The organism is Cupriavidus sp. 05N38 (assembly GCF_056397345.1).
Window position 1 is genome coordinate 1 of record NZ_JBFTNF010000046.1, and the last position, 56,831, is coordinate 56,831.

43 protein-coding genes and 4 pseudogenes are annotated in these 56,831 nt (G+C 64.9%); 18 read left to right on the forward strand and 29 right to left on the reverse strand.

The window, feature by feature from the left end; translation table 11 throughout:
• The first annotated feature begins 155 nt into the window (after positions 1-155).
• The 3 genes from AC1DK4_RS27625 (at position 156) to AC1DK4_RS27635 (ending at position 2,724) form a co-directional block, all read left to right on the forward strand.
• Entirely contained in the window at positions 156-1,073 is a 918-nt protein-coding gene (locus AC1DK4_RS27625; protein ID WP_441620016.1) for a tyrosine-type recombinase/integrase, read from the forward strand.
• A 96-nt stretch (positions 1,074-1,169) separates the two neighbouring features.
• The gene (locus tag AC1DK4_RS27630) at positions 1,170-1,610 is read left to right on the forward strand and encodes an HU family DNA-binding protein (RefSeq protein ID WP_441620014.1); all 441 of its coding nucleotides are present in this window, start codon (positions 1,170-1,172) and stop codon (positions 1,608-1,610) included.
• A 448-nt stretch (positions 1,611-2,058) separates the two neighbouring features.
• The gene (locus tag AC1DK4_RS27635; protein ID WP_441620012.1) at positions 2,059-2,724 is read left to right on the forward strand and encodes a hypothetical protein; all 666 of its coding nucleotides are present in this window, start codon (positions 2,059-2,061) and stop codon (positions 2,722-2,724) included.
• A gap of 576 nt (positions 2,725-3,300) precedes the next feature.
• Here the strand turns inward: AC1DK4_RS27635 and AC1DK4_RS27640 are convergent.
• From AC1DK4_RS27640 to AC1DK4_RS27695, 12 genes are all read right to left on the reverse strand, one after another.
• Positions 3,301-4,320 (reverse strand): IS30 family transposase, encoded by a 1,020-nt coding sequence (locus AC1DK4_RS27640; protein ID WP_441620010.1) that lies wholly within the window; start codon positions 4,318-4,320, stop codon positions 3,301-3,303.
• Between the two features lie 185 nt (positions 4,321-4,505).
• Entirely contained in the window at positions 4,506-18,203 is a 13,698-nt protein-coding gene (locus tag AC1DK4_RS27645) for a filamentous haemagglutinin family protein (protein ID WP_441643440.1), read from the reverse strand.
• Between the two features lie 185 nt (positions 18,204-18,388).
• Positions 18,389-19,372, reverse strand: a complete 984-nt coding sequence (locus tag AC1DK4_RS27650; protein WP_441620006.1) for a FecR family protein — start codon at positions 19,370-19,372, stop codon at positions 18,389-18,391.
• 91 nt (positions 19,373-19,463) lie between these two features.
• Positions 19,464-19,976, reverse strand: coding sequence for an RNA polymerase sigma factor (locus AC1DK4_RS27655; RefSeq protein ID WP_441620004.1), 513 nt, complete (start codon positions 19,974-19,976; stop codon positions 19,464-19,466).
• Positions 19,973-20,557 (reverse strand): secretin and TonB N-terminal domain-containing protein, encoded by a 585-nt coding sequence (locus AC1DK4_RS27660; protein WP_477131906.1) that lies wholly within the window; start codon positions 20,555-20,557, stop codon positions 19,973-19,975. Before AC1DK4_RS27660 ends, AC1DK4_RS27655 begins: the two co-directional genes overlap by 4 nt.
• 330 nt (positions 20,558-20,887) lie before the next feature.
• Positions 20,888-21,466 (reverse strand): YbjN domain-containing protein, encoded by a 579-nt coding sequence (locus AC1DK4_RS27665; RefSeq protein WP_441620000.1) that lies wholly within the window; start codon positions 21,464-21,466, stop codon positions 20,888-20,890.
• 40 nt (positions 21,467-21,506) lie between these two features.
• Positions 21,507-22,247: a hypothetical protein gene (locus tag AC1DK4_RS27670; protein ID WP_441619998.1), complete on the reverse strand. Its 741-nt coding sequence runs from the start codon at positions 22,245-22,247 to the stop codon at positions 21,507-21,509.
• 10 nt (positions 22,248-22,257) lie between these two features.
• Positions 22,258-24,027 (reverse strand): putative porin, encoded by a 1,770-nt coding sequence (locus tag AC1DK4_RS27675; RefSeq protein ID WP_441619996.1) that lies wholly within the window; start codon positions 24,025-24,027, stop codon positions 22,258-22,260.
• 41 nt (positions 24,028-24,068) lie between these two features.
• A complete protein-coding gene (locus AC1DK4_RS27680) occupies positions 24,069-24,773 on the reverse strand; it encodes an energy transducer TonB family protein (RefSeq protein ID WP_477116346.1) in 705 nt (234 codons plus the stop codon).
• A gap of 12 nt (positions 24,774-24,785) precedes the next feature.
• Positions 24,786-25,196, reverse strand: a complete 411-nt coding sequence (locus AC1DK4_RS27685) for an ExbD/TolR family protein (protein WP_441619992.1) — start codon at positions 25,194-25,196, stop codon at positions 24,786-24,788.
• Between the two features lie 15 nt (positions 25,197-25,211).
• A complete protein-coding gene (locus AC1DK4_RS27690; RefSeq protein WP_441619990.1) occupies positions 25,212-26,981 on the reverse strand; it encodes a DUF2341 domain-containing protein in 1,770 nt (589 codons plus the stop codon).
• An 86-nt stretch (positions 26,982-27,067) separates the two neighbouring features.
• The gene (locus AC1DK4_RS27695; RefSeq protein ID WP_441619988.1) at positions 27,068-28,636 is read right to left on the reverse strand and encodes a ShlB/FhaC/HecB family hemolysin secretion/activation protein; all 1,569 of its coding nucleotides are present in this window, start codon (positions 28,634-28,636) and stop codon (positions 27,068-27,070) included.
• Positions 28,637-28,966: 330 nt separating this feature from the next.
• Between AC1DK4_RS27695 and AC1DK4_RS27700 the strand changes: the two genes are divergently transcribed.
• A complete protein-coding gene (locus tag AC1DK4_RS27700) occupies positions 28,967-29,323 on the forward strand; it encodes a hypothetical protein (RefSeq protein WP_441619986.1) in 357 nt (118 codons plus the stop codon).
• Positions 29,324-29,451: 128 nt separating this feature from the next.
• On the opposite strand, the gene AC1DK4_RS27705 is transcribed toward AC1DK4_RS27700, so the two are convergent.
• Positions 29,452-30,627 carry a M20 aminoacylase family protein gene (locus AC1DK4_RS27705; protein WP_441619984.1) on the reverse strand — a complete coding sequence of 392 codons (1,176 nt, stop codon included), beginning with the start codon at positions 30,625-30,627 and terminating at the stop codon, positions 29,452-29,454.
• A 178-nt stretch (positions 30,628-30,805) separates the two neighbouring features.
• On the opposite strand from AC1DK4_RS27705, the gene AC1DK4_RS27710 reads away from it, so the two are divergent.
• Positions 30,806-31,276: an Lrp/AsnC family transcriptional regulator gene (locus tag AC1DK4_RS27710; protein ID WP_441619982.1), complete on the forward strand. Its 471-nt coding sequence runs from the start codon at positions 30,806-30,808 to the stop codon at positions 31,274-31,276.
• Positions 31,277-31,306: 30 nt separating this feature from the next.
• Here AC1DK4_RS27710 and AC1DK4_RS27715 read toward each other — a convergent pair.
• From AC1DK4_RS27715 to AC1DK4_RS27725, 3 genes and pseudogenes are all read right to left on the reverse strand, one after another.
• Positions 31,307-32,751 (reverse strand): annotated as a pseudogene (locus AC1DK4_RS27715) (APC family permease).
• Positions 32,752-32,855: 104 nt separating this feature from the next.
• A complete protein-coding gene (locus AC1DK4_RS27720) occupies positions 32,856-34,079 on the reverse strand; it encodes a diaminopropionate ammonia-lyase (RefSeq protein ID WP_441619980.1) in 1,224 nt (407 codons plus the stop codon).
• Positions 34,080-34,102: 23 nt separating this feature from the next.
• Entirely contained in the window at positions 34,103-35,377 is a 1,275-nt protein-coding gene (locus AC1DK4_RS27725; protein ID WP_441619978.1) for a Zn-dependent hydrolase, read from the reverse strand.
• Positions 35,378-35,713: 336 nt separating this feature from the next.
• Here AC1DK4_RS27725 and AC1DK4_RS27730 point away from each other — a divergent pair, with 336 nt between their 5' ends.
• The 3 genes from AC1DK4_RS27730 to AC1DK4_RS27740 are packed head-to-tail and all read left to right on the forward strand — an operon-like array spanning position 35,714 to position 37,951.
• A complete protein-coding gene (locus tag AC1DK4_RS27730) occupies positions 35,714-36,859 on the forward strand; it encodes an AraC family transcriptional regulator (protein WP_441619976.1) in 1,146 nt (381 codons plus the stop codon).
• A gap of 2 nt (positions 36,860-36,861) precedes the next feature.
• Positions 36,862-37,413, forward strand: a complete 552-nt coding sequence (locus tag AC1DK4_RS27735; RefSeq protein ID WP_441619974.1) for a Rossmann-fold NAD(P)-binding domain-containing protein — start codon at positions 36,862-36,864, stop codon at positions 37,411-37,413.
• Positions 37,364-37,951 (forward strand): FAD-dependent monooxygenase, encoded by a 588-nt coding sequence (locus AC1DK4_RS27740; protein WP_441619973.1) that lies wholly within the window; start codon positions 37,364-37,366, stop codon positions 37,949-37,951. The genes AC1DK4_RS27735 and AC1DK4_RS27740 overlap by 50 nt, the downstream gene beginning before the upstream one ends.
• Positions 37,952-38,226: 275 nt before the next feature.
• Here AC1DK4_RS27740 and AC1DK4_RS27745 read toward each other — a convergent pair whose 3' ends face one another.
• The 5 genes from AC1DK4_RS27745 to AC1DK4_RS27765 all read right to left on the reverse strand — a co-directional run bounded on the left by AC1DK4_RS27745 (position 38,227) and on the right by AC1DK4_RS27765 (position 43,240).
• On the reverse strand, positions 38,227-39,180 hold the full coding sequence (locus tag AC1DK4_RS27745; protein ID WP_441619971.1) for a tripartite tricarboxylate transporter substrate binding protein: 954 nt from the start codon (positions 39,178-39,180) through the stop codon (positions 38,227-38,229).
• 60 nt (positions 39,181-39,240) lie between these two features.
• Entirely contained in the window at positions 39,241-40,143 is a 903-nt protein-coding gene (locus AC1DK4_RS27750) for an amidohydrolase family protein (RefSeq protein ID WP_441619970.1), read from the reverse strand.
• Between the two features lie 10 nt (positions 40,144-40,153).
• Positions 40,154-41,122: a Bug family tripartite tricarboxylate transporter substrate binding protein gene (locus tag AC1DK4_RS27755; protein ID WP_441619968.1), complete on the reverse strand. Its 969-nt coding sequence runs from the start codon at positions 41,120-41,122 to the stop codon at positions 40,154-40,156.
• A 61-nt stretch (positions 41,123-41,183) separates the two neighbouring features.
• Positions 41,184-42,071 carry an isocitrate lyase/PEP mutase family protein gene (locus AC1DK4_RS27760; RefSeq protein WP_441619966.1) on the reverse strand — a complete coding sequence of 296 codons (888 nt, stop codon included), beginning with the start codon at positions 42,069-42,071 and terminating at the stop codon, positions 41,184-41,186.
• On the reverse strand, positions 42,068-43,240 hold the full coding sequence (locus tag AC1DK4_RS27765) for a TauD/TfdA family dioxygenase (protein WP_441619964.1): 1,173 nt from the start codon (positions 43,238-43,240) through the stop codon (positions 42,068-42,070). Before AC1DK4_RS27765 ends, AC1DK4_RS27760 begins: the two co-directional genes overlap by 4 nt.
• Positions 43,241-43,346: 106 nt before the next feature.
• Here AC1DK4_RS27765 and AC1DK4_RS27770 point away from each other — a divergent pair, with 106 nt between their 5' ends.
• Positions 43,347-44,246, forward strand: a complete 900-nt coding sequence (locus AC1DK4_RS27770; RefSeq protein WP_441619962.1) for a LysR family transcriptional regulator — start codon at positions 43,347-43,349, stop codon at positions 44,244-44,246.
• Positions 44,247-44,413: 167 nt separating this feature from the next.
• Here the strand turns inward: AC1DK4_RS27770 and AC1DK4_RS27775 are convergent, their stop codons facing one another.
• The gene (locus tag AC1DK4_RS27775) at positions 44,414-44,845 is read right to left on the reverse strand and encodes a hypothetical protein (RefSeq protein WP_441619961.1); all 432 of its coding nucleotides are present in this window, start codon (positions 44,843-44,845) and stop codon (positions 44,414-44,416) included.
• A gap of 179 nt (positions 44,846-45,024) precedes the next feature.
• Between AC1DK4_RS27775 and AC1DK4_RS27780 the strand changes: the two are divergent.
• Positions 45,025-45,273 (forward strand): annotated as a pseudogene (locus AC1DK4_RS27780) (transposase); the annotation flags it as partial.
• A gap of 241 nt (positions 45,274-45,514) precedes the next feature.
• Here the strand turns inward: AC1DK4_RS27780 and AC1DK4_RS27785 are convergent.
• Positions 45,515-45,637 (reverse strand): hypothetical protein, encoded by a 123-nt coding sequence (locus tag AC1DK4_RS27785; protein WP_441619959.1) that lies wholly within the window; start codon positions 45,635-45,637, stop codon positions 45,515-45,517.
• Between the two features lie 66 nt (positions 45,638-45,703).
• Between AC1DK4_RS27785 and AC1DK4_RS27790 the strand changes: the two are divergent.
• The 3 genes and pseudogenes from AC1DK4_RS27790 to AC1DK4_RS27800 all read left to right on the forward strand — a co-directional run.
• Positions 45,704-45,886: pseudogene (locus tag AC1DK4_RS27790) on the forward strand (LysR family transcriptional regulator); the annotation flags it as partial.
• A gap of 903 nt (positions 45,887-46,789) precedes the next feature.
• Entirely contained in the window at positions 46,790-47,074 is a 285-nt protein-coding gene (locus AC1DK4_RS27795; RefSeq protein ID WP_029049528.1) for a type II toxin-antitoxin system Phd/YefM family antitoxin, read from the forward strand.
• Positions 47,074-47,409 carry a type II toxin-antitoxin system RelE/ParE family toxin gene (locus tag AC1DK4_RS27800; protein ID WP_441619957.1) on the forward strand — a complete coding sequence of 112 codons (336 nt, stop codon included), beginning with the start codon at positions 47,074-47,076 and terminating at the stop codon, positions 47,407-47,409. Before AC1DK4_RS27795 ends, AC1DK4_RS27800 begins: the two co-directional genes overlap by 1 nt.
• A gap of 118 nt (positions 47,410-47,527) precedes the next feature.
• Here AC1DK4_RS27800 and AC1DK4_RS27805 read toward each other — a convergent pair whose 3' ends face one another.
• The 3 genes from AC1DK4_RS27805 to AC1DK4_RS27815 form a co-directional block, all read right to left on the reverse strand.
• The gene (locus AC1DK4_RS27805; RefSeq protein WP_441619955.1) at positions 47,528-47,863 is read right to left on the reverse strand and encodes a hypothetical protein; all 336 of its coding nucleotides are present in this window, start codon (positions 47,861-47,863) and stop codon (positions 47,528-47,530) included.
• A 396-nt stretch (positions 47,864-48,259) separates the two neighbouring features.
• Positions 48,260-48,382 (reverse strand): hypothetical protein, encoded by a 123-nt coding sequence (locus AC1DK4_RS27810; RefSeq protein ID WP_441619953.1) that lies wholly within the window; start codon positions 48,380-48,382, stop codon positions 48,260-48,262.
• 134 nt (positions 48,383-48,516) lie between these two features.
• Positions 48,517-49,419 carry a LysR family transcriptional regulator gene (locus AC1DK4_RS27815; RefSeq protein WP_441619951.1) on the reverse strand — a complete coding sequence of 301 codons (903 nt, stop codon included), beginning with the start codon at positions 49,417-49,419 and terminating at the stop codon, positions 48,517-48,519.
• 122 nt (positions 49,420-49,541) lie between these two features.
• On the opposite strand from AC1DK4_RS27815, the gene AC1DK4_RS27820 reads away from it, so the two are divergent.
• The 5 genes from AC1DK4_RS27820 to AC1DK4_RS27840 are packed head-to-tail and all read left to right on the forward strand — an operon-like array spanning position 49,542 to position 54,624.
• Positions 49,542-50,810, forward strand: a complete 1,269-nt coding sequence (locus AC1DK4_RS27820; protein ID WP_441619949.1) for an alpha-hydroxy acid oxidase — start codon at positions 49,542-49,544, stop codon at positions 50,808-50,810.
• Positions 50,811-50,850: 40 nt separating this feature from the next.
• Entirely contained in the window at positions 50,851-51,528 is a 678-nt protein-coding gene (locus AC1DK4_RS27825; protein WP_441619947.1) for an RraA family protein, read from the forward strand.
• The gene (locus tag AC1DK4_RS27830) at positions 51,525-52,592 is read left to right on the forward strand and encodes a hydroxyacid dehydrogenase (protein ID WP_441619945.1); all 1,068 of its coding nucleotides are present in this window, start codon (positions 51,525-51,527) and stop codon (positions 52,590-52,592) included. The genes AC1DK4_RS27825 and AC1DK4_RS27830 overlap by 4 nt, the downstream gene beginning before the upstream one ends.
• Positions 52,593-52,651: 59 nt before the next feature.
• Positions 52,652-53,659 (forward strand): tripartite tricarboxylate transporter substrate binding protein, encoded by a 1,008-nt coding sequence (locus AC1DK4_RS27835; RefSeq protein WP_441619943.1) that lies wholly within the window; start codon positions 52,652-52,654, stop codon positions 53,657-53,659.
• Positions 53,644-54,624: a Bug family tripartite tricarboxylate transporter substrate binding protein gene (locus AC1DK4_RS27840; protein WP_477131907.1), complete on the forward strand. Its 981-nt coding sequence runs from the start codon at positions 53,644-53,646 to the stop codon at positions 54,622-54,624. Before AC1DK4_RS27835 ends, AC1DK4_RS27840 begins: the two co-directional genes overlap by 16 nt.
• A 98-nt stretch (positions 54,625-54,722) precedes the next feature.
• On the opposite strand, the pseudogene AC1DK4_RS27845 reads toward AC1DK4_RS27840, so the two are convergent.
• The 3 genes and pseudogenes from AC1DK4_RS27845 to AC1DK4_RS27855 all read right to left on the reverse strand — a co-directional run.
• Positions 54,723-54,902 (reverse strand): annotated as a pseudogene (locus AC1DK4_RS27845) (CoA transferase); the annotation flags it as partial.
• Between the two features lie 38 nt (positions 54,903-54,940).
• Positions 54,941-56,101: an acyl-CoA dehydrogenase family protein gene (locus AC1DK4_RS27850; RefSeq protein WP_477131908.1), complete on the reverse strand. Its 1,161-nt coding sequence runs from the start codon at positions 56,099-56,101 to the stop codon at positions 54,941-54,943.
• A 22-nt stretch (positions 56,102-56,123) separates the two neighbouring features.
• On the reverse strand, positions 56,124-56,831 hold a 708-nt coding region (locus tag AC1DK4_RS27855), incomplete at its 5' end, for an HTD2 family dehydratase (RefSeq protein ID WP_477131909.1).

Sequence of the window (56,831 nt, forward strand, 5' to 3'; positions counted from 1 at the left end):
GGCCCATACGCTCCCCTACCGACGCTTCGCCTACCACCTCGCGGTGGCCTGCGCACGGCTCGGGGCCGATGTGGCTCGCTATTCCTTCATCGTAGTGGACTTGCACCACCAACTCCTTGCCGGTCTCCCGGCGCACTCAGTATATAAATGCGGTCATGACACCCGTCGACAGCCTCTGGCTCACCAATCCCACCCTCGCCTACGCCGATTGGCAGCGCCGCGAGGCGTCGGGCGCGGACCGGCGCCCTTTCGCGGCCCGCTCGATCATCCAGCATCAGGCCATGTTCGAGCATTTTCGGCGCCATCTGCTCGACGTCGACACCACCGTGGCCACGTTCGGCCCAGACCATATCGATACCTTCTGGCAAGCGCCCGACCCGCGCGGCTACAGTCCCGCCACGCGCATGCGCTACTTGAAACTGCTGGACCGCTTGTGTCGCCACCTGGTTGCCATCGGTGTGCGCAAGAGCAATCCAGCCCGCCAATTGGTCCGCGACGGTCATTGGCCGAAGGCCGAGCCGGACCCCATCTACTTGCCAGAGGAGGCGGACGCCCGCCTGCAGGCGTGGGTGCAGCCCCACGCCGGGGATGACCTGGCGGCCTTGCGCAACCGCGCCATCGTGGCACTCTTCCTCGGCACCGGCGTCACGGCATTGGAAGGCCGCACGGCCCGCCGGGAGGACCTGCAGCCCGATGTTGCCCCGCCCTACCTGCGCGTGCCAGCCCACGGCGCGCGTGATACCCGCACGATCCCTCTCGCCGCATTCGCGGTGCCGATCCTGACCAAGTGGTGCATTCGCCGGCAGACCCTTCCGGTCCTTGGCGACCTCGTGTTCTCACTCCGGGCCAGCGGCGAGCCGATCACGGATATGAGTCTTGGCAAGATCGTGCGAGCGGCGCTCGTCGCGATCGACTTCGAAGCGCAAGACATGAGCCCGCGGGTGCTGCGCAACACCTACTGCCGCCGGCGGCTACTTGCCGGGCGCGACCGCAATGAAGTCAGCAAGCTGCTTGGGCTGGCCAGCACGCGAACCTGTGACCGGATCAGGGCTACCATCGGCGCGCAGTTGTAATCGTTGGTTTCACGCACTCGCACACACCGCATGGAATTTGCTATTCTCGCGGACGCCTCTACGGCAACATATCAACGAGCAACCACGAAAGAATCCATGGCAACCAAAGCAAAAGCTGTCGTAAAGACCCCGGCCAAACCTGCCGCCACGAAGGCAGCAGCGCCCACCAAGAAGGCGGCGGCCGCACCGGCGAAGAAAACCACAGCGGCTGCACCGGTGGCAAAGCCGCTGAAGGAAACCTTCACCAAGGCGAGCTTGCTGGCCCACCTGGTCGCCCAGACCGAGCTGGACGCCAAGACCGTCAAGACCGTGCTGGCCCACCTGGAAAACACGGTCCTGAGCGCCGTGCACAAGAAGGGCGCGGGCGAATTCACGCTCCCAGGCCTGCTCAAGGTCGTGGCCACTCAGGTGCCTGCCACGAAGAAGCGTTTTGGCAAGAACCCGTTCACCGGCGAGGATCAGTGGTTCGCAGCAAAGCCCGCCACCGTCAAGGTGAAGGTCCGCCCACTGAAGAAACTGAAGGACGCCGCCCTGTAAGGCGTACCAGCCTGCTGAACGAATGGAGCCCGCGAGGCTCCATTTTTATGGATGCCCGGCAGGGAAAAGAATAGGCCCTTACGTGGCGGGGCGAAGGGTGGGCGCAGGGTGGACAAACGCAGCAGACGGCTGAGGCCGGCCATTAGCGGCCTTTCGAACAGTTACTCGAAAGCGGTCACTGACCGAAACAATTTGTCCCTGCACAGATACCCATGCGAAATATTGTTCGCCGCCTTTGGTATACTGACGCAGGCTCCGGCAGATTAACGCTGTGTACGGGTTTCAGTGATATAGCCTGACGCTGCTCACGCAAGAGTTGAATAAACTCTGCATCGATCTTACTCGTTTATCTGCAAACGCATGACGCCGGGCCAATCTTTTCGTAGCGCCTTGTGCATAAATCAACGCAAGTCAGTTGACTTAATACGTCAGACCAATTTTAAATGTCATGGCATTTGAAAAAACCGTAAAAGACCAAATTTCCCAATACATTGGCGCGCATATCGCCGATGAGGCTTGGCATATATCCTACTTTGACTTCATTGGTGAAGCTAACTTAGCCAAGCGGCTCGGTGAAGAGTTCATCTCAACGAGATATATTTATAAGCTCTTAGAAGGTTTGGAAGCAAATGATTGGCTTTTGCGAGCACAAATCAGGAATCAAGTTTTGTCTTACGCGTCGATCTATGAAGCAGTAATCCATCACATCCTGTTCGATGTTCTTTCAACAGAACCTTCAGTGATCGGTCTTACTGAGTTCCCGACGAAGAAGCGAATATCAATACCTCCCGCAAGTATGACAATCCTTGAGAAGCATCTCGAGCACGACGGAAAGAAGATTATCCCGACGTACGACGCCATAGGTCGAACAGACGAGTCGAAAGTCCGCTTCGATAAAAAGGCAGAGTGTGCGGAAACACTTGGCCTGATAGATCCATGGCTAAAAGATGAGTTGATTGAATTCTACGAGGCACGCAACGCGATTCACATTCACGCCGAAATTCGCAAGTCTCTCGATTATCAGCTTGATCTTTCCAAGCGCGCCTACATGCGCATGCAGCCATTCAAAGAGCAACTTACGGCGGGATTGGCGAATCGTGGACTAGTGGTCTAAGTTTCGGTTCAATCAACGCAACATTGGCGATGGCTTCGCCATTTTCCTCTCCAGCGTTGGCGCTCTCTGCGCTTCTCGCTCCCGCGCCGGCTATGGGCGCTTAGATCCGCATTTCCTTCTGACCAACGGAAACTATCCCTTGCGCCAGCGGCACGCCGCTGGCTTGCCAGCGCCGGAGCCCGACCAAACAACGGTCGTCCGCTGACCTAGCGGCATCAGCATCAGTTTGTGAATAATATTAATTCGGACGACCAAGGCATATATTCATTGTTGGATTAATCAGGAGGATCCTTGATCTACTATTGTGACCACTGTGAAAAGCATACCAACTTCCATCCATTGCAAGTGAATATTCTTCCCGAAGAAGGCCCTTCTGAATAACATACGTTCGCAAAGTGTGATGTTTGCAATAAGCCAGCGATATTTCTCCGTGAAGACGTAGGCGATGGATTCGAGAACGACTTTTACTATCGGCTATATCCGTCACATGACCGTCATATAGGCTTTCTGCTCCCACATGTTGTGCGTACTTCGTACGAGGAGGCAGTCAAATGCGAAGGGGGGCGGTCTCAAGAGTCAAGTGCAACGTTTAGCAAATCCAGCGATTTCCAATTCCTTGGCCATCGCTTCCTCGGGTGTATCCCAGCCAAGCGTCTGACGAGGCCGGCCGTTGAGCAATTTGGCAATGTCGTTGAGCTGGGTCTGTGTGACTGCCGATAGGTCGATGCCTTTGGGCAGAAACTGGCGCAGCAAACCGTTGGTGTTCTCGTTGCTGCCGCGCTGCCAAGGCGCATGCGGATCAGCAAACCAGATATCTAAACTCAGCCGCCTGGAGAGTTCGACATGGCAGGTCATTTCCGTTCCGCGATCGTAGGTCAAGCTCTCGCGCAGAAAGGCCGGCAGCTTCTTCATTTGGCGCGTGAAGCCCTCCAGGGCGTCCTGGGCCGTGCAGCCGTCCATACGGCACAGCACCACGAAGCGCGTCTTGCGCTCAACCAGCGTGCCCACGGCGGAACGATTGAACGCGCCCTTGATGAGGTCGCCTTCCCAATGCCCCGGCAACTGCCGCAGTTCAATCTCCTCGGGCCGGTGAACGATGCGCAGGGCCTCGGGCACGAATCCGCCGCCAGCAAGCGTGGTGCGTCGGCGTCCACGCACGGGCTTTTCCTGGCGCAATGCTTCGATCATCGCCTGCTTGAGTCCACCTCGCGGATGGGCGTATATCGCGGCGTAAATCGTTTCGTGGCTGACGCGTTGGTCGGGATCGTCGGGATACATACAGCGAAGTCTGGCAGCAATCTGCTGCGGCGACCAGCGCCAGTAGACCAACCGGTCATGCACATGCTGATACAGCGCGTTGCCGGCAAGCAGCTTGCGGCGACGCCCGCAACCTCGACGACGAACACGGTACGCCGACGCCGCACGCGTCGCATCATAGTGCGGTACAGCCGTATCGCGGTTGCGCGCCAGTTCACGCGAAACAGTCGAGGCACTTCGCCCAAGCAGTCGTGCGATCACTCTTGTGCCGCTGCCTTTCCGATGCTCGATCATGATGACCGCGCGTTCCTCTGCGCTCAGATGCTTGTACTTCGTCATCGCAACACCTTACTTGATTCAAGGTGTTGCACTTGAAGCTAGTGTAGCGTTCTGTAGCTTGCAGCCTGCCTCTGCGCTTTAATCGTTCAATCAGCCGTTGGGCCCGACAGGACGGGCCCAACTCGGAAGCACCGGTCACGAGCGCTCTAAAATTCCACGCCGTGGGAAAGGTGGGAGCGTTTCCCTCAGGGCTGTCGCAGGCTCCTTCGTTCCGTCGGTGTCAGCTGGCTGAGCGCCGCCTCATCGAGATTCATCTGCCCAAGTACCTGCACGGCAGCCTTGTAGTCGTAGGCCGGTGACTGCAGGCTGGCGCCTTCCCTGGGCCGGGCAGTCCCCTCCGCAGGCTCGTTGCCGGTGGACAGCACGCGCACCGTGAATACCGATGGCATGGCCTGACGCGCGGCCGACCGCTCGCGCTGCACCGCCTCCTGCGCCGCGCTCGCAGCCTGCGAAGCCGCGGCGCTGGCGTTGGTCAGCGCGCCCACGTTGACAGCGGCCACCACGGGGATGCCGGTGGCCTTGCCCTGCACCTGGATGTTCTCGGCGTTCACCACGCGCAAGGCGGCCAGGTTGACGTTGCCCGAGACGCGGATGCCCGCTTCGCCCGCGTCGATGGTGCCCAGCGGCGCGATCAGGTCGATGTCGCCGGGCGGCACCTCGGCGATCGGGTTCAGCGTAGCGATACCGGCGCCGGTGTTCGGCGTGGTCGGAGACAGCGTCACGCGGCCATAGTCGTCGTAGATGCGACGCTGCGACGTGTAGACCACGGTGGACTTCGAACCGCGGCCCGCGTTGATGTCGCCCTGCGCCGACCAGCCCAGGATATTGCCCCCGAACGTGGTGAAGATACGACTCTGGCCCAGCAGGATGCTGTCCCGCGCATACATCTGGATCTCGCCCGAACCCTGCGTGAGCACGCCCGAGCCATCGCCCGGCACAAACCCGCCATCCACCCCCACCAGCGTGCGGCCTCCCGGCGTGAGGATGCTGATGTCGCCGCCGAAGTCGGTGTGGATGCCCGAGTCGAGCACGTCGTAGTAGTGCACGCCCGCAGGATTGCCGAGCGCCACCCACTGGGGCCGGCTCACATAGGTCACGCCGGCCGCGGGCCTGGTGGTGACCGCCGGCTCGGAGCTGCCGGGCAGGTAGCGATAGTACTTCGCGCTGCTGAACATGGTCAGGTCGCCGTCGTAGTCCGGCTGGCCGCCCTGCCCACCTTGGCCATCCCGCGCCGGCAACAGCGTGGCAATCGCCTCGCGGCCGCGCAGGTAGCTGCCGGCGCGCGGGCCATTGGTGTCGTTGTACTCGCGCCCCGACGCCTTGAGTTCGGCGTAGTAGACGTTGCGCAGATACGCCCGCTGCTGCTCGGGCGGCAAGGCGGCAAAGAACGCACGCGCATCGGTCGTGGCGGCATCGAAATGCAGGCCCAGCCCGTTGCGGCCGCCGAATCGGTCGGTCAGCCAGTTCACCAGATAAAGCTGGCTGGCCAGCCCGTACTCGCGTTGCAGGTCGCGGTTGGCCATGTTGGTACCCGTGGCCTGCGTCTGCTGCCGTGCGCGATCGATATCGGCCTGGCGCGCGGCCAGGAATGCCGGTGCGCCGGCCTCGTCGCCGTGGTAGCCGAATTCCATGCGCAGCCAGTCGCTCAAGGTCAGGCTGCCGCCATAGATCGTCACGGCCTTGCCTGGCTGGCTGGCCAGCGCGCGGCCCGGATCTGCCTGGTTGGCCGGATCGAGGTAGCGCGCGGCAAACGCCTGGAAGCCCAGCCCGTCGAGCCCGCGCGCCCCCACGCCTGCGGCCACCGCGATGCTGGCGCCGCTGGAGCGGTCGCCCGCCTGCACATTGACCACCGGGCCGAGGCTCTTGAGTTCGCCCTTGTCGGCCAGGTAGAGGTCGCGTCCTGCCGTGATTTCCAGCAGGCCCGGGCCTGCCACGTAGAACGTGCTGCCCAGGATGTCGCGGCCTGCCGAGATCACGGAGACGTCGTCGGCGTTGTTGTGCACGATCAGGTTGCCGCGCACGGTGCCGGCGCTGTACCGCATGGGGCGCAGCGGCGAATTGGGCTGGCTGCTGTAGAACTGACCGAACCAGCCGAGTGCCTGCTCGGGAACCAGCTCGGTTGAGCCGAGTTCCGTGCCTGCGTTGACGATGTCGCGTCCTGCCCGGATGGCCACGGGGCCGCCACCTTCGTACCACGTCGGCAGGATGCCGCCCGCAGAGGTGATTGTGCCGCGACTCAAGATCGCACCGGTACGCAGGCCCACGATATCGCCTTCGTTGGCGTAGAAGCGCGCGGGCGGTTGTCCGGTCCTCGCATAGCCCGAAACCGTGGGCGCGGTCAGGCTGAACATCGGGAAGACCTGGCTGGGGCCAAGGCCTGCCCCGAACAGCACGCTGGGCGCCAGCCCATTCACGCTGACATTGTTGGCCGTGTAGCCGCCAAACCATGCCTGGCCCACCACGCCGGCAAAGCCGGGGTTGAACGGACTCGGCAGCGCCGTCGGATCGGCACCCGATTGCGTGACCGAATAGCCGCCGGCATAGATCGAGTCGCCGGCCAGCAACTCCAGCGCGCCGGTGCCCGTCACCGCGAAGTGCGGGCTGACCGGGGAAGGCGCCATCACCAGCCCCACCGGCGATTGCACCGGCTTCTGGGTTGTCGAATCCCTCGTGCCGGAACTTGATCCGCCGTAGTAGAGACTGCCGTTCGGTGCGGCGGCGCGCAGGATCGATGGCATCACGAAGCGGCCATCGGTGGCGCTGTGGTTGCCGCCGCGGAAATCCATCCACGCCATCGACGGCGTCAGGTTGCCGCCGGCGCTGAGCAGGTCGATGGCTGTGGACGGCGTCCACAGCGAGAACCAGCTCCAGCCTTCACCGGCATAGGACGCGCCATCGAGCGTGAATGGCGTGCCGTTATGCACCTGCGTCACGCGGCCCGGGTCGGCAACGCCGCCCACGGCCACATCACCGCGCGCATCGATGCGCACGCCCGCGTCGCCCGGCACCAGCACCGGCCCGCCGCCGGCGATGGCCGAGGTCGACACATACGGCTGGTACGCGCGCGATTCCTTGCCGTCCGATACGTCATAGCGCAGTTCGATGCCGCCCAGCGAGCCGGTGGCCACACGCATGGCACCGCGCAGGTTCGTCATGACGCCGGTCAGGTTCAGCCGCGCATTGTCGTAGCGGGTCTGTGGCGTCTCCCCGTCCGGCGTGTCCCTCGGCGAACGCACTTCCGCCACGGGGTTCAGCCCCCCGCCAATGCGGATGTCGAGGTCGCCGCCGCCGGTCAGGGTGAGCTGGCTGCCATCGGCCGATACACGGCCCGTGCTGGCCACCGCCAGGTTCAGGCCCTGGCTGCGCGACAGGATGCCGGACGCATTCCCCATGCGGGACTCCAGCATGCCCACGTCGCCACCGGCTTCGAACACCAGGTTGCCGCCACCGAGCGTGCCGATGCCGGTGAAGCCCACCAGGAACGGCGTGTCGCTGTGCTTGGCACTCCCCCCTGCAGCCACGGGGACATAGGTGCCGAAGTTGACCCACCACGCGGTCGGCAAGCCTTGGCCCGGCTGCGCGACGCTGCCCGTGCCCTGCCGCCACATCCAGTTGCCGACGGCGGACGTGTCGTTGTGGGCGCGCATCACGCCCAGTACGTCGTCGTTGCGGATCGAGTCGCCACCGCCGCCGATGGTGTCGCCCCGAACGTCGCCGCCCGCGCGCACCAGCACGTTGCCACCATGCTCCGGATACCAGGCCCGGTAAAGGCTTTGCGTGCCGCCGTTCACAAAGGGTTCGAGGAAGGCGCCCTTCGCACCCAGCACCGTGGTGCCGATGCCGTTGGTCCCGACCGAGCGGGCCTGGTTGTACGCGGCATCGACACCGATCGACTGCGTGCCCGCCGTATAGACGCCAAACGGCGACGACATCGTGAAATTGCCGGCCGACAGCACGTCGAGGTCGCCCGTGCCGGTACGCAGCACGCTGAACAATTGCTGGCGTGCCGGGGTATTCCTGTCCTCGTATTCGGGTGGCGTGCCGTCGGCGATCTTCTTTACCAGTTCGCCCAGGCCCCAGTTGTTCATGTCCAGCGCAGCGGCTTCCCCGCCCCAGACACTCAGATCGAGCAGCGTGCCGGGCTCGTAACCGAGCATCGCGGCGCCCGCCTCCGTCCAGACGAGCTGGGCTGGCAGGCCGGTACCCGGCTTCAGCACGGTATCCGGGGCCAGGCCATAGTGCGTGTCGGCCAGCAGCACGTGGCCGTTGGCACTGCGCGGCAGCAGCGCACGCGTATCGGCGGCTTCCAGGTCCGCACCCGCCACCAGCCGGATCGACCAAGATTGCGATCCCGGTGCCAGCATTGGCGCCAGCGCCCAGTTGCGGCCCTGGTTGCCATCGGCATCGGCTGCACGCATCTGCACGCTCTCCACGTCGCCGGGCAGCTTCACCACGGTTTCGCTCGGGATCATGGCGCCCTTGCGCAGCGTCAGCGCGCCGGCAAGCTGCACGCCGTTGACCGCGGCGAAGGTGTCGCCGATATCCTTGATCGCGCCATCGGGGAACGGCAGCGGCACATTGGCCGGCCACAGCATGGCCGCCACGCGGGCGGCGGTGGGCACCCGGTTGCCGGCATCGAGCTGCATGCCGCTGGCCAGCGTCAGCGCCTGCGACAGTACCGTGCCGGCGGCGTGGATCACGTTGCCGTTGCTGTCGCGTACAGCGCCACCGAGCACCGTGCCGGCCGGCAGCACCAGATCGGCGGTCAGCGTGGCCCGCGTGGCCAGCTGGGTGCCGGCGCGCAGCGTCATGGCCTGCATCGGCAGCGCATAGTTCAGCGTGTGGCCGGACTGGAAGAACGTGCCGTCGGCCAGCGTCACGGTGCCGTCGGTCGGCACGATGATGTCGCCGCCCCATGGAATGCGGCCCTTGACCAGGATCCAGCCCTGGTCGTCCGGCGTGGCCTTCAGCACCGAGCCGTCGAAGCCGTCGGTCAGGCTGCCGAAGATCTTGAGGTTGCCGCCCGCGCGCAGCACCAGCGCGCCCGCCTCGCCCGAGCCGTACACGCCCGTCATCCGCGAATGCGGGTTGACGCTCGTGTAGCGATAGCCGGACAGGTCGATATCGCCATCGATATGGAGATCGCCGCCCGGGGTGGCGCTGGCGATTTCCACGCCGGGGCGCAGATGGAACGCGTCGGCGTACTGGCGCAGGCCAGCCAGCTTGCGCGTCATCAGGTCGCCATTGGCCAGCGCGTGGCCCATGAACGCCACGCTGTCGTCGTGCAGGTCGTTCAGGTAGCCCTGCGTGATCGACTGGTAGTCGCGGCCATCGGGGGTGCCATCCTTCACCAGCGGCGCGTTGTCGTAGCGCTGGAAGGCGTTGACCGTGACGCTGCGCGCGCCATCGATCCGCACATTGCCCGAGGCGTCGATATCGACATCGCTGCCGCGCGCGCCGCCAATACGGCGGGCGCTCAGTTCCACCGTGCCCAGCGCCAGCGGCGTGCCATCGGTGCCGGCCCGTACGTCCATGCGCGCGCCATCGGCCAGCAACAGCGTGCCGTTGCGGCTGTCGATCTCGATGATGGCGCGGTTCGGCGCCTCGATGACCTGGCCGTAGCTGTCCTTGCGCAGCATGCGGCCATGCGCATCGAGCACGGCACTGCTGCCGATGGTCACGCCATCGCGCGCGGCCAGACGAATGCTGCCCACCTGTTCGCCGCTGGCATCGACCGTGCCGTTGACCAAGAGGCGACCACCATCGACCGAGACGTTGATCTCGCGCGCCTTCAGTTCGTCGCCCACGGTCAGGTCGCCCTGCTTGACCTGGAAGCTGCGGCTGCCGGTCATGTTGCCGTCGTTCAGGCGCTGGTTCAGGCCCGTGAAACCGGCAATACGCTGGCCGCGAATATCGGCGCCACCTGCCGCGAACGGCACCCATGTGCCACCTGCATCGTAACTGCCCGTGCTGCCGCCGACGAATTTGCCCTGCAGGTCGATCGTGCCCGCACCTTCGCCCAGCGCGATGGCCGTGAACCTGCCCGCGCGGTTTTCCAGCGCGGAGACGTCGATGCGCGAGCCGGCCGCCTGGCTGATATTGCCGCGCTGGCTCTCCAGCATCACATCGCCGCCCCAACTGTATTTGCTGACGTCGTAGAAGTCGAGCTTGCGTCCGGCCAGATCCAGTTGTGCACGGTCACCGAGCACGAGGTCGCCCTGCGCGGTCACCGACAGCTTGCCGCTCGGCAGCGCCACGGCGCTATCCAGCGTGACGCTGCGGCCTTCCAGCTTCAGTTCCGCGCCGAGCGCCGCCACCAGCGCCTCATTGGACAGCGCCGGCGCCGCAGCACCCTGTGGCGCGCTGACGACGATGTCGCCACCCGCGCGCAGCCGGTTCACCGAACCGGCGTGGCCGGTCAGCAGCGGCGTGTCGATGCGCAGGTTGCCGCCCGTGTACGCGTAGCCGTTGGTCGCGTCGTCCCACGCGCCACGCGACTGATAGACCGCGAGCGTCCCGCTGTTGTTGGCGGTGATGCGGTCGTTGGCCTTCAGGTTCACTTCGCTGAAGCCGAGCGCCAGCCGCTCGAAGTCGTGCACGCTGTCCACGCGCACCGACGGGGCAAAGCCAAACTCGATCTCGCGGGCATCGATGGTCAGCTTGCCCGAGCCGGTGCCAGCGCCGCCGGTGGCCACCTGGCCCGGCGCGTTGCGGGCGCCGTTCCACACCAGCACATCGGTCTCGATGCGCGCTTCGGCATTGGCGTCGCCGGCGCCATAGATGGCCGGCGTGGTCAGCACCAGGCGCTCCAGTGCAGACTTGCGGGTCACCGGGTCGAGTGTCGACAGCGTGATCGAGTCGTGGAAGTTCACCGCGTCGCGCGCAGTCAGGATCAGGTTTTTCAGCGCCGGGGCGCCGGTGCTGGTATCGCCTTGCAGCAGGCGGTTCAGCACATCCTGCGACAGCCGCAAGCCCGGCGGCAGCGCGCCACGCGTGGCGGCCGCCGCCAGCGCGGCGTCGCTGCCCACGTTGATGGCACCCACGGACAGCGACAGGTTGCGCGTACCGTAGCGCGCCGTATCGCGCAGCTCGAACGCCTGGTCCGTGACCGCGGCGATGGTGCCTTCGGAATAGAGCTGCGCCGCGCCTTTGCAGACCACGCCGGCCGGGCATGCGCCGATGTCGATCTTGCCCGGCGCGAAGCTGCCGCTGGCCGACGGCGCCAGCATGTCGATCCAGCCGTTGGACACCGCCAGTACCGAACGTTCGCCCGGATCGTAGACGTAGCCGTGGGTCGAGTCCCACGCCACCTTGCCCCGGCCCAGCGTATTGATGCCGGCGCCCTGTTCGACAACGATTCCGCCGTTCCTGTCGTTGGTGACCAGGAACACCTCGGGCGCCTTGAGTACAGCGCCGCTGCGCAGCACGATGTCGTAGGCGTTGTTGGCGAGGAAACCCAGCACATTGTTGCGCTGGCTGCCGCTGTTGTTGCCGATGACCTGCGGCAAGGCCCCGATGCCAAGGCGCGCAGCGCCGATGGCGTTCAGGTCGTCCGCATACAGCGACACCGGGATGCGGCTCGAGGCGCCCCACGGCGTGGGTTCGGCGCCCGGCCCCATGATTTCATAAGAGCCGCCGCCGGCCAGCACCAGCGCACTGCCGCCCAGCCCGCCTGCCGGCGTGTCGTACCGCGTGGTGCCGTCGAACTTCAGCGCCGGCAGGTCGCCGATCGCACCCTTGGCGTTCGCGCCGATAAAGTACAGCGCCAGCGTCTTGGCATCGCGCTCGATCAGCGAACGCGGCACGCCGCCGCGTTCCGCTGCCGCCACGGCGAAGTCCGCATAGCTGGTTTCGTTGTACTGCGAATAGCGGCGCAGCGTGTCGGCCGAGGTGATGATGGCCTGCGTCGGCAGGGCATCGCGGATGCCGGTATCGATCGTGCTCAGACGCACGCTGGCGGCATGCGAACCATTGCGCATAGCCAGCGCGCCTTGCGCCGACGGCGACGCCAGCGACGCCAGCGCCGGACTGGCCGCACCGTTGAGCTCGACGCGAAACGCGCCCGGCAGCAACGCGTACGTGGACGGCAGCAGCGTGTAGGTGCCCGGCGGCAGGCCCGGCACGCCCGCGCCGATGGTGATCTGGCGGCCGATGGCCGGATCGCCGGCACCCTTCTCCGCGATGATCGGCGCATAGCCGGCCTGCGCGCCGGGGACGATGGCATAGACGGGATTGGTGGACAGCCCCGGCAGCTTGAAGCCGCCGTTGGAGCCCACCTGGATCAGCGGATACATGCGGGCGTCGGTGGAACCGCCGCGCCCGCCCAGGAAGGCCGCGCCCGTGAGGCTGCCGCCACCGCTCATGTCCAGCACCGCGCCGTCGCGCACGTCCACCGCATGGCCAGTCAGCGTGATGGTCGGACCCGTGCCCACGAGGTCATAGGCCACGTCCTTGCCGTTGTACAGATAGCTCAGCCCGTCGAGCGTGCCGCCATACGGCATGGCCAGGCCCTTCGCACTGACCGACGTCACGCTGCCGGGCAGCAGGTTGATGGTGCCGGTCTCCCCGCCGTATTCGCTGGAACCGAAGCTGACCCGGCCCAGCGGCGCACGCACCACGCCGCTCTGATTGACGGTGGGGCCCGCCAGGCTGATCGTGCCGAAGACCGAATACGGTTGGGCAGGTTCCGCGTCGGTCGTACGCTCGATATTCAGGCTGCGGGTGAGGTCCGTACGGCGCGACAGGTTGCCCCACTCGTCGATATAACTCGTCACCCCGACCACGACCTTGCCGCTGTCGTTCGACGCGGGATAGATCTGCGAAGCGGCGAGCGTCAGGTTGCCCGGCACATACAGCTCCGCGGCGCCGGACATCCGCAGGTCGGCGCGGCTGCGCAGCGTGATGTTGTCGAACGCATTGCGCTCGACCTTGAGCGGATCGCCGTTGTTGACGACGATCTCGCCGCGTGTGCCGACCAGCATCGCGCCCGTCAGGTCGAGGAAGCCCGCGTCCACGACAAGGCTCGTGCCGTCGGCCACCAGCGGCACGCCCAGCGTGCCACCCACGCCGCTGGCGTTGCGCGAGCCAACCACGGCATTGGGCATGATGGTGTTGTCGACCTGCCGGCGCGTGGTGCCGGCAAGCTGCACGTAGGGCGCCGCCAGCGTCACGCGCGTGGCCGGATCGGCATTGGCCGCCAGGCCGATCGAGCTGGCCACCAGGCGCAGGCTCTGCTCCACGCTCAGGTCGACCGGGCCTTCGAAGCTGATCATGCCGTTGGCCAGCAATGCCACATTGCCGAAACCGCCGGCGTGGATGCGATCCACGCCGATGCGGCCCCGGCCATAGGCCAGCGCATCGGCACGCGCGCCGGCCACCAGGTCGCCGGGCAGCAGGCTGTCGCCCTGCAACCGTGCCAGGATCAGCTCGCGCGGCACGCGCACGGCATCCTCGATGTTCGCACCCTTGTACGTATTGCGGTCCACGCCCAGGTACACCGGCGTCTCCAGCGCAACGGCCAGCGTACCGCCCGCCGCACCGGCCCCGGCGCCCATCGCGCGCAGGTCGCCATCGATAAACACGCCGCGCATCGAACTGAGCGCGATAACGCCGCCATGGCCCGGCAGCGTGACGCGCCCCTGACCCGGCACATCGATATCCGCCGACGCACCGGAGGCGTCGATGCGCGCACCGGGGCGCACCACCACGAACGCGTCCGCCGCATCCACCTCGCGCGCGCCCGCCTGATAGGGCGCGCCGATCTCGATTGTGCCGCCACTCGCCGCCACGCCATGGCGCCGGCCCTGGCCGTCAAACGCCGTCACGGCGCGCCCCGCGGCATCGAGTACCGCATCGCTGCCGATCCAGATCGACTTGGCATCGGCCTTGCCGCTCGGCGTATCGGCAGCGCCCTGCCCCAGCGGGGTTTCGAGGATGGCGATCCTGCCGCCCCACGCGTTCAGCGTGCCATCGACCGTGATCTGGCCATTGCCCTGCACGGTAATGGCCTGGCCCGGATCGACCGTGACGGCGCTGCCCTTGCCGATCACCACCGGCGCGTGCGAATAGACGTTGCCGCCGGTCAGCACCAGGCCGGCGCCACGGCGCTGCGTCAGTACGCCATCCTCGGGGTGTTCCTCCCAGACTGGTGCCAGGTAGCGCTGCAGCACGTTGTCCGGCGGCGACCCCGTCGGGGCGGCATGCGCGGCCACCATGTCATGGCGCAGCACCGGCATGTTCACGTCGATCCGCGCGCCTTCGGCCACCTGCGCGCCCTGCTGTCCGATGATGTCGTAGTGACCGAAGCCGGTCTGGAACAGCTTGTCGCCCAGGACCAGCAATGGCTTGACGGCAACGTCGGTCACGAAGACGGCACCCGCCGGCAAACGGTCGCCGGCGGCGAGCGTGACCCCCTTGGAGAACGGCGTGCCGGCCTTGAACGTGGTGCTGAACTGGGCCACTGGCATGCCATTGGCGAATACGCCAGCCGGCACCACATAGCCAGGAGCCATGTCTTCCTGCGTGCTTGTCAGCACCGTGCCAGCCGGGACGGTCTGGCCCGATACGTAGAACCTGCCCGTATTGTCGTAGACCAGGAAAGACCGGAAGCCGATGCCCGGCGGCACCACCCAGTTGCCGAGCAGCGTCACGGGGTTGTCGCGCGATAGCGCGATCTTGCCCGGTGCCGCGTCGCCCGGCATGACGCGGCTCGACGTAAACGTGTAGTCCACCGGCAGCACCGTGCCGGCCGGCATGGTGAAGTCCTGCGCCAGCGTCAGCTGGATCGCCACGGACTCGCCGGCCTTGAGCACACCCTGCTCGGCCAGCAGCCCGCCACCAATGGCCACGCCGATGCCCGAATCGATCTTGAGCGTGCCGCCGCCGCGCACGCCGTAGCCGCGCAGTTCGCCGTCCATGCGCAGCGTGCCCGACCCCACGCCATCGAGGTCATACTGGTTGGCCAGCAGCGAGATATTGCCGCCGCGTCCACCAGTCAGCGAACCCTTGGGCTGCAGTGCCGCCCCGGACGAGACGTCGAGCACACTGCCTTTGCCGAGGTCGATATCGCCACGCGTGCTGATGAGGATGCTGCCGCCATTCACGTATGGCAGGCCACTGATGTCGTCGGCGTTGGTACGCAGGTTGGTCCAGACGCCGCTTGCATCGAGCGTGACGCCGTCGGCCACGCCGACCCTGGCCGGGGCCGTTGTCGAAATCGGCAGCGCAGTCCAGGCCGCTGCGTTCGGCTGGTAGGTGTCGACGATATTGCCCAGCGCGATCGTGCCGCCGCGCGCGGTCAGGTCCGCGCTGGCCGCCACGTCCGCCGCGTGCAGCGCCAGCGTGCCGCCATGGGCCACGGTCAGCGGCGCATCCACCGCAATGCCATCCTTGGCATAGACCTTCAGCGCGCCAAGCTTCTGCGTATTGAGCCACTCGCCATCAAGCCGGATACGGCCGGCCAGCGTGTCGGGCAGCGCATCGTCGAGCGACAGCCCTTGCGCAATGCGTTCCACCGTGCCGATCTCGACGCGCCTGGCCACCGCCACTGGCGAGTCGCGCAGCGTGCCCGACGCGGTGTCGTACACGGGTACCACCTTGCCGATCACCAGTGCGCCGGCCATGGGCGCGGCGAACTGCGACTGCCGGTAGCCATCGAGCCCGGCGTCGCGCGCCTGGCTCTGGCGCGCGCCCTGGTACACCGTGGCCTGGATATCGCCTTCCATCACGGCGGCGCCGGTGCCGACCACCACGCGGCCCGCATCGCGGCCCACGGTGTAGCCATTCTCCAGGCGACGATCCGGCGCGATCAGCGGGCTGTTGAACTGCTCGGCGGCCGTCTTGCCCCAGCGCTGGTGCTCGCTTTCGTAACCGCGGTACAGGCCCTTGTAGAGCACGTCGGCGGGCGCCTTGTCGAGGTTGTAGAGACGGCCATCCTCGCCGCGCAGCCAGCTCTGCCGGATGGTGCCGGTCTGCAAGTCCAGCGAACCGCCCGACACATTGACCGACGAGCCGGCCTGCGAGACCAGCGCGCCGCCATCGAACAGCACCGTGCCGCCCAGCGCGGCCCATTCGCCGATGCCATGGCCGCTGGTGCTCAGGTAGCCGCCCACTTCGAGCAGCCCCCCGCCCGTGTACCAGCGATCGGTGGTGTAGCCATTGGTGCCGGCCGCCACGCGCACCAGGTAGCGGCGGTCCACCCACATCGTGGTGTTGTTCAGGGTCTTCGAGTCGCGATTGCCGGGCGCGTCGCGCTGCTCGTTGCCCTGGACGTTGATCTCGACGTTGTTGGCGGCCATGGCCACGTTGACGCCAACCGCGCCGGCCACGTCGAGGATGGCGCGATTGGCCAGCTGCGTACGGCCCACGGCGTTGACGCTGATCTGCCCGCCCGTGGCCAGCGTCAGCGAATCGCCATCGAACAGCACGTCGCCCGCCGAGGCGATCTGCACCAGCGACTGGTCACGGCGGTTGTAGCCGCCCTCGCTGGCCGTGGCGGAGTCGCGCAGCAGCGCATCGCGCTGGACGTCGAGCGCCGTGGTCGTGCTCTCATCGAGCGCGATGACGCTGACACTGCCTGGCGCCAGCGTCACGCGGCTCTTGCCGTCGCCTTCCGCGCGCAGGTGAATGGTGCCGCGCGTATTGACCGACGTCGTACTCACCAGCACGCCCGTCTGTTCGACGGTGTGGCCCTTCAGCGTGATATCGCCGGTGGCCGCCTGGATCAGGCCGGTGTTGCTGACACGGCCCGCTTCGCTGCCCGCCAGTCGCAGCACATCGATCTCGTTGCCGCGCGTGGTGGACGTCTGGTTCGTATCGGTGCCGAAGCCGCGGCGGATGACGAAGCTGTCGCCTGCCGCCAGCGCGGTCTGGCCGCCGGGCGTCGTGATCGTGCCGTGGTTATGCGCCTCGCGCCCCACAAGCAGCACGTAGCCGCCACCTTGCGTAACGGACTCCGGCTTGCGCGTGGCAATGCGTGCGCCGGCTTCCACCACCACATCGCCGGTGGCCTTGCCGTTCGTCACGGCGGTGGGCGTGACCGACAGGTCGTTGGCGAACGTCGGCACGTAGCCAGTGCCGCGCGACTCGCTGAACAGGCCGCGGCCGAACTGGGCGTTGGTCATGCCGGCGGCGGCCGCCACGAGGTTGCGCGTATCGACCTGGCTCGTGCCGGTAAAGACGATGCCGTTGCGGTTCACGATCATGACCGTGCCGTCGGCCTTGATCTGCCCCTGGATCTTGCTGGGGCGCGCCTGCGGATCATTGACGCGGTTCAGCACCGCCCAGTCCTGCTTCTGCTGGAATTCGACCGTGGTGTTGCGGCCGACGTTGAACGTTTCCCAGTTCAGGATGGCTTTGTCGGCGGTCTGCTCGATGGTGACCTGCGTGCGGCCATCCGCCGTCTTCTGGGTCGGGTTCTTTGCGTTGAGCCAGCCGGCGGTCAGGCTGTTGGTGTCCACCTTGAGGCCGCCTTCGGCGAGACCGTCCGGCACCGGCGATTGCTGCTCGGCGGCCTGCCGTGCCGCCGCCTGCGTCGCCTGCATGGCCGCGATGCCCTGCGCGGCCTGGCCGAGATTCTGGATCGAGCGCTGCAATTGCTCGCTGGCGCGCTGCTGCTGCGCATTCGGGCTGGTCAGCGCCGCTGCGGGCGTACCGTTCGGCAGCCGGCCCGTGGCGGTTGCCGTGTCCTGCATCATGTTTTTCTGCGCCATCCACGCGCGGCTGAACGCCTGGTTGGCATGCGCGTGGCCCCAGAATCCGCCGGCCGCCACCAGCAGGGCCACGGTGCGGGCCAGCGGTCTTATCGTCGGCACCCGGGGTACCGTCATCGTGATCCTGCCTTTGTCCTGCGCCAGCAAGGTCTTCTGGTAAACGCGCTTCTGCATGGTGCCCCGATCCCGTCAAGCAAGTTTGCGGGCCAGTGCGCGTCGTCGTTCACGCGCCGCGTCGCGGCCCTGTCGTCATTGCCATCGGCGGCCCATGCCGCCGATGCTCCTGGGAACTAGACCCTTTTGCCCGTGCGGATCGGCAATGATTTCCTTGAAGATTTGGTGACAGGACCGCGACGGAATCAAGACAGCAGCACCACGCCGCCGGGCAGGTGGCGTGCGCTCAGGCCAAACGAATGCTGGATCTGCGCAATGGCCTTGTCGAGCGCATCGAGCTGGAAACGCCCGGTCACCGGACGCGTGGCCAGCTGGCTGGCCATCAGCACCAGCTTGCCGGTGCGGTAGCGATTGATTTCGTTCACCACGTCCCCGAGCGGAGTCTCCGCAAACCGCAGGAAGCCTTCGCGCCAGGCCGGCATGCGCGCGGCGTCGAGGTTGACCACGCGCGCCAGCTTGCGGTCGTCATAGGACACCTGCTGCCGCGCGGTCAGCGTCACCGAGCCGGACGGGTGYGCCACCTGTACCAGCCCCTGCACGCAGGTCACGCAGACCTGCCCGGCGACGTGGCGCACCTCGAAGCGCGCCCGCGCGCCCACCGCACGGCCGGCACCGGCCGAAACCGCGAACGGCAGCCGGGCGTCGGCCATGTCGATCGCCGTTTCGCCCGCAATCAGGTCGATGCCCGCCACCCGGCCACGCTGGCGTAGCGCGATGCTGGTGCGCGTATTCAGTTCGACGCCGACGTCGTCGCCGAGTGCCAGATGCCGCTGTTCGCCGGCCACGGTGCGATAGTCGGCACGCATCTCGCGCGCGGACGGCCACAGCCCCAGCGGCGGATAGATCATCGCGGCCGTCGTAGCGGCGACGGCACCCACGGCGCCACCCAGGAAAGCACGGCGCTGCCACTGCACGGGCGACGCCTGGATCTCCGGGCGCGACGCCAGCGGCTTCTCTGCAAGCAGCGCTTCACCGCCCTGCGCCAGCAGCTGCCATTGGCGTTGCGCCGTGGCAAATGCGGCCGCATGGGCGGGATTGGCCCGGCACCACTGGCGCAGCGCGTCGCCGTCGCGATGGGTCATCGGGCCGGCACTGATGCGCCGCACCCAGCGCATGGCCTGGCGTTCGATCCGGGTAAGGCGGCGTGGCCGTTGGAGCAGGCGGTTCATGGTGGGAGTCATGGCGTCAGGCGATGTTGCCGAGCAAGCTCGCATGACATCAAGACGGTTCTGGCACGCCGGATCGGCACGATTTCTTCGCTCATGCCTGGTCCATGTGCGCGACGCAGTACTCGTGCGCCCGCTTCAGTTCGAGACCGATCAACCGGGCGGACACGCCAAAGCGCACCGCCGCCTCCTGGTTCGACAGTTCATCGACGCGCACCGCCAGGAAGATCGCACGCCGGCGCGGCGGCATTTTCTCGATCAGCCTGGCCAGCGCCTGCACCTCGCCGCGCGCCGCCACCGTCTGCGCCGGTCCCGGCGCCGGATCGGCAATCTCCAGCATCAGCGTGTCCAACTCTTCCGCGCTCATGAAGCGACGGTCGCGCTGCAGGCGGTCCAGCGCCAGGTTCGTGGCCATGCGCATCAGGTAGGCCGCCGGGCTGGCCACCGGGCCATTGGCATCGTTGCGGTCTTCCAGATGCACCCAGGTGTCGTGCAGGGCATCGCTGGCCAGCTCCGCCGAGCCCAACCGCCACGTCAGGCGCCGCTTGAGATCGTCGTAGCGTTGCGTCAGCAGGTCGCGCAGGCTGGTGCGGATGGTCTCGCTCACTGAACGCTCCGTGGCGCATCGCAAGGCTTGGCGCAGGTCTCGCCCGGGGGGCATGCCACGGGCCGCACCAGCAGCACGAAAGGGTTCTCGGGATGCTCAGGCGCGCGGCCGATATCGGTCTGGCGCAGCGCATCGACAATCGCGGCATCGCGACGGGTGTCGCCCGTGCTGTCCAGCAAACGCGCGCGCTGCACGCGGCCGGCGCGGTCGAGGCGCACGGACAACGCAAGCCGGTAGGTGCCCAGCGCCAGCGCGGGCCGCGCGCACAGCGTCTGCCGTACCCGCGACTGCACCAGCGCGTCATAGGGTTGGCGGGGCACTGCGGCACCTTGCGCATCGGCGGTGGCCGGCGTCTCGCCCGTGGGGGTCAGCACGAAGGCGTCGCCAGCCGTGGCGCGGGCCGTCAGGCCCGTGCCTTCCAGCAACCGGTGCAGCGCCTGCGCAGGGGGCATCGCACCTTGCACCGCATGCGACCAGCGTCCATCGGCCAGTTCGGACGGGAAGAACACCGACACACTGGTCTGTGCGTCGTAGCGTGCGAGCGCCGATTTCAACGGCTGCGCCGGCAGGTCAAAGGYCATGCCAGTCTCGCCACGGGCCACGCATGGCCACGCCAGGCTGGCTGCGAGCGCGATGGCCGCGACGCGCCCCGACCTTGCGTGCGCGCGGATGGAGGCTGGCAGACATGCCATGAAGATCGAATGACCTGTTCATTGGGTGCGGGCCGGTCAGGTGCAGGGTGTGGTGTCCGGTCAGAGCCTGTGGATGCGGCCGGACCTGCCGGCGCAACACCGCTGCAGAGCGTATGAAGGTTGCGTGACATCGCCATGACAAAAAAGAGAACGGCGCGCCGAAGGGATCCCCGGCGTGCCGCCTCATCGGGTCACAATGAATGGAAAGCGTTCGGTGCCTCAAGCCTCGGCAATGGCAGTGGCAGTGGCAATGGCAGATTCAGCGGATGCAGCGGATGCAGCGGATGCCTCCGGGGTGGCCGCCGGGTTGACGTCATCCTGCCGGGCCTGCGCACGGTAGTTGCGCAGATGCAGGAAGAACTGGCCCATCACCTGGATCCAGACCTGCATGGCCACCGACAGGTAAGCCTCGGTCACGCCGCCGGTGACCATCACGTCCATCTCGAGCACGAGGAAATCACCGTGGGAGGCGATGCGCGCAAAGCGGCGGCTGCGGTGCCATTCGTTCAGCAACGCATCGGGAAGCTGGCCGCCTTCCACGCGCAGCGGGCAGCTCAGCGTGAAGTCGAGATACTGCACGTTGCTTACGCGATTGCCCCACAGCACCTGGAAGCCCACGCCATGGCTGGCGCTGTGCAGGCGCGCGGTGCCGTCTTCCTCCGCGAGGTTCACGGCGCAGCCGGCATTGCGGATGGCGTCGGCCACCTGCCCGGCGGTGACATGGGTCAGCAACGCGGGCGTTGCGCTATCGGCGGACGTGGTCTCTGGCGCGGCGTCGAGGGGGGTGGCTTCGGTCATGGGTACTCCTTGTTCGCGGATCAGGTTCGGGGAATCGGGGTTACTGCTGTTTGGGGGCGGCGTCGGACGGCACGGCGGCGGTAGCAGCCGCGGGTTGCGCCGGCGCTTCGGCGGACGGCTCCACGGCGCGGACATCGAAACGCCCCTCGTAAAGCTTGTCGCCGTAGTCCTGGGCGATCTGTTCGTAGCGCACACGGCTTTGCGCCGCGAACGGCTGACGCGCGGCCAGCACGGTGGTCATGTCCACGGTCTCGTACGCATGCAGGATGTCCTGCCCCACGCTGTAGAGGCGGGTATTGGCGCTCTCGCAACGCTTGAGCGCCGCCTGTCGCGCGCCGGCCTCGGCCACGAGGTTGCGGCGCTCGGCCTCCAGGCCCCGTGCCATGCGCAGCAGTTCGTCATAGGCCTGGCGATACTGGGCGATCTGGCTGCTGGCCTTCTCGACCACGCCCTGCGTCTGCAGCTGGGCCTGGCGCGCGCTGCCGGCCAGCTGCTCGCGTGCGCCACGCTCGGCCGCAAGCTGTGCGCGGGCGGCGTCTAGTTCCTTGCGCATGGCCGCCACGTCGCCACCACCGCCGCCACCACTGGCAGCGGCGGGGGGCTGGCCGGCCTTCAGCATCGCCAGTTCGTTCTGCGCCTGCTGCAACTGCGTGGTCGTGATGCGCAGCTGGTTGCGCAGGCGCTCTTCCATGCTGGGCGCCTGTTGCGCGTAGGCGCTGCCTGCCACCAGTGCGAGCAGCGGCAGCAGGCCCCGGATACGGCGGAAGGGGGTTGGGAACACGTCATCCTCCTCAGAAGCGCGCATTGAATTCGAACTGCAGCGTGTCGATGGCCAGCGGCGGGCCGAAGACTTCCTTGGTGGAAATCCAGCGGCCAGTCACCCATGCGTTCCTGTCCAGCGCATACGAGCCGCCCAGGTAGTAGCCGCGCGCATTGGTGCCGCCACCGTGGAACGTCGAGTCGTTGTAGCCGTCTGGCATCGCATCGGGCTCGATGCGCTTGTAGCCGGCCAGCACGTTCCAGTCGCCGCGTGCCGCAGGCGTCGGCTTGCCGAACGTGGCCTGGAACATGTAGGCATTGCCGCCGCTCTTGAAGTCTTCACGGCTGGTGCCGCCGCTGCCGCCGAAGTTGTTGACGATGCCGCCATTGGCCCGCGCCCACATCGCGCCTTCGTCATAGGCAAGGTTGCGGATGTAGTTGCCGTCCAGACGCAGCCCGTAGCCGGCCACCTTCGTATCCCAGCGCAGGTTCACGTCCATCAGCTGGAACTTCGAGGCCAGGCCGACGTACTGCGGTTGCGGCGTGTTGGCCGGGTCCAGCGGGTTGAGCGCGATATTGCGCAACAGCATCAGCGTGTTGCCCTTCTGCATGAAGGCCGGACGCGTCCAGTCCGTGTTGCAGCCATCAGCGCCCGCGTACAGCGCGCACGGCGACGACACCCGGCCGGTGACGTTGTGGAAGTCGTAGTACGCCAGCGCGCCACGCAGGCGGTTCTCGTTGTTTACCTTCCAGTCAGCGCCGAACTGCGCGCCCAGCAGGTACTTGGTCTCGCTCGACATCTTGTCCTGGCTGTTCGACGGCGCGTTGTCCTTCGAGTACTCCAGCGGGATGAAGCCCAGCGTGCCGAACAGCGTCACGTCGCGGTTCGGCAATGTCTTGTCGAACTGCGCGGCGATACCGTCGAAGTTCAGGTCGTACGAGAACAGCGTGTCGGTGGAGACGAACGGATTGCCGAAGCGGCCGCCCGTCAGCTTCATCCACTGCGTCGGCTGGTACGACAGCCATGCCTGGTCGAGCCACACATCCTTCTTGGCCAGGCCGCCGCCCAGCGTCTGGTTGGTGGAGACCGGGCTGTTGTCATTGCCCGTGGCAAGGCGCACGCCGGCCTTCACGCTGTCCGTCACGTCGGCCAGCACGCCCAGGCGGGCGCGGGCGCGCCACTGGTTCGGCCGGTTCTGGCGCGTATTGAGCAGCGGCGGCAGCGACAGGTTGGTGTTCGGGTTGACGTCGAAGCCGTTGCCCGAATTGATGGCGGCCCAGTCGATCTGGATATCGCTGTTGCCACCCGAGTAGAAGCGCGACTCGTTGCGCAGGCGCACGTCGCCCTCCACGCGGATCCGCTTGGTCCATTCCGGTGTTTCGTTCGGCGCGGCCCAGCCTTCGGCCTTGGCCTGGGCCATGACCTCGCCCTTGACCTCGTCGCGGATCTGGTCGCGCACGGTTTCGGGGATATACGGCACGCGGACTTCGCCGGGTACGGCCGCAGTCGCAACGGACCCTGCGGCGGCACCGGCTGCCACGCCCGCGGCGGGCGCGGGACGCTGCACCAGTTGCGTGGCCATGGCTTCGGTCTGGGCCTGGGCCAGCAGCGCCTCGCCGGTGTTCTTGTCCAGCGCGCCGCTCTGGATCAGGCCACGGATCAGCTTGATCATGGCGCTTTCGGACGGCGCGGCGTCCTGCGCATGGGCAGTGCCAGCCGTGGCCAGGCAGGCCATTGCGACAGCCAGCGCCAGTACATTGGCACGCACCGCATGGCGCGGGGAGTGAGCGAATGGTTTCATCGTTCTTTTCAGGATGCTGTTGGGATGAAGGCAGACATGCGCTACGGCCGCCGCCCCTTGATGGACAGCCGCATCGGGAAGCGCAGCGATGCAGGCGGCTTCTCGTCGGCACGGAAATCACGGACCATGGCCAGTACCGCGTCGTCGGAGTCGGCATTGCCCGAGCCGCCCACCAGTTGCACGCGGGTGACACGGCCATCCGTGTCGAGCCAGATTTCGATGCGGATGTCGTCGAACGCCAGCTGGCGCGTGCGTTTGTCGCGCACGAATGCCTGCTGCAGGGCGCCGGAGACATAGGCCGAGTACGAGCGGCTGCCCAGGCCGCCGCCGCTGCCCGTCATGCCGCCACCGCCGCCGGCCTGGATGCCGAACGCATCGTTGCCGGCCTGGGCGGCGCCGTCGATGGTGACGGCCTGCCCCAGGTCCTGAGACGGGCTGGGCGGGGCGTCATCCTGCGGGGCCTCGGTGGGCTCGGCGGGCTTCGGCTCGGGCTCCACCACCTCGGGCTTGACGGGCTCGGGTTCGGGCAATTTTTCCGGTTCGGGCGGCGGCGGGGGCGGCGGGGGCAACACCAGCATCGGCGTGCCGGGCACCTCGCGCCGCGTGGCGGCGGTGTCCGACAGCAGATGCCAGAACAGCAGCACCACCGCACCGAGCACCAGTGCACCAGCGCCAAACCCGCCCCAACGCCGCCACAGCAGCGCGGCACGGCCGCCGGGTGCCAGCGAGGGTTCGTGACGGTTCACGCTCATCGCTCCTCAGGCCGGCTTGCCGGTCACCAGACCGATCTGGTTGAGATCGATCCGGCGCAGCAGGTCGAGCACCTCCACCACCCTGGCGTACTGCACCGACGCATCGCCGCGCACGATCACCGGAAAGTCCGGCGTCAGCGCCTTCTCGGTACGCAGCCGCTCTTCGAGCTCGGGCAGCGACACCGGATAGGCGTCCAGGAACACCTGGCCGGCGTTGTCGATCGTGATGGCCTTGGTTTTCGGTTTTTCCAGCGCCACCGACGCGCTGGCCTTCGGCAGATCCACCTTGATGCCCGGAATGCTGGCGTTGCTGGTCAGGATGAAGATCACGAGCACCACCAGCAGCACGTCGACGAACGGCGTGATATTGATGCCGCCGCTGCGCTTGCGCACACCGAACCTGTTTGCGTTTGCCATGATCGCGGCTCCGCTTCAGGCGCGTTGCAGGACGGGCGCGTGACGGCCCTCGCCCTGCTCTTCGGCCAGGCGCGTGGCGAATTCGTCCACGAACACGGCCATGTCGGCGGCGATGGCGTCCGAGCGCGAGGCCAGCCAGTTGTAGCCGAACAGCGCGGGAATGGCCACGCCCAGGCCGGCAGCCGTACACAGCAGCGCCGCCGCCATGCCCGGTGCCACCGAGTTGATGTCCACCGCGCCGGCCATGGCCGCCACCACGAACACCAGCATGATGCCGATCACCGTACCGAACAGGCCCACATAAGGCGCGCCCTCGATCGTGGTGGACAGCCAGTTCATGCGGCTTGCCATGCGTTCGCTCTCGCGCACCATCACGCCATCCATCGATGCGCGGATGGCGCCGATCGTGGCGGCCCCCACGGCGCTGGTGTCGTAGCCCATCTGGTGACGCCGGTGCAGCTCGTCCACGGCTATTTCATAGAGACGCCACAGCGACGAATGCTGCTTGACGTCGGCCGTGACGCGGCCCGTCTTGGCCAGGTGATCGAGCGATACGCGCGAGGCTTCGCGGAACTGCGCCATGAAGGCCACGTTGGCGCGGGCGTTGGCACCGAAGGCGCGGCCCTTGGTGATCATGATGGTCCACGAGGCGGCCATCATCAGGCCCAGCAGGCCCACGACGACCCAGGCGTCCAGCGGCATGGCGGCGAGGATGTAGCCGAAATGGCTCTTGCCGGCCTGCTGCTCGTCCGGGCCGAACGCCGTCAGACGCGAATCGGCGCCCTGCGACACCGCATCGGCCAGCAGCATGGCAGCGGGACGTGCCACCTTCGACACGCGCACTTCGTCGATCGCACCCGGCAAGCCATGCGCGCCTTCGCTGTCGGCACCGATAAAGGCTGGCGAATTCAGCGCCGGCAGCGCGGCCGGGAGCGAGGCGGCAGCCCGGCCACCCACGAACAGCGTCACCGTCTTGCCATCGGCATTCACCGCCACATGCGACCACTGGCCGGCCTGCACCGGTTGCCCCGGATTGCTGCGCTGGCCGTTGACCTGCACGAACGGCACGCCCTGGTCCACGCCAATCAGCAGTTCGCCGGCGCCATCGCGGCGGGCGTAGATCAGTTGCTGTGCGCCGAGCTGGTCGGGACGTACCCACGCCGAGAACGCGAACGTGCCGCCTGCCTGCACCGCCAGCGACGGCGATGCCGGCAGCGCCAGCGAGGCGTTACCCAATTGCGCGCCCTTACCGATGACCGTGCCATCGATGCTGACCACGGCCGTCTGGCTGTTGTTGCCGTACGCCGTGCTGTCGCGCGCCGGGACGCTGCCCTCGGCGAAGTGATAGACCAGCGTGAAGTCCGGATCGAACACGCGCTGGCCGTTGCCCGATGCGGGCGCCTTCGGGTTGCCGTAGTACATCCAGAACTGCTGCTTGCCATTGGCCGCACCGGCGGACACGGCGGGCACATCCACCCACACCAGCGCGATGCCGAGCAGCGGATCGAACTGCTCGACCTGATGATTCAGCACGGTCTTGTCGTCTGCGGCCACGAAGCGGAGATCGGCACCGGTGTCGCTCACGCCCTCGAAGCTGAAATTGCCCGTATGCAGCCGCAGCAGCACCGGCGTGCGGCCGGCGTCGCCGCCGATATTGCCGCCTTGCGGACCGGCGTCGATGGTCACCGGCTTGCGATAGGCCCAGTCTGGCTGCCACCAGGCATGGGCCAGATTCGGCAGGAGCGTGCTCGCCAGGGCGAGCAGCAGGAAGAGGGAACGTCGCATGACAATGGTTCTCCGTTGGCTTTCTTCGGAATGCTGTGTTTGGGGGTGGCGCCGACCGCCGGCCGCGCCACGGAATCAATTGGCGATCAATAGGTGGCGATCACGCTGAAGTTCAGGCGCGGGTCGTAGCGTTCGGTGCGCTGGCCGTTCTTGAGCGGGAAGCCCAGGTCGAGCCGGCCGTTGACGTAGCGCGCCAGCCGGAAGCTCGTACCCAGGCCCACCGACGCCAGCGAGAAGCGGCTTTCCTGCTCGGGCAGCGGATCGCGCAGGCGCAACTGCCCGGCATCGGCAAACGCATAGACGCGCCAGTCCTCCACGGTGCCGCCGAACAAGTCCAGCGGCGGCGTGCGCAGTTCGACCGAGCCCACCACACCGTAGTCGCCCGTGCTTTCGGCCGACAGGTAGCCGCGCACCGAATTCATGCCGCCGGCGGCAATCTGCTCGCTGGAGACCAGCGGCGAATCGGTGATCTGCCCGGCCAGCCGCCAGGCAAGCTGCGCGTTGCCCGCGAAGCTGTAGGTGCCGTTGGTATCGCCCTTGAGCAGCAGGAAGCTGGGCGATGCCTTGTAGCGCTTGTAGTCGAATTCCTTCCAGTCGCTGCCGTAGCCCAGGAAGCTGCGCGTACCGGCCACCATCGCCACGTTCAGGCCATACTGGCCGCGCGTGGTCTGCGTGAAGCCGGAATAGGACAGCGTGATCGGTGCGTACTTGAGCGGCACGGTGTCGCCGGCGTTGCCGAGCCGCGTGACTTCCTTGTTGTCCTTGAAGTCGACACCTAGGCTCAGCGCGTGATACCAGTCGCCGGTGTTCGGCACAGTGTAGGTACCGCGTACCCCGATCGAGTGGCCCTTGCCCAGCACGTTGGTTCCGCCCGTGGTGGCGACGTTGCTGTCGGACAGGTAGCCCGACACCTCGGCGCCCCAGTTGGTGCCGCGAATCGGCGCCAGGTACGAGCCCGACCACACCTGCGTCTGGTTCAGGTCCTGCGGCGAGCCGAAGAAGCTCAGCGAGGCACTGTGCCCCAGCTGCCAGAGGTTGTCATGGCCGATGGACGCCAGCGCGCGCAATTCCCTGGTATCGGCGCTGTAGTCGTTGTTCACGCCGATACTGCCGCGCCAGGGACTGCTGTCCTCGACCTTGAGATCCACGTCCATGGTGCCCGGCAGCGCGCCCTGCTTCACCAGCGGCATGACCTGCCGCTTGCCGCCCCGGTTCAGCTCGGTCAGCTGCGCCTGGGCCAGCGTGAAATCGGGCACCGCGCCTTCGGCCAGCGCCGGCACCTGCTCGCGCACCTCGCGCGGCGACTGGTACTCGGTACCCACCACGCGCACCCTGCCCACGCGGGTTTCGCTCACCTGCAGATAGACCACGCCACCGGTGACCTGCTGCTCGGGCAGATCCACGTAGACGGACTGATAGCCCTTGGCCTGATACGCGGCCAGCAGCGCGTCGCGTGCGGACTCGATGTCCTTCAGCGCGCGCGACGGCCCCAGATACGGCGTTACCGCGCGTTCGATCGTGCGCACGTCCAGCACGGTATTGCCGCGCACCACGTATTCACTGACGTCGACACGGCGCTCCGGCTGAACGTCGGCTCTGCTTTCCGCCTGCACGGCGGCGGCTGCACCGGGCTTCGCCCCGTCGGGCTGCGCCATTGCCACACCCTGTGTCCCCAGTCCAATTACCGCCGCGCACACTGCCTGCCATGGCGGCGACGCGCCCTTCTTCTTCCTGACTCGCATGAGTTGACTCGGCCTTCTTGTATCGATTGCTAGCCCCGCGTGCCATGGTCCCGACCAAGGACAGCACTACTGGGGGCATCACGCCGCGAAACATGATCACCAGTCCTCATGTCAGCGTTACGCACAGATGCCTAGACGGTCAGTAATTGGCAGATATGTCGTTTGTCACGGAAACTTCATGTTCGGACTCGGGACGTGGCACGACACTGACGGCAGACATGCGTGCGTCAGAATGGAGAGGCTATGTGGAAGCGGATTGCGGTGATGGCGATGGTATTCGCCGGTAGCCAGGCATGGGCCGATATGCCGGCCAGCCCGCCCAGGCGGGCCTGTGTTGAGGTTGAAGTCAACGGCGAGCGCGCGCCATCTTATTCCTGCCTGACGCAGGAACTGATGCCCCCACGCAATGACACGGCCGAACAGCGGCAGCTCGGCTCGGAGTCCATCGCAAAGCGTCCGTCCAACCAACTCGGCCTATATAACCGCGCCGCAACGGAACACCGGATGGGCAACACCTTCGGCAGTTCTGTGTTGCCGCAGCGGCCAGCCGGCAACACCCACGGGATGCCCGCGGTGCCGACACCCGCCCCACTGAAGTAGGGATCCGAGGACTGGCCTGGGTCGCAGAGGACGTTTGACGAGGAACAACGACCGTTTCCGGGGCGGAACCGCCTCAGATCGCACGAACTACATGAGCAAAAAACGTCGTCGTTCCAACGCAGGAGCGACTACGAACCTCTTGCGGGCAATGCGAGTCGCGCAACCTCAGCGAAATACCTGGCGCCGACGGTCAGAACATCATCGTTGAAATCGTAGCGACTGTTGTGCAGCGGTACACCTCCCGCCATCCCCGACTCGCCATTACCGATGAAAACGAAAGCGCCGGGCACCACCTGCAAGAATGCGCCGAAATCTTCGGAAATCATCATCGGATCGACCGCACCGTTCACGCGGTCCTCGCCGACAATATTTCTCGCCGCTTCCATTGCAACTGGCACGCACTGTTCCCAATTAACAGTCGGCGCAAACTCGTGGGTGTACTCGAATGTGCATGTCGCACCGTGCATGCGGCAAATACCCTCGCTGATTTCCCGCATGCGGGTTTCGAGCAAAGACTGGACCGCAGGCGTGTAGCTTCGCGTATCGCCCTTGATAATGACATTCGTCGGAATGGCATTGCGAATGCCGTCTGTGATGAACTCGGTGCACGAAATCACCGCTGGCAGGCTGGGGTCGACATTGCGCGCAACGATGGTTTGCAGCGCGAGCACGATTTCCGAGCCGATCACGATGGGGTCGACACCCATATGCGGCCTGGCCGCATGCGTGCCGTGCCCTTTCACATGAATCACGAAATTGTCTTCGCTGGCCATGATGCCGCCTGCACGCGTTGCGATGTTGCCGGCCGCCAGGCCCGGCATATTGTGCGCACCGTAGATCGCCTCGACCGGGAAACGATCGAACAGGCCATCCTGCATCATCGCCTTTGCACCGCGGCCATGTTCCTCGGCAGGCTGGAAGATGAAGCGCACCGTCCCATTGAAGTTCCGACGCTCACTGAGCAACTTGGCGGCGCCAAGAATCATCGCCATGTGGCCGTCGTGGCCGCACGCATGCATTTTTCCTTCGGTCTTCGACGCGTGCGCACGCTCCGGAGCATTCTCGTGAATGGCCAGCGCATCCATGTCGGCGCGAAGCCCAATGACACCCTGACCGCCTCCCGCCTTTAAGTTCGCGACCAGGCCGGTGCCACCTATACCGCGATGCACCTCCATCCCCATGCCGCTGAGCAGCTCTGCGACAAAGTCCGAGGTTCTCAGCTCCTCGAAGCCCGTCTCCGGATGTCGGTGAAGCTCGTGTCGCCATGACATGAGCAGGTCGAGAAGGTCTTTATCAGCGTACATGGGAATGTTCTTTGCGATCGGGGGACCGTTGCATCTTACGAGCGCTGCCCCGCAAGATTCCAGCGTTCTTGTCGGGCAAAATGAAACGTACTTGCGTTGAAGGGTAAGATTTGGCGTCGATCACAGCTATTATTAGGGCGAAAATTGCGCCACGTCAGATTCGTCCAGGAAAGAACTCATGGCTTTGCAACTAGATGCATACGATCGAAAGCTCTTGCAGCTACTTCAGACGAACAACAGGCTGTCACAACGCGAACTCGCCGATGCGGTAAACCTGTCGCCATCAGCGGTGAATCGTCGCATTGCCGCGCTGGAGGCTGACGGAGTCATCATGGCGAACACCTCGGTGGTCGACCCGGCAAGGGTGGGTAAGCCCATTACAGTGCTGGTCCAAGTGAAACTCGAAAGTGAGCGCCTGGACCTTCTTGACGAGGTGAAGAAGCGCTTCGTCGACTGTCCGCAGGTCCAGCAGGTCTACTACGTCACGGGGGACTTCGATTTCCTGCTGGTTCTGGCTGTCGCCGACATGACAGAGTACGAGCGGCTCACGCGTGAGCTCTTTTTTGTCTCCGGCAACGTCAAAAGCTTCCAGACACACGTGGCCATGCAGCGGGCGAAGGTAAGTCTTGGCGTAGCCATTGAATCCTAGGGAAATGCGGCGGGCGAACCCGCCGCATTTCTAGGCGAACTCCCTCGACTCTGCCGCGCTGCTTTCCGACAAGTAAGCGGTTCGGCGGCCGCTTCGAACGCCCCAGCGGTAGAAGACCAGGCCAATTGCGGCAACGACCAACATGTCCCAGCCTGCGGGGATGACTCCCTGCCCGCCGAATTCCTGGCCGCCCAGGTACGAAAGCAGCGCAATTGCAGGCAGATACAAGATAAGCCACCAGGCCGAGCGCAATTCCTCGCCGAAGCCACGCCATCCGGCCTTTGCCTGGTAATAGAGGTATAGCGGCAAGGCTGCGACCATCAGGACGATGACCTGGCCGGTCAGGGGCCACCGCGCCCAGTAGAGGACCAAGGTGGCACAGACGAACGCAAAGGGCGCAATCGGCGACATACCCCGGGTATGCAGCGGCCTATGCATGTCATTGGCATGTTCTCGCAGCGACATCAGACTGACGGGGCCGGAAAGGAACGAGATGACGACCGCAACTGAAATCACGGCGGCCAGGGCACCCCAACCGCGGAAGAAGAACAGGAAGATGAAGGACACCGCCAGGTTGAACCACATGGCTTCGCGCGGCACGCCAAAGATGGGATGGGTGTTGCCAAAGAGCCGGGGCATGGTGTCGTTGCGCTCCATGGCATGGATCATCCGGGCCGTCGTTGCCGTGTAAATTGCGCCGGTTCCCGACGGGCTGATGAAGGCATCCACGTACAGCACCATGGCCAGCCAGTTCAGGTTCAACGCCAAGGCCAGTTCGGCAAACGGAGACGTGAAGTTCAGATGCGACCACCCCTCGCGGATGCTGGCCGGGCTCACCGCTCCAATAAAGGCGACTTGCAGCAGCGCATAGATAAACAACGCCACAAGAATCGAACCGACCACAGCAAAGGGGATGCTACGTGCTGGGTCGCGGGCCTCGCCAGCCAGGCTCACAGGACTCTGGAAGCCGTTGAAACTGAAGACGATACCGCTCGTGGCTACCGCTGTCAGGACCGCCGACCATCCATAGGGCGCAAATGCCGCGCTGGTGCCAATGGCAAAGTTCTCGGTATGGAAGCCCCCCCAGACCAAGCCGACAACCGTTAACGCCGGAACGGCAATCTTGAAGACCGTGATGGCCGAGTTCGTCTTCACGAAGAGCTTGACACCCCAGTAGTTGAGCAGGAAGTAGACGATAACGAGCGCAGCGCTGGCAACCAGGCCAGGCATCGTTAGCTCGCCTTCGGTCATGAGCCCCTGCGCCCATGGGTATGGCCATGAAGCCATGTATTGCACCGAGGCGATGGCCTCAATCGGATGACCACAGCGCCGATGACCCAGGCCAGGATAGCGGCAGGTCCGGCGATCTTCGCCGTGTGCCAAGCACCGAACAGCCAGCCGGAGCCGATGATGGACCCGAGCCCTGTGAACATCAGGGCAATCGGCCCAATACTGCGCTTCTGTGTCGAACTCATTGCTGTCTCCATTTCGTATGGACGCACGTATCCCCGACGATGAGGAGAGCCTCATCGCCGCGGTGTGCGCTTCTTAGTGGGTGATGTGTAGGGTATCGACCGAATCAGCGCGCGAGCCAGGCGGCCTGGCGTGCGAGCACCGATTCATGCGACTCGCCCACCAGTTGCTGGTAGACGGATGGCGCCGTAGCGCCTTCGGTATTGATGAGCAGGACGCGTGAGGTTGCGTCGAGTCCTGCCTCTACGGATAGCGCTGCATTCGCGCGAAGGACGGCCAGGCCGGCCAAGCCTGCGGCACCAGATTCACCGGCGACGACTGGCATGTCACCGGTCTGCTTCCCAGCGAGCTGGTGCATTGCCGTGACCGCATCGTCGTCGGAAATCGTCATGAAGACATCCACGCTGTGCTCGAGGAAACGCCACGCGAGAGGCGACGTCTCGCCACAGGCCAGGCCCGCCATCACGGAGTCGACCGAGCCGGTGGCGTTAGCCGCCTTGCCTTGCAGCGCGCTTTGATACAGGCAATCAGCCTGAACGGGCTCGACGACAACAAACGTGGGACGACTCGCGCCAAAGAACTCCCAGAAATAGCTGGCAATGCCGGCGGCCAGTCCGCCCACACCGCCCTGCAGGAAGACATGCGAGTATGGGGACGGCTGGCCAGGCGCGACTCCTGCCTGCGTCATGATTTCTGCGGCGATGGCGCCGTATCCCTGCATCACGTCACGCGGGATGTCCAGGTAGCCCTCGTAGGAGGTGTCGGAGACGACAGTCCAGTGGTTGGCTGCAGCCAGACGGGCCGCTTCTTCGACGGATTCATCGTAGTTGCCAGCGATTCGCACGATGGTTGCGCCGTATGCCGCGATGGCATCTTCGCGCTCCTGGCTGACATTGGCGTGCAGCACAATCACGCATTGGCAGCCGAAGGACCTGGCCGCAGACGCGAGGGCGCGACCGTGGTTGCCATCAGTCGCACTGATGACCGTGAAGTCCTTCAGCAGGTCTGCATACTTTCCGTCAATCAGCGCCAGCGGCTCCAGGTGCCGCTCTGGGTAGATGCGGAGAATCAGCCGAACCAGGGCAATCGGCGCACCCAGCGCCTTGAAGCTGCCCAGCGGCGAGCGAACCGATTCGTCCTTCGCGCTCAATTGGGCGATGTTCAGGCTGGCGGCAAGCTTGGGGAGGTCGCGCAGCGGCGTGGGGCCGGCGTTCAGTTGGTCCCAGCGAGAGAGCCAGGTGCGGCTGCGCTCGGCTTGCTCGATGCTCATGATGTCTTTGAGCTCGGCGGGATACGCGGTCCGGCGGGCATGCGAATTCTTGGTCAGCATAGGTACTCCGATGGGATGGAAGTTCAGGCCTGAGCTTGGCCGAGGCGATTGAGCACGACGTCGAGCAGTACTTCAGCACCCATAACAAGCTGATCGTCGTCGGTGTGCTCGCGCGGGTTATGGCTGATGCCACCCTTGCTAGGCACGAAAATCATCGCTGCAGGCGCGATGCGGGCGATCATCTGAGCGTCGTGGCCGGCGCCGGAAGTCATGCGCCGGTGAGTCAAGCCAAAGCGGTTTGCCGAAGCTTCGATGCAATCCACGAGGCTGGCATCGAAGGCGACAGGTTCAAAGCGTGCCAACCGCTCGGTGGTGACTTTTACACCCTCCTGTTGGGCCACCTTTTCGAGGAATTCGGCGAAGCGCTGCTCGGCCAGCTTCAAGCGCTCCTCGTCCGCGTCGCGGAGGTCTACTGTGATCGTGGCGCGGCGCGGGATAACGTTGATGACGTTCGGTTGGACGCTCAGGCAGCCCGCGGTTGCCAGTGTTGTGCCACCAGAGTCGCGCGCCAGTTCGCGCAGGAACGTCACCATGGATGCCGCCACGAATCTGGCGTCGTGCCTTAGGTGCGTCGGCGTCGTGCCGGCGTGGTTGGCATTGCCCTGGATGGTCACCTGCTGCCATGAGATGCCTTGCAGGCTTTCGACCACGCCAATCTGGATACCTTCCGCTTCCAGAATGGGGCCCTGCTCGATGTGGAGCTCGACGTATTCGTGTGGGACGATGGCACCCGGCTCCAGGTTGCCGGCATAGCCGATGCGCACCAGCTCGTCGCCGAGGCGCGTGCCGTCCGTGCCAATGGTGTTCAATGCCTCGTCGACCGAAAGGCCGCCTGCGTAGACGAGCGACCCCATCATGTCCGGCTGATAGCGGATGCCTTCCTCATTGGTGAAGGCACCAATCAGGATGGTGCGGGCCGGTGCGACGCCGGATTGCCGATAGGCCCGCGCCACGGCCAGGCCCGCCAGCACGCCGTAGCAGCCATCCAGGGCGCCGGCATTCGTCACGCTGTCGATGTGCGAGCCCATCATCAGCGGAGTCTGGGCGCCGTCATCGGTTGGCGAACGAAGGACACCAAACACGTTGCCGATACGGTCTACGACGACCTCCAGTGCCAGTTCGTGCATCCAGCGGGCAACCAGGTCCCGTCCCGCCTTCTCGTCGTCGGTAAGTGCGATGCGAGTCCGACCACCAGCCTCGCTGTCGGCGCCAATTTCCCCGAGTTCCTTTAGCTGGCGCAGCAATGTGGCACCATCAAGGTGAAGGCGGCGCGGCTTCGGTGTGGTGGTGTTAGACATTCAACGTCTCCAATCCCATGACATTCGTTGTCCAGCGGGCCACTGGGCGCACCGGAATGTCTGCAATGTTAGAGCGTTGCTGCGCAACAGCGTCCCACTTTGCCAGACCCATACGCAACAACCTTGCGTAGTTGGGAAGCAAATCGCAGTGATGCTCTGCTGAAAGGCTCAAGGGCGCGTAGCGGCAGGTCTCTGGCCGCTTCGCCGCTCATTTCGGCCATCGGTAGGAAGCACGGCGAATGACGCAAAAGGGGTCGGCAACCGCCAATGACCGCAGTCGGTCATCGAATACGCTGAGCTAGAATCCCACATCCCTCGCGCCCCATTCTCCCGACGATGAATCCCGGACCGCATGACGTCCTGAGCCGTATCCTTTCCGCATGCAAGGCCGAACGCGCCGTGACGGCAAGTTTCCGGCTCCACGCACCGTGGGCGTTGTACTCGGCCGGCACCGAGGGCGCGCTGATCCGCATGTGTACCGGGCACGGGTACTGGATCTGCGCCGATAGTGGCACGCCTGTCGAGATTGGTCCGCGCGATATCGTCATGCTGCCGCGCGGCACGCCGCATACGGTGTCATCGAAACGGGACCCCGGTGATGGCGTCATGCCCTTCGCCGATCTGCTGAAGGCGCACATGATCGGCCGCCATGGCGGCCATCCGATCGAACTGACATATGGCGCAGACGGCACGGGCACCGCGGACGTCCCACCCACGCAACTGTTCTCCCTTCACCTGTGGATGCCCACGCTTGACGTGGGCGCTATCCCAGCGGAATTGCCAACGCTGATCGTGCTGCGTGCCGACGAGCTTCCGCTGGCGCACACGCTGGCAAACACGATGGAACTGCTGGTGCAGGACTCGCTGTCTCAGCGTCCGGGCTGGCAATTGTCCGCGGCACGCATGGGCGACCTGCTGCTCGTGCATATCCTGGGCGAGTATCTGCGCACGCCCGCCGCCGCGCGCCAGGGCACGCCGAACGTCCTCGACGACCCCGGCATTGCGCGTGCGGTTGCGGCCATGCACGAGGCGCCGCAACAGGACTGGAGCATCGGCCAGCTCGCCGCCGTGGCATACCTGTCGCGCACGGTGTTCGCCGAGCGCTTTTGTGCGCTGCTGGGCGTGCCGCCGATGCAGTACCTGAGTGCATTTCGCATGAACCTGGCCGCCGAACGGCTGCGCCAGCCGCATGTACGGATCGCCGAGGTCGCCGAAGCGACGGGCTATGCCCAGCAATGCCACCTCCTTGTTTGCCAGCGAGGGCGATTGAGGGGAATTATTGGGCGGTGGCCATGCTGTGCTCAACCTCCGGAACGCCGGATTCGGGCACTGATCGTCCGGATCTGCAGCGTGTGGCCGCGCGGAGGCGTCAGGGCGCCGATGCGTCGCGCCGATATTGGGTGGGCGATACGCCAATCCAGCGTTGGAACGCGCGTGAGAATGCTTTCTCGGATGCACTGGCACAGGCTGGTGTGCGGGTGACGATGCTAGAGAAGCAGCAGGAATGGCGATTCCAAAGTTCCGGCATCTTTATCTATCACAACGGACTTGCGGCGCTCGGCAGCCTCGGGGTACTGCCGGAGATCGTGTCGAGTGGCTTTGCCATTGCCGATGGCCGGAATATCTACCTGGACGAGCGCGGCCAACCGATCACCGAAACTTTCTATCCGTCCCGTCATCCGGACATTGCGCCGATCGTCGGTATTCGCCGGGCCGAAATGCACCGCATCTTCGCTAGCCGACTCGATGCGCTGCGCGTCGATATCCGCTTGGGCACCACCGCTGTCCGGATCGACCAGAAAACGGCAGAGCACGTCACCGTTGCACTCTCCGATGGCACCTCGGGCCAATACGATCTTGTGGTCGGGGCGGAAGGCATTCGCTCGGAGATCCGCCGCCTGGTCGCAGGCCCGCTGGAAGGTCTATACCGGACTCGGCGTCTGGCGCAGCGTGCACAGGCGACCGAAGGACCTCCTCGAAAAAATCATGATGATGGGTACCGGCAAGCGGCTCGGCATCATGCCGATCAGCGATGACCAACTGTACTTGTTCGGCACGCTGCCTGAGCCCGCCGGGCAATGGTATGAGCGGACCGATTGGCCGGCGCTGATGCAAGCCCGTTTTGCGGAGTTCGGCGGCCCGGCGCGCCAGTTCCTGGACGCGCTCTCTGCCGACGCCGAAGTGCTCTACACCGCCGTGGAGGAGGTCGCTGCCCCGCTGCCCTGGCACCGTGGCCGTGTAATCATGATCGGTGACGCTGCGCACGCCTCAACACCCTTCATGGGACAAGGCGGCGCGATGGCACTCGAAGATGCGGTGCTGCTGGCGGAGATGCTGTCGCGCGACGTCGACGTGGAGGCCACGCTGCGAGCCTTCGGTGAGGCACGCTATCCCCTATGCAAGTTTGTGCAGGACACCTCGCGTAAAGTCGGCGAGGCCGGGGCACAGGAAGACGCGGCCATCCTGGGGGCGCGCAACGAGACGATGCGGCGCACCGCACAGCGGCCGGTGGACGAATTCTACGCGCGGATGGATGCGCTACGCAGTCAATTGCCCTCGGCGCAGTGCGTCTGACAGAGGGGTACAGCCGCACCTCCCCGCGCAGACTCGAGCTTGCTGTCGTCCTCGCGATGGTGGCCGACGAATTCGATCACCCCGTCGAGGTCACGCATATCTCAGATGCATGCCTACTCCCCAGTCGCTAGCGCAGGCGCAGCAAGAAGGCACCGCTGCCCGAACGGTGGGACAGGTGGGGCGCTGCGAGCGACTGAGGGGCCGAATGGGCGCGCACGTCCCGTTTCCTTGGGGGACCGCGCCGTGATCCGGCGCAGCCCCGTTTCCTTCCGCGCTTAGCCCATGTGTGCGCCGGTGACGGCAACCACCTTGGCCCAGCGCGCGATCTCGCCTTGCAGGAACTGCGTGAACTGGGCGGCGTCGTTGCCCACCGGCGTCAGGCCTTCGCCGGCCAGCCGCTTGCGCATCGCCGGCGACGCCACCGCGGCACGTACCGATTTCTCGAGTTGCGCCACCAGGTCCGCCGGCATGCCGGCAGGGCCAAGCAAGCCATACCACGAGCTATATTCGAAGTTCGGCACCACGTCGGCAATCGGAGCCAACTGCGGGAACGCGGGCAGCCGCTTCAGGCTGCTGACCCCCAGCCCCTTGACCTTGCCGGCCTGCAACAGCGGCTGCACCGTGGCCACATTGCCCAGCAGCAGGTCCGCCTGGCTGGCCACCACGTCAGCCACGGCGGGTGCCGCGCCCTTGTAGGGCACGCTGACGAGATCGATGCCGGCCTCGTGCTTGAGCATCTCGCCAGCCAGGTGGTTGGCGCTGCCAATGCCGGCCACGGCAATGCTGAGCTTGCCGGGCCTGGACTTGGCCAGCGCAATCAGCTCGCGCACATTCTTCACCTCCAGGTCAGGCCGCGACACCAGCAGCAGCGGCGAGGTGGCAATCAACGAGATCGGCGTGAAGTCCTTGAGCGGATCGAATGGCTTCTTGTCGAACAGCGCCGGATTGATCGCATGGCTGGTGTAGCAGAGTAGCAGCGTGCTGCCGTCCGGATCGGCCTTGGCTACCGCCGTGGCGGCGATATTGCCGGCCGCGCCACCGCGGTTCTCGACGATGAAGGCATGCTTGCTGCGTTGTTCCAGTTCGGCGGCCAGCGCGCGCGCCACCAGGTCGGTGCCGCCGCCCGGCGTCGCGCCGACCAGCAGTTTGGTGACTGCTGGCGCGGCGCGCAGGCTGGCGGGCAGCATCGCACCGGCGGCCAGCAGGGCGAGGAAGTCGCGTCGTTGCATGGTTTGTCTCCGTTTCTCTCGTTATCGTCTTGCGATTGGGGGATCGCTTGTGCGCGCGGTTCAGTCAGGAAATCCGTACAGCAGGGCCGGGTTGTCCACCAGGATGCGGCGGCGGACATTGGCGTCCGGCACCCAGCCGGTGAATTCATCGATCAGCGCACCGTCGTCGGGCACCTGCTGCGGCGCATTGAGCGCCGGATGCGGCCAGTTAGTGCCGAACAGCAGGCGGTCAGGCCGGGTCTCGACCAGCGCGGCGACGATCGGGGCCATGTCGGCATGCCCCGGGCCGGCGTCGGAGCGGCGATACCAGCTCGAGATCTTGGTCCAGCAGTCGTCGCGCTCGCGCAGCAGCCGCAGCATGGCCTGGAAACCACGGTTGCCCGGGCCCTCCGCGCCACGCACGCAGCCCATGTGATCGAACACCAGCGGCACCGGCAGCCGCATCAGCTGCGGCTCCAGTTCGGCGATCTCGTCGGCATGCAGCACATGCACCTGCACGTGCCAGCCGAATGGGCGGATCCGTTCGGCGAAATGGGCGATGGCCTGGGTCCCGCCATAGCCTTTCACATGCGTGGAGACGCGAACGCCCCGCATGCCGCCGGCATGCAGGGCCTCGATCTCAGCCGGGGTAATGTCGGGATGGAGCCCGGCCACGCCGCGCGCCCGCTGCTGGCCGATCGCCGGGATGACGTCCAGCGTAAGCCGGTTGTCGGCGCCGTAGACGCTGGCGCTGACCTGCACCGTGCGCGTCAGGCCGACCAGCCGGCACATCGCGAGGTATTGATTCAGCGTGGCGGGCGCGGGCGTGTACGAGCGCTGCGCCACCAGCGGATAGATGCGCGGATCGTCGTAGACGTGGCAGTGGCAGTCGGTTGACCCGGGCGGCAGCACCAGCGCAGGGCGCGATACCTGCACGCGCGGTGGCAGGCAGACCGGCGGCTGCGTGTCGATTGTCTCGGTCATACAGCCCCTCCTAGTTCGACACGGTGATATGGGCGTCGCCGATCACCTGGCTCCATTTGGCAGTCTCCTGCCGCAGCGTCTTGTCGAAGTCCGCAGGCGGGCCAGCCTGCACGTCGGCGCCAAGCTCACGGAACTGCCTGGCCGTACTGTCGCGCGCCAGCGTCTTCTGCAGCGCCGCGTTGACCCGTGCCAGCACTTCCGGCGGCGTGCCCTTGGGGAACATCAGTCCGGTGGTGGTGGCGGCCTCGAAGCCGGGCAGGCCGGCTTCGGCCAGCGTGGGCAGGTCCGGCATCAGCGAAGAGCGTTGCGCGGTGGTCACGCCCAGCGCCTTGAGCTTGCCGGCGCGGATCTGTGTCAGGGTGGAGGCGAGCTGGTCGAAGGTCAGGTCGACGTGGCCGCCGAGCAGGTCGGCCACCGCGAGGCTGCTGCCCTTGTAGGGCACGTGCAGCAGTTTTGTGCCGCTCTGCTTCTGGAAGTATTCACCGGTCAGGTGCGCGGCGGTGCCAACACCGGCAGTCGCCAGCGTCAGCTTGCCAGGCCGCGAGCGCGCATAGGCGATGAAGCCGGCCAGCGTGGTGGCCGGCACCTTGGGGCTGACTACCAGCACCAGCGGTGCGCGCGCAATCGGGCCTGCCGAAACCAGGTCGCGCTCGGGTGTCAGCGTGGCGGCGGGATTCAAGGCCTTGAGCGGAGCCAGCGCACCGGTGGACGCGAGCAGCGCGGTGTAGCCGTCGGGCGCGGCGCGCGACACCGATTCCGCGCCGACCAGGCCGGCGGCGCCGGCGCGGTTCTCCACCACCACGGTCTGGCCGAGCGATTCGGACAGGCCGGCGGCGACGATGCGCGCAGTGGCGTCGATATTGCCGCCGGGCGGGAACGGCACGACCAGCTTGATGGGCTTGTCAGGGTAGGCGGCGGCCGCGGTGGCGGCGACCGCACAGAGCATGGCGCCAAGGAAAGCGTGCAGGCGGTTGGTCATATTGTCYCCCCCAATGTCGTTCTGGGTCTGGTAATGGGTGCGGCGGGACGGCCCGGATGGGTCAGTCGTCCTCCGCATAGCGGCGGCCGGCATCGAGTAGTTGAGGCGTGCCGATCAGCCGGTTCAGTGCGTCGAAGTCGTTCATTTCCTCCATGAAGGCGCGCGTGCTGCCGTCGGCCCTGAGCCCGGCGAAGTAGCGCTGCAACTGGTGCGAGGCGAAGCGCACGGTGCCGCCCGGGTATATGACGATGCGGTACCCGCGCTCGCCCAGCTCCGACGCGCTCTGGATCGGCGTCTTGCCGCCCTCGACCATATTGGCCAGCATCGGCACGCGCGCGGCGAAGCGGCCGCAGACGCTGTCCATATCGCCGGCCGACACCACGGCTTCGATGAAGAGCGCATCCACGCCGCAGGCGAGGTAGGCCTCGGCGCGTTCGATGGCGGCGTCCAGGCCTTCTACGGCGACCGCGTCGGTGCGCGCGAGGATCAGCGTGCCTTCATCATGGCGCGCGTCCAGCGCGGCCCGCAGCTTGCCGCACATTTCACGCACCGGCACCAGCGACTTGCCGGCCAGATGGCCGCAGCGCTTGGGAAAACCCTGGTCTTCCAGTTGGATCATCGCGGCGCCGGCGCGTTCGAAGGCGCGCACGGTGCGTTGCGTATTGAGCGCGTTGCCGTAGCCGGTGTCACCGTCCACGATCACCGGCAGCGACACGCGATCGGTGATGCGCGCCAGCACGTCTGCGGTCTCGGTGGCGGTGGTCAGGCCGACGTCGGAACGGCCCAGGAGGGTGTAGGCGACGGCGCCACCCGACAGATACAGCGCCTCGAAACCGGCCTGCTCGGCCAGCAGTGCGCTGAGCGCATCGTAGACCCCCGGCGCCAGCACCGGCTCGCGCCGGCGCAGGCGCTCCTTCAGCGAAGGCACAGGCTTGGCGGCGGCGTTCATGCGGCAGCTGCCTCGGATGCGCTGGCACCCTGCCCGGCCAGGATGCGTGCCATGTCTTCCTGAATCAGTTGCGGACGCCAGGTTTCGAACAGCATGCCGAGCGCGGCCGCCTGACGTTTCTCGTAATCCAGGAAGGCCTGCGTGATGGCGCTGCCACGCACGCCGCCGCGCACCGATCCGGCACGCACGTCGCCGTAGTACTCCTTCCAGTCCTCGGGCAGCGGTTGCGAGCCCGGCACGGCCAGCCACAGGCGGAACAGGTGACGCTTGCGGTCCGGCTCGTCATGGTCTTCGAACGGCGTGCGCGAATGCAGCGTGACGTAGTTGTTCAGCAGCTGCATGTCGCCTTGTTCCAGCTCCATGGTGAAGCAGAGCTCGTCGCTGGGCATCAGTTCGTCGAGCAGGTCCAGCGCCTCGACCTGTGCCGGCGTCAGGCGCGGCAGTTCCGGGAAGTCGCGCTGGGCAGCGACGGTGTTCTTGCGGTTGGTGCGCGCCGAGAAGAATTCAGGATGGCTGCCGAAGATCGCGCAGCGGTAGTACGGTGGCTGCGACGGATCCTGTGTGCTCTGGTAGCTGTGGAAGAACGGGCCCTTGAGCACCGGGATCAGGTCGGGGCGGCGCCGCTGCACTGCCTCATACAGTGCAATCGAGCTGATCACCTTGCTGGTGCCGCCGGACCTGGCCGTGCGGCGGCACAGCAGGCCCACCACATCGCAGGAGTCCTGGTGGAAGTCGAGCCCGGCATTGGTGTTATAGCCGCGACCGCCCTTGACCTTGTACTCGCCGCCCTCATTGCGCACGTCGTTCATGAACTGGCTGGCGCGGTTCTGCGTGCGGCCCACGCCCATGTAGAGGCTCATGCCCCAATAGGCCAGGCGCGCTTCTTCCTCGTTCCACTCGTCGACGGGGAAACCCTTGACCAGGCACATGCCCCAGCCGCCCTGCGTGATGTCGATGGCCCGCTCGAGCACGCCGCGCGCGGCCTCGTTCAGCGGGAAGTCGGCCTGTTCCATGTCCAGCAGCGGCTTGCCCAGCGCCCTGGCATGGTCGAGCGCGTCGCGCATGCCCTGGATCTCGGCCTCGGTCATGCGCAGGATCCAGCTACGGTCTTCGCGGGCCTGGCGGGCGGTCCAGGGCAGAGGGCGTTGGGATGTGGCGATGGCTGACATGTCTGGGGTCTCCTCCGTTTGTGTGCGTGACGTTGGAAGCCAGTCTATCGATGTCGCCTATCATTAGAAAAGCGAACATATTTGAGTTTCTTCGTAAGAGTTTTTGATGAAGATTGAGACCTTCCATACCCTTGAGGCGGTGCTGCAGACTGGCACCTTTGCGGGCGCAGCCCGCCAGGCCAACGTCACGCCAAGCGCCGTCAGCATGCAGATGAAGCAGCTCGAGCTGTATCTGGGCAAGCCGCTGTTCGATCGCTCCGGGCTGCAGGCGCGGCCGAACCAGCTTGCCCACGAGGTGGCCGACACCCTGCGCCAGGCGCTGCAAGGCCTTGAGGCGTTGCGGGCCGGCGGCGGGCTCGTGGTGGAAGGCGTGGTGCGGCTGGGGGTCATCGAATCGCTGCAGCCGATCGTGCTGCCCGGCATCGTGCGCTATGTCCGGGAGCGCCATCCCCGGCTCGAACTGCGCCTGGTGCGCGGGCGCAGCAGCACGCTCACGGCCTCGGTCAAGGCCGGGGATATCGATGCAGCACTGGTGGCGCAACCGCCATCGGGCGGCTCGGCCCGGCTGCGCTGGACGCCAATGTTGCGGCGCGAGCTGGTGATGATTGCACCGCCCGGCGCGACCGAGACCAACGTGGCGTCCCTGTTCCGCCTGTACGACTGGATCCGCTATGACCGCAATACCGTCTCGGGCGCGATGGCGGCGCAATTCGTGCATGCGCACGTGTCCGAGATCCGCGGCACCCTGGAATTCGACAGTGCGCCGGCCATCGTGGCAATGGTCAGCGGGGGGCTGGGGGTGTCGATCCTGCAGGGCCCCGATCCCACGCTGGTGCAGAACTACCCCGTGCGCCTGGTACGGCTGGGCCGCGCGGCGCCGGTGCTGACCTTGTCGATGGTGACGCGCAAGGGCGATGACGATAACCGCTCGGTGGAGGCGGTGCGCGATGCGATGCGGCTGACGCTGGGTGCCTACCAGCGCCAGCAGGTGGCCGGGCGGCACTGAGGCGCGCCGGGACCCGTCTCATGAATGTCCGCTTAGGGTCCCCGCCATTTCGACAGGTCTACCGCGCGTTCAGCCGCTTTTCTGACAAGGCGTCGAGTCGGATCACGAGATCGACGCCGCTTTCCATGAAATCGATCGGTAGTCCGCCCCGTCGAACTTCCGCCAGGTCACCCAAGCATCCGCAACAGATCGGTGTATGAGACCAGCTTGCGTTTCTCATTGGAAAGCGTCTTTCGTTTGGGCGCCGGGCGGGTTGGTTGGCCGCGCTCAAACTTGGCGGCGGCGCGAGCGCCCTCGCGCGCGTAGGTCCGCGCGGCCTTGGCTTCCGCCTTCAGGCGTTCGGCTTCTAGCCGCGCAGCAGCGCGTTCCTCCCGGACAACATCCTGCACGGCCGACATGATTTCGGCTCTTAGCAGATCGCGCCTTTGCTTGGCAGCGGCACGGGCAGCCTGCAATTGCTCTTTCCTCTGCCGCAGCCAGTCTTTCCGGTTGACCGGTGCAGGCCTGGCCTCTGGCGGCACGCTCAGGCGCAAAGCCCTGCTGATTGCAACTCTCTCGGTCCGCAGCGTCCGCCGCGTTTCCTGCTTCGCATCACTCACGCTGCATCACTCCCAGCATCACATAGATGCGGTCCATGCGTCACCAGTTGAAGTCCATGAACTCACCCGGCCAACCTTACCATAGGACGCCATTTCGGGCTTGGATGACGGAGGCTAGACATCGGCAAACCGCGGCGACCGGCGGTTCCCGGCCTCGGCCATTCGTCCGCCGAGCTTCCGATGATCAAATCAAGGTCTTGATCGGCATAGGGGGCGGCGGCTACCCGCCGAAGGTGGCGCTGTCGAATCTCGTCGCGTCGCTGAAGGGCGTGTCATCACGTATGCTCCGACAGCAGTTTGGAGACTTTCATCTGTGGCTGAAGCGGCGGGGCGTGTTGTGGTCGCCTTCCTATATCGCGTCATCGTGCGGCGGTGCGCCGATAGATATCCTTCGGCAATACATTGAGGAACAGCAAGCGCCCTACTAGGACGCCTGCGGCGTCCGTGCTCTCGACACCGGACTAAACTCCGGGGCTTCCCGCACATCTGGTGAGCGGTCACGGGCCTGAAAAGTGAGGGCGCAACTGGTTCTAGTATTTCCCCCTCAACATCGCGCCGTGCCATCCAAGTTACGTTAAAATCACTTAAATGCGCGCCATTGGACAGGCGCAATCATTCGCTTGGCGTTGTCTGCCGTGTTTGCACGGCGGCGGCGCAGAAACATGCTCATCAGCGCGCGAAATCTCCGGTTTGCGACAGGTCTGCTCGCTTATCCAGCAGCGATTCCCACGGTACGCCAGCGTCCCAGCGCTCCACCAACAGATCGATGAAGGCCCGGATGCGTGGGGACATGTGTCGCTTGCTGGGATAAAGCACACGGATAGGGTCGGGTTGGGGACGATAATCCTCCAACACCTCCACCGCGTTGCGTCTTTGCTGGAAAGTGGCGAACTTGTGGAGAAGATGACGACCGATCCGCGCGAGCCGACCGTGTCGTATGTCGCGTGGCGCAGTGATCGAGAAGGACGCGCACTGCAGTGGTGGCTGGAGAAGTTGCGGCAGCCCCGATTTGCCGGGCGCTTGCTGCGCGGGACGGCATGACAGGCGCAACAACGATAGTGATGCGATATTCTGGACCGGCGGCTGACAAACACCGCGCGGAATGGCTGAAACCGGTCTTATGACGCCAGTCGTCAGCGCAGAGCGAGACTCCCGCGCACCAGGTACGCGTGACGTCTGCTCATCCCCAATAACTTCACTACGGCGTGATATTCCCGGCACGGGCTATCGCCTTGTTCGCTTCGATGCCCTCGTTCACAGCGGCGGCGAAATCTCGGCCGAACAAATTACCAGGCGTGGAGGACTGCTGCTCGCGCGCGTCACGACGCGCCAGTAGCCATCGAAGTGCTTAAGCGGCACATTTCCAGCCGGTCGCGGCGCGCCCGCGAGAAACCAACGCGAAATCTGCCGCTAATTGGGAGTGAGCGGGCGRCATATTTTCACCGCGCAGTTGAGACGCGGAAATCGCTAACGCTTTCGAGTAGCGAGGCGAGGTGACGAATCGTCGACTCAGCCTGCCGACCAGACACCAGTTGGACGTTGATCGGCATGCCTTCTCGGCTGGTGGCCGAACCGGATAGACAAGCCCGGAAGACCCGTCACGTTCCATTACGAAAGATCGGTCGCTTTGTCGATAACGAGCCTGTACTGGAACGAAGCGCCGGTGAGCGGTCGCTTGCAGGCCAATCCAACATTGGAACGTAGGCTCAATGACTCATGTGGCTCGGACACGGCGGGTCGCCGTCTATATCGCCGCTCCCCCAGCGGTAGGCGTTACAGCAGTGTCCGGACAACTTCCTGCGGAATGTACTGAGCGCGCAGTCGCCTTCCGAGATCATGGTCGCCCTCGGTTGCGCGGCAGGGTACAGGGGGGCGGGCGAAGTTGACGGAAGACTGTTAATGGACTATATTCGGTCTACCCATGCCATCCACAGGAGCCGTGCGATGCGAATCGCCGATCACGTCAAGCCGATCAGCTATCTCAAGAGTGAAGCCGCACAGATCGTCAAGGACCTCGCTGAATCCGGTGAACCGTTAATCATCACCCAAAACGGCGAAGCCAAGCTTGTTGTCCAAGACGTACGCAGCTACGAATCCGACCGGCAGACATTGGCCCTGCTGAAGATCCTGGCCCTTGGGCAAAAGCAGATCGAGCAGGAAAAGTTTTCCGACATCGATGATGTGTTCGCAGAACTGGACGAACTGGACCGACAAGAGAAGCGGCGCTGATGGCCTCCAAATTGCTGCGGGCGAAGCTTCTCGACAGCGGTAAAGCCGAACTGAGGCGGGTGCGCCGCTACGTTGTGGACGCATTTGGAATGACCGTCTGGGAAGACTCATATGCTCAGATCCAGGCGTCCATAACTCGCATCCGGGAGTTTCCGGAATTCGGTCACATTGTCGATGAACTCAGTGGGCTAACCGCGAACAGGTTCCGCGAAGTGCATTGCGGAAAGAATCGAATTATCTATGAAGTCAGGGACGACACCATTTATGTGCACTTGATCATAGATCAGCGTCGGGATCTAACTGCCCTGCTGCAAAAGATCATCCTGCATGTGTGAGAAGAGACGATCGGCGTCGCGATCGGTTGGTATGGATTATTTTCCCTGAGTCGAAGGCTCACCGCTACAGAACGGTGAGGCTCTCTTTTTCAACTAGCCAAGGCAAAGGCCAATCACCCTAGTTGGGCCGGTCGAAAAACGACGAATTTAGTGGGGCTTTCAACAGGACGGGGCCGATTGGGCGCGACAGAAGCGTCGCCACGGCGCCGCCCACATGCCAGCCATCCATCTCGGACTCGTAGTGGTTATGCACCAGTCGATCCAGGCATAGCACTTCCACGCCGTCGGCGTTCACCGTGCCAAGCACTTTGGCTACCGTCAACCGACAGCTGCTGCCCTTGCGCTTTACCATCACAATGCCGTCTCCAACGGTGATGGCGTATTCGCCGACTTTCACCGGGAAGAAATGACCGTCAAAAAGCTGACCTGAACCGCGCCTTTCTCGACGTGGCATTCGGCGAGATTCGTCGCCAGATCGAACAAGAGCGTGTGGTATGGGACAACGCTAGTGACGGCGGATCGCTTCTTTCCTAGCTCAAAGCGTTGCCCATGCTGCGGTGAGGTAAATTCGGCTTTGGCGCTAAAGGATCGAGAGGCTTCGGCCTGGGAAATGCGTACCCGTTTCTGCGAGGTCACGGAAGTGTGCTCGCGGTCCGAGCCTGCCGCACCAGCAGGGTGTTCATCACCGAATACCAGGGAAGGCCGCCTGCATCGTGAGAAAGAAGTAGTGGTCATCCTGGAAGCCGTAGGCCACGCGCTTGACCACCTTGATCCGGTCTCGAGCTCGCAGGCTGTATTCATATTCATGACCGCTGCACGTAGCCGGGCACATCCGTCAGGGCCGCGCCGATCAAAGAATTGGGCGGATGTCCTCGCGCGAACGCCCATGCTCCACCCACAGCACCCGCTTGCTCGACCGCTCGCCAATGACCGTGGCGTAGCGGCGTCCATTCTGAATGGCAAACTCGTGCATGGCGAGAACCGTGACGCCGCTCAGGTCCGCCGGCCCCAGTTCCTACTCGAAGTGGCGCTGGTCATGAAGAGAGTCTCTTCAGAACCCTTTTCACCACCGGGAATTACCGTGCTCAGATGTGGCAAGCACTGTGCCTAGACGAAACAACGTGGAGCTTGGAAATCGATTACGCCACGGACAATCTCGCGCATCGCCAGAATCAACGGCCGGGTGTCATCACGGCGCCACTGCACTGCATAGTGAAGCGGCTCCAGAGCGTCGCTATCCGGCAAGATTCGGAGTGCTCCCCGTTCGACAAGTGCGTCAGCCCACAACCTCGGAACGAATCCGAAACCGAGCCCTTCAACCAGCATTCCAACGACAGCGCCCCAGCTATTGCACATCAGGCGCCGCCCGACCATGAGCCCACGGCGCGCCAGCCATTGGTCGAGCACTCTCGTCCCCCCGGCACCAACGGGGAGCGTCAGCAACGTCTGCGCTCCCATGAGCACCCGCGGTTCGTCAGTGCCGGCCATCTGGAGGAACGACTGGCTAGCGACCCACGCAAAGTCCACCTGACCAATCCTCTCGGCTGCCAAGCTGCTGCGGGTGGACGGCCCGGCGAGAACGCCGATATCCAGCTCCCCGTCATGGAGGCGCTGCTCAAGGACCTGCCCGATATCGAGATGGGGCTCCAGCAATAGGCCCGGGTGGCGTGACGACACTTCACGCACGAGCTTGGGCAACCAGGTAAGTCCGCTCAACTCGCCCAAGCCGATACGGCATCGTCCAATCAAGCCCTGACGCTGCCCCGCCGATTGCCGCAACTCTGCGGCGGCGTGCAGCATCGCGCGAATCTGCGGCAGCATCTGCTCGCCCTGGACGGTCAGCTCGGCGCTTCGCCCGCTGCGGTCGAACAGCGCTACGCCCAATGACGCCTCCAGCTCGGCAATCCGTTTTGAGAGAGACGAGACCGACAGGTGGACGCGCTCCGCCGCCACCGTGAAGTTCACGCAGGTTGCCGCCCAGTAGAAAGCTTCGAGTTGCTTAAGCGTCATGGCAAGTCCCAACGACCGATGGTCGATATTTTCCAAAAAGCGAAATTATATCTTCGTTATTTTTCGCTTTTATCGTTGCGTGCAGGTTGTTAGATTTGCTCCAACCTATAGGAATCGCTCCCATGTCAGCCGCTCCCCTCGACGAGGCCGCACAGACTACTGCACTTCAACCCGGTGGCAAGGATACGGTTGAAGCAAGTGACCACGACATCGCCTGGCTGAAGCAGCAGGTGTTGTCGCTGAAGGACTTCGAGCCGCTGGCTCGCAAGCGGCTGCCCAAGCCGCTGTACGCCTACGTAAGCGGCGCGGTCGAGGACAACATCTCCCTGGGTCAGAACCGACGGTCGTTCGAGGAAATCGCACTGCGACCACGCGTGCTGGTCGGCGTCTCTACGCGGGACCTGAGCTTAACCTTGTTCGGCCAGCGATATGCCGCGCCATTCGGTCTCGCACCCATGGGCATCTCCGCGCTGTTCGCGTACCGCGGGGACGTCATCATGGCCCAGGCAGCTTGCCAGGCGTCCGTGCCGGCCATCATGAGCGGTTCGTCCCTGATTCGGCTCGAAGAGGTCATGGAAGCCGCTCCAGGGACCTGGTTCCAGGCCTACTTGCCCGGTGACATGCGCCACATCGAAGGCCTGCTTGCGCGGGTTGAAGCGGCCCGGGTCGAGACCCTCGTCATCACAGTGGATACGCCCGTGGCGGGCAACCGCGAAAACAACGCACGCGCGGGCTTTTCCACGCCGCTACGGCCTAGTGCAGCCCTTGCCTGGCAAGGAATCACCCATCCGCGCTGGCTGCTCGGCACCTTCGCCCGAACCCTGCTGCGCCACGGCGTGCCGCACTTCGAGAACGCCTACGCCCACCGCGGTGCACCCATCGTCTCGCGCGACGTGCTGCGGGATTTCTCGGACCGCGCCCATTTCACCTGGGACCACCTGGCGACCATCCGTCGCCGCTGGCGGGGGCAGCTAGTCGTCAAGGGCATCCTGACCGCAGAAGATGCGCGCCTCGCTCATCAGCACGGCGTCGACGGCATCATCGTGTCCAACCACGGTGGCAGACAGCTTGATGGCGCCATCGCTTCAATGCGAGCCCTGCCTGAAATCGTCGAGGCTGTCCCGCAACTGCCTGTGATGCTCGACAGTGGCGTGCGTCGCGGCACCGATGTCATCAAGGCACTCGCCCTGGGTGCCCGCTGCGTTTTCATTGGACGACCGTTCGCCTATGCGGCGACGGTCGGTTCCCGCCATGGCGTTGCACATGGCATCGACCTGATGCGAGCCGAGATTTCTCGCGACCTGGCCATGCTGGGCATCACTCGCGTGACAGATGTTGATGCGCATTGCATCCAGCGCCCCCTTCTTAACCGAGTTGCAACTTCCAATTGATTCCAACAGGCCCTTCACGGCCGACACAGGAGACAGAACAATGACTTCGCCGCATGGTTTTCGCATCCACCCGCGTCCCGCACACCTTGTCAGTTCCTCGCTGATGGAACGGTACCGGAATTTCCCCGTCGCCAATGTCAGCGACGCGATGAGCCGCACGACCGGAACCAGTCAGCTGCGCCCGTTTCACCGCCGCGATGGCAACCTGGTCGGACGAGCGCTTACCGTTCGCACGCGTCCGGGCGACAACCTCATGGTCCACAAGGCGATTGACCTCTCTGGCCCTGGTGACGTTATCGTAGTAGATGCGGGTGGCGTGGGACCCAATGCCATCATCGGCGAGATCATGCTTGCGCTCGCAATCTCGCGCGGAGCCGCCGGCTTTGTCATCGATGGCTTGATTCGCGACAGTGACACGATTGGCAAGGAGCCACTGCCTGTCTACGCGCGCGGTGTCTCGCACCGTGGYCCCTATAAGGATGGTCCGGGTGARCTCCACGTACCGGTCTCCATCGACGGCATGGTGGTCCGRCCTGGCGACCTGATTATTGGCGATGGKGATGGACTGCTGGTGGTTCCCGCCGAAGAAGCCGAAGCGATAGCGGTCCACGTGGAAGAGGTACAGCGAACCGAAGCCCGCATTCTTGAATCGATTGCACAGGGCCGCGCGGACCGCGCCTGGGTGGACCGCTCGCTGGTTGACAAGGGGGTACTGTGAGCCAGTCCATCACAACAATTCAAGGGCAGCGTCAGGTAGTGCGCTTTGACTACTGGCTCGACCCCGCCTTTAACCGGATTGTGGGCGAACACCCAGGCGTCAGTCTGCACACATGCCAACGCGAAGGCGCCGACGACGAGGCTTGGGCACGCCTGTCTCAGGCACACGTGTACCAGATTACGGCCGCCAAGGACGAACTGCCCCGACGCTGGTTCGTTACCGCGGAACTGCTTGCGCGTTGCCCGAATCTCATCGCGGTGTCATCAAGCGGGTCCGGCTGCGACACGATTGACATCGATGCCTGCACGGCGGCGGGCGTTGCCGTGATGAACCAGGCCGGCGGAAACGCCGATTCTGTGGCTGAAATGGCAATGGGATTGATGTTGTCCGTCATGCGACGCATCGCCGAATCCGACCGCCGCATGAAAGCGCATGGCACAGGAAGCCGCGAAGACCTGATGGGCCACGAACTACGCGGGCGCACGCTGGGTCTGGTCGGGGTCGGACATGCAGGAAGTCGTGCTGCAGCACTTGGCCGTGCTTTCGGCATGCGCGTGATTGGCTATGACCCCCTTCTCGATAGTGCGGAGATGGCCAGGCGAGGCGCCGAGTTTGTCTCCTTCGGCGAGTTGCTGCGCACCGCTGACATTGTTTCACTGCACTGTCCCCGGGACGCCAGCACCCTGGGGATGATGAATGCCGACACCTTCGCGACAATGCGCCGTGGAAGCATATTCGTCAGTACGGCGCGTGGCGGCATCCACGACGAACAGGCCCTATATGCCGCGTTGTCGTGCGGCCATCTTGCCGGAGCCGGTCTGGACGTCTGGGACCAGGAACCGCCACCGCCAGGCCATCCGCTCCTGACCCTTGAGAACGTCGTTGCCACCTTCCACACGGCCGGAGTAACGCATGACGCTCGTCGCAGGAACGCGACGTTGGCCGCCACGCAAATCGTGGAGCTGCTCGCAACAGGCGAGAAGCCCGAGCGCCTTGTGAATCCCGAAGTCTGGCCCAGAGCGAGGCAACGGATAGAGGCCGCCTTGCTCGCTGCCGCCAACTGACTAAGCAATAGCCACAACAATACGCCGGCTTCATGAGGGCCGGCGAGGAGACCAAACCCATGCATCCCACTCCCGACTCCCGTCGTCGGCGTCTATCCGTCCTCCTGGCTGCGTGCTCGCTCGCCGGCATGGTTGGCGCTCTGGCGCCAGTCGCAGCCAGGGCCGAAGCCGCACCATGGCCGAATCGCCCAATCGAGATGATTGTCGCGTACGCTCCTGGCGGCGGCACCGACCTGGTTGCCCGCTTGCTTGCACGACATCTCGAGAAGGAGCTAGGCGCAACCATTGTGGTCCAGAACAAGCCAGGCGCGGGTGGCGCCATTGGCTTTGCCGAACTGGCACGCGCCGCACCGGACGGCTACACCATCGGCTTCATCAACACGCCGAACCTGCTGACTATTCCGATTGAGCGCAAGACAACGTTCACCTGGAAGAGCTACGACCTCATCGGCAACCTGGTGGACGACCCGGGCGCATTCACCGTCAGCCAGTCCAGCAACATCGATTCTTTGGCCACGCTCGTGAAGTACGCCAAGGCGAACCCGGGCGCGGTCACTGTAGGCACCACGGGCGTGGGCTCAGACGACCATCTCGCCATGCTGTTGTTTGAAAAGGCTTCCGGCGTAAAGATGACGCACGTGGGCTACAAGGGCGCCGGCGAAGTCCGTGGCGCCCTGACTGGTCAACAGATTACGATTGGCGCCATCAATGTGGGCGAGGCATTGGCGTACCAGAAGGGTGGCACGCCACTTAAGTTCCTGGGACAGATGGGAGCTGCACGCGCGGTACTTGCGCCCAATGTGTCAACCTTCCGCGAGCAGGGCTACAACATCGAGCTGGCATCCTTGCGCGGGCTCGCCGCGCCCAAGGGCCTGCCGGAACCGGTAAGGAAGAAGCTTGTCGCCGCCATGGCGAAGGTTGCCGCGGACCCGCAGTTCAAGCAGCAAGCCGATGCCATGTTTGCACCGCTGCGCTACCTTGGTCCTGCCGCGTATGGCGCTGAACTCGAGCGAGGTGAGGCGGGCTTCCGTCAACTGTGGAAGGAGATGCCATGGCAGGAAATGTAAGTCGGCTTCTCCGGACAGCGGCTGGCTCCGCGACACTCGCCTGGTCCACTCTCTTGTTGGCGCAGAYGGCGTTGCCGCCCGGCCCGATTACCATGGTCGTCGGATGGCCTGCGGGTGGCCCCTCGGACGCCGTTGCCCGTCTGGTGTCTGCGCAAATGTCCAAGGCGCTGGGGCAGTCCATCGTCATCGACAACCGTGCGGGGGCGGGCGGCAACATCGGCACGGATGTCGCCTCTCGCGCGAAACCGGATGGCAGCACCATCATGCTTGCCACGGTCGCCTCGCACGGCCTGAATTCCGCGCTTTACAGCCGGCTGAACCACGACCCGATCAAGGACTTTGCGCCGATTGGCCTGATTACGACCTCACCGGGCGTGATGCTCGTTCCCAAAGACTCTCCCTATCGCTCTGTCCAGGAACTGATTAAAAAGGCGCGCGCTCAGCCTGGTCAGCTGAACTTCGGCTCAGGCGGTGTCGGCTCAAGCCAGCATCTCGCGGGCGCGGTGTTCAGGAAGCTGGCCAACGTCGACRTRGCACACATCCCSTTCAAAGGCACCGCCCCTGCAATGACCGACCTGATGGCCGGCCGMGTCGAYTTCRTCATCACGACGGGAGCGCTTCCCTTCATCCGCTCTGGCAAGGTTCGTCCGCTTGCTGTTGCCGCGCACCAGCGACTGCCAGCGCTTCCCGACGTGCCAACCTTCGACGAAGCCGGTGTGAAGGCGTTCTATACCGATTCCTGGTACGGGTTGGTGGCGCCAGCGAACACGCCAAGGCCGGCGCTGGAGAAGCTAAACGCTGCGCTGAACCAAGCATTGCGAGACCCTGAGCTTCAAAAGCAGTTCTCGGAGCAAGGCTCATTGCCAGTCGAGCCGATGGGTGTCGATGCGTACTGGACCTTCGTCAAGAAGCAGATGCCTATCGCTGCAGAACAAGTTCGCATCTCCGGGGCAAAGGCGGACTAGAGAAGACTCGACAATGGGAATGGCTTGGGACGCCGGCGTTGACGCCGCGTCCCTCGCCGGCGAGCCAGCCAACCGAGAGTTGGCGCTCGGCGTCGGACATCCTGACATCGGTACGCGTTGCCCGGTGCAATTCCGGGACGACTGCTGCCTGCTGGCTGGCGAACTGCACCAAATGCCGGGAACTCCGGCACGAGGCTCTCCATCATGTTGAACACCAACTCGTACAGCGCGACCTCCACCACCTGGCCTTCGCCGTCATTGCATTCGCGAGCCGCAAGTTAGCAGGAGGACTCGGCATCCGAGCCCCCTTCGTTTGTCAGAACGACCTTGGCATGCCAAGAATGTGTTCGCCGACATACGACAAGATAAGGTTTGTCGAAATCGGCGCAACTTGATAAAGACGCGTCTCGCGGAACTTGCGCTCTACATCGTATTCCGCGGCGAAGCCGAAGCCACCGTGGTACTGCAAGCAGGCGTTGGYGGCTTCCCAGGATGCATCGGCTGCCAGCAGCTTGGCCATGTTAGCTTCCGCGCCGCAGGGCTGATGCTCGTCGAACAGCCTGGCAGCCTTGAAGCGCATGAGACTTGCCGCCTCCACATTGACGAATGCCTTGGCGATGGGGAACTGGACGCCTTGATTCTGGCCGATGGGGCGACCGAACACCACGCGCTCGTTGACGTACTTGGTCACCTTGTCGATGAACCAGTAGCCGTCACCGATGCACTCAGCTGCAATCAGCGTACGTTCGGCGTTCAGACCATCCAGGATGTACTTGAACCCCTTGCCCTCTTCGCCGATGAGGTTCTCCGCCGGAATCTCCAGATTGTCGAAGAAGAGCTCATTGGTCTCATGGTTGACCATGTTGATAATGGGCTGGACCGTCATGCCGTTCCCAATGGCTTCGCGCAGGTCCACGAGGAAGATGGACATCCCTTCTGACTTCTTCTTGCATTCCGCCAACGGGGTGGTCCGCGCCAGCAGAATCATGAGGTCGGAGTGCTGGACACGCGAAATCCAGACCTTCTGCCCGTTCACGACATACTTGTCGCCTTTACGCACCGCTGTAGTCTTGATTTTTGTCGTATCGGTGCCGGTCGTCGGCTCCGTAACGGCCATCGATTGCAGGCGCAATGCTCCGCTCGCAATCTTCGGAAGGTATTCCTTCTTTTGCGCTGCCGAGCCATGGCGCAGGAGCGTACCCATGTTGTACATCTGCCCGTGGCACGCGCCGGAGTTGCCCCCGGCGCGGTTGATTTCTTCCATGATGACCGACGCTTGCGTCAGGCCGAGACCCGACCCGCCGTACTCCTCGGGAATCAGAGCAGCTAGCCAGCCGGCGGTCGTCAGTGCATTGACGAACTCTTCCGGATAACCCCGGACTTCGTCAATCTTGCGGAAGTACTCCGAAGAGAACTGACCACACAAATCGCGGATAGCTTCGCGGATTTCTTGATGTTCATCGACTTTGTTCAGCACGACAGTCTCCCTGTAAGTTCGTTTAGCCAAGTTCGGCAGTAGCAGTCATCGCAAGGGCACCGCCATCCTGGCGAATCCACAGTTCAACAGACTTCCCGTCCACGCTTCGCTTCCCGCAGACGTAAAAACGCTGGGGCACGAAGGTGGGGCGAACTCCCTTGAAGGAGAAACTGCTGACCGTGGCGTCAGGCAAGTTCCTGCGCACCAGGTCAAGGAGCAGCACGGCTAACAACGGGCCGTGCACAATGAGGTCAGGATAGTGCTCGACAGCAGTCACATACGGGTGGTCATAGTGAATTCTGTGACCGTTGAAGGTCAGGGCGGAGAATCGGAACAGCAGCACTGGGTCTGGCACCACTTCGCGAGACCAGTCTTCGTCGGTACGCGCAGCAACCGGCTCCGGACCCGTCGCATTTGGCGAGGCTTCTTCCCTGTAGACGATGTCATGCTCTTCGGTCACCGCAAGACCCTGCGCCCCGGAATACTGGTGCTCCACGGTAACGAAGGCCAGCGACCCCGTCCGCCCTGTTTTGGCATTCACGTCCAGAATGGTGGACTTCTTCGATACCGTCTCACCTACGCGCAGGGGCTGATGAAACCGCAACCGCCCGCCAGCCCACATGCGTCGCGGCAGCGGCACCGGCGGCAGGAAGCCGCCTCGCTTGGCATGGCCGTCAACGCCCAGCTCCGACTGCCTGTGCAACGGCAAGAAGTACAGCCAATGCCAGAG

What these genes read in the sequence shown, in the direction of transcription:
- AC1DK4_RS27765 (WP_441619964.1), bottom strand. Translation starts at nt 43,240, where the DNA reads ATGTCAGCCATCGCCACATCCCAACGCCCTCTGCCCTGGACCGCCCGC.
- AC1DK4_RS27755 (WP_441619968.1), bottom strand. Translation starts at nt 41,122, where the DNA reads ATGACCAACCGCCTGCACGCTTTCCTTGGCGCCATGCTCTGTGCGGTC.
- AC1DK4_RS27730 (WP_441619976.1), top strand. Translation starts at nt 35,714, where the DNA reads ATGAATCCCGGACCGCATGACGTCCTGAGCCGTATCCTTTCCGCATGC.
- AC1DK4_RS27820 (WP_441619949.1), top strand. Translation starts at nt 49,542, where the DNA reads ATGTCAGCCGCTCCCCTCGACGAGGCCGCACAGACTACTGCACTTCAA.
- AC1DK4_RS27750 (WP_441619970.1), bottom strand. Translation starts at nt 40,143, where the DNA reads ATGACCGAGACAATCGACACGCAGCCGCCGGTCTGCCTGCCACCGCGC.
- AC1DK4_RS27700 (WP_441619986.1), top strand. Translation starts at nt 28,967, where the DNA reads ATGTGGAAGCGGATTGCGGTGATGGCGATGGTATTCGCCGGTAGCCAG.
- AC1DK4_RS27720 (WP_441619980.1), bottom strand. Translation starts at nt 34,079, where the DNA reads ATGCTGACCAAGAATTCGCATGCCCGCCGGACCGCGTATCCCGCCGAG.
- AC1DK4_RS27625 (WP_441620016.1), top strand. Translation starts at nt 156, where the DNA reads ATGACACCCGTCGACAGCCTCTGGCTCACCAATCCCACCCTCGCCTAC.
- AC1DK4_RS27835 (WP_441619943.1), top strand. Translation starts at nt 52,652, where the DNA reads ATGCATCCCACTCCCGACTCCCGTCGTCGGCGTCTATCCGTCCTCCTG.
- AC1DK4_RS27725 (WP_441619978.1), bottom strand. Translation starts at nt 35,377, where the DNA reads ATGTCTAACACCACCACACCGAAGCCGCGCCGCCTTCACCTTGATGGT.
- AC1DK4_RS27795 (WP_029049528.1), top strand. Translation starts at nt 46,790, where the DNA reads ATGCGAATCGCCGATCACGTCAAGCCGATCAGCTATCTCAAGAGTGAA.
- AC1DK4_RS27815 (WP_441619951.1), bottom strand. Translation starts at nt 49,419, where the DNA reads ATGACGCTTAAGCAACTCGAAGCTTTCTACTGGGCGGCAACCTGCGTG.
- AC1DK4_RS27740 (WP_441619973.1), top strand. Translation starts at nt 37,364, where the DNA reads ATGATGATGGGTACCGGCAAGCGGCTCGGCATCATGCCGATCAGCGAT.
- AC1DK4_RS27770 (WP_441619962.1), top strand. Translation starts at nt 43,347, where the DNA reads ATGAAGATTGAGACCTTCCATACCCTTGAGGCGGTGCTGCAGACTGGC.
- AC1DK4_RS27745 (WP_441619971.1), bottom strand. Translation starts at nt 39,180, where the DNA reads ATGCAACGACGCGACTTCCTCGCCCTGCTGGCCGCCGGTGCGATGCTG.
- AC1DK4_RS27645 (WP_441643440.1), bottom strand. Translation starts at nt 18,203, where the DNA reads ATGCAGAAGCGCGTTTACCAGAAGACCTTGCTGGCGCAGGACAAAGGC.
- AC1DK4_RS27635 (WP_441620012.1), top strand. Translation starts at nt 2,059, where the DNA reads ATGGCATTTGAAAAAACCGTAAAAGACCAAATTTCCCAATACATTGGC.
- AC1DK4_RS27675 (WP_441619996.1), bottom strand. Translation starts at nt 24,027, where the DNA reads ATGAAACCATTCGCTCACTCCCCGCGCCATGCGGTGCGTGCCAATGTA.
- AC1DK4_RS27695 (WP_441619988.1), bottom strand. Translation starts at nt 28,636, where the DNA reads ATGGCGCAGCCCGACGGGGCGAAGCCCGGTGCAGCCGCCGCCGTGCAG.
- AC1DK4_RS27785 (WP_441619959.1), bottom strand. Translation starts at nt 45,637, where the DNA reads ATGTCCCCACGCATCCGGGCCTTCATCGATCTGTTGGTGGAGCGCTGG.
- AC1DK4_RS27690 (WP_441619990.1), bottom strand. Translation starts at nt 26,981, where the DNA reads ATGCGACGTTCCCTCTTCCTGCTGCTCGCCCTGGCGAGCACGCTCCTG.
- AC1DK4_RS27710 (WP_441619982.1), top strand. Translation starts at nt 30,806, where the DNA reads ATGGCTTTGCAACTAGATGCATACGATCGAAAGCTCTTGCAGCTACTT.
- AC1DK4_RS27640 (WP_441620010.1), bottom strand. Translation starts at nt 4,320, where the DNA reads ATGACGAAGTACAAGCATCTGAGCGCAGAGGAACGCGCGGTCATCATG.
- AC1DK4_RS27760 (WP_441619966.1), bottom strand. Translation starts at nt 42,071, where the DNA reads ATGAACGCCGCCGCCAAGCCTGTGCCTTCGCTGAAGGAGCGCCTGCGC.
- AC1DK4_RS27810 (WP_441619953.1), bottom strand. Translation starts at nt 48,382, where the DNA reads ATGCACGAGTTTGCCATTCAGAATGGACGCCGCTACGCCACGGTCATT.
- AC1DK4_RS27665 (WP_441620000.1), bottom strand. Translation starts at nt 21,466, where the DNA reads ATGACCGAAGCCACCCCCCTCGACGCCGCGCCAGAGACCACGTCCGCC.
- AC1DK4_RS27685 (WP_441619992.1), bottom strand. Translation starts at nt 25,196, where the DNA reads ATGGCAAACGCAAACAGGTTCGGTGTGCGCAAGCGCAGCGGCGGCATC.
- AC1DK4_RS27735 (WP_441619974.1), top strand. Translation starts at nt 36,862, where the DNA reads ATGCTAGAGAAGCAGCAGGAATGGCGATTCCAAAGTTCCGGCATCTTT.
- AC1DK4_RS27630 (WP_441620014.1), top strand. Translation starts at nt 1,170, where the DNA reads ATGGCAACCAAAGCAAAAGCTGTCGTAAAGACCCCGGCCAAACCTGCC.
- AC1DK4_RS27805 (WP_441619955.1), bottom strand. Translation starts at nt 47,863, where the DNA reads ATGCCACGTCGAGAAAGGCGCGGTTCAGGTCAGCTTTTTGACGGTCAT.
- AC1DK4_RS27705 (WP_441619984.1), bottom strand. Translation starts at nt 30,627, where the DNA reads ATGTACGCTGATAAAGACCTTCTCGACCTGCTCATGTCATGGCGACAC.
- AC1DK4_RS27800 (WP_441619957.1), top strand. Translation starts at nt 47,074, where the DNA reads ATGGCCTCCAAATTGCTGCGGGCGAAGCTTCTCGACAGCGGTAAAGCC.